51 protein-coding genes, 2 tRNA genes and 2 pseudogenes (2 of these 55 only partly in view) are annotated in these 56650 nt (G+C 58.1%); 27 read left to right on the forward strand and 28 right to left on the reverse strand.

Annotated elements, in window-relative coordinates:
• The 3 genes in view from QQX03_RS06595 to QQX03_RS06605 are tightly spaced (at most 39 nt apart) and all read right to left on the reverse strand, a layout consistent with a single transcriptional unit that may run on beyond the window.
• Nucleotides 1-280 carry the 5' portion of a putative quinol monooxygenase gene (locus QQX03_RS06595; protein WP_285974970.1) on the reverse strand. It extends 29 nt beyond the left edge of the window, so 280 of the gene's 309 nt are visible here — the first part of the coding sequence; its start codon is at nt 278-280; its stop codon lies off the left edge, out of view.
• Nucleotides 281-292: 12 nt separating this feature from the next.
• On the reverse strand, nt 293-1663 hold the full coding sequence (locus QQX03_RS06600; protein WP_285974971.1) for a glutamate--cysteine ligase: 1371 nt from the start codon (nt 1661-1663) through the stop codon (nt 293-295).
• A gap of 39 nt (nt 1664-1702) precedes the next feature.
• Nucleotides 1703-2452, reverse strand: coding sequence for a 16S rRNA (uracil(1498)-N(3))-methyltransferase (locus tag QQX03_RS06605; RefSeq protein WP_285974972.1), 750 nt, complete (start codon nt 2450-2452; stop codon nt 1703-1705).
• A gap of 38 nt (nt 2453-2490) precedes the next feature.
• On the opposite strand from QQX03_RS06605, the gene ubiA reads away from it, so the two are divergent.
• Together ubiA and QQX03_RS06615 are read left to right on the forward strand one after the other, a co-directional pair.
• Complete coding sequence (ubiA, locus tag QQX03_RS06610) at nt 2491-3399, forward strand: 4-hydroxybenzoate octaprenyltransferase (RefSeq protein WP_285974973.1); 909 nt, start codon at nt 2491-2493, stop codon at nt 3397-3399.
• 6 nt (nt 3400-3405) lie between these two features.
• Entirely contained in the window at nt 3406-4032 is a 627-nt protein-coding gene (locus QQX03_RS06615; protein WP_285974974.1) for an SOS response-associated peptidase, read from the forward strand.
• Between the two features lie 46 nt (nt 4033-4078).
• Here the strand turns inward: QQX03_RS06615 and QQX03_RS06620 are convergent, their stop codons facing one another.
• Entirely contained in the window at nt 4079-4462 is a 384-nt protein-coding gene (locus tag QQX03_RS06620) for a VOC family protein (RefSeq protein ID WP_285974975.1), read from the reverse strand.
• A 126-nt stretch (nt 4463-4588) separates the two neighbouring features.
• Between QQX03_RS06620 and soxR the strand changes: the two genes are divergently transcribed.
• Nucleotides 4589-5041, forward strand: coding sequence for a redox-sensitive transcriptional activator SoxR (gene soxR, locus QQX03_RS06625; RefSeq protein WP_285974976.1), 453 nt, complete (start codon nt 4589-4591; stop codon nt 5039-5041).
• On the opposite strand, the gene QQX03_RS06630 is transcribed toward soxR, so the two are convergent.
• The gene (locus tag QQX03_RS06630; protein ID WP_285974977.1) at nt 5038-5565 is read right to left on the reverse strand and encodes a SixA phosphatase family protein; all 528 of its coding nucleotides are present in this window, start codon (nt 5563-5565) and stop codon (nt 5038-5040) included. The genes soxR and QQX03_RS06630 overlap by 4 nt on opposite strands.
• A gap of 1 nt (nt 5566) precedes the next feature.
• Nucleotides 5567-8200: an ATP-dependent DNA helicase gene (locus QQX03_RS06635; protein ID WP_285974978.1), complete on the reverse strand. Its 2634-nt coding sequence runs from the start codon at nt 8198-8200 to the stop codon at nt 5567-5569.
• A gap of 257 nt (nt 8201-8457) precedes the next feature.
• Between QQX03_RS06635 and QQX03_RS06640 the strand changes: the two genes are divergently transcribed.
• A complete protein-coding gene (locus tag QQX03_RS06640) occupies nt 8458-10086 on the forward strand; it encodes a lysine--tRNA ligase (protein WP_285974979.1) in 1629 nt (542 codons plus the stop codon).
• A gap of 4 nt (nt 10087-10090) precedes the next feature.
• On the opposite strand, the gene QQX03_RS06645 is transcribed toward QQX03_RS06640, so the two are convergent.
• Nucleotides 10091-10759 (reverse strand): prolyl hydroxylase family protein, encoded by a 669-nt coding sequence (locus QQX03_RS06645; RefSeq protein WP_285974980.1) that lies wholly within the window; start codon nt 10757-10759, stop codon nt 10091-10093.
• A gap of 129 nt (nt 10760-10888) precedes the next feature.
• Between QQX03_RS06645 and QQX03_RS06650 the strand changes: the two genes are divergently transcribed.
• Nucleotides 10889-11446, forward strand: coding sequence for a cytochrome b (locus QQX03_RS06650; protein ID WP_285974981.1), 558 nt, complete (start codon nt 10889-10891; stop codon nt 11444-11446).
• 99 nt (nt 11447-11545) lie between these two features.
• Here QQX03_RS06650 and QQX03_RS06655 read toward each other — a convergent pair whose 3' ends face one another.
• A complete protein-coding gene (locus QQX03_RS06655) occupies nt 11546-12577 on the reverse strand; it encodes an RcnB family protein (protein WP_285974982.1) in 1032 nt (343 codons plus the stop codon).
• Nucleotides 12578-12781: 204 nt separating this feature from the next.
• Between QQX03_RS06655 and QQX03_RS06660 the strand changes: the two genes are divergently transcribed.
• From QQX03_RS06660 to QQX03_RS06675, 4 genes are all read left to right on the forward strand, one after another.
• Entirely contained in the window at nt 12782-13363 is a 582-nt protein-coding gene (locus tag QQX03_RS06660; RefSeq protein ID WP_285974983.1) for a PNPOx family protein, read from the forward strand.
• Nucleotides 13364-13677: 314 nt separating this feature from the next.
• Nucleotides 13678-14085, forward strand: coding sequence for a hypothetical protein (locus tag QQX03_RS06665; RefSeq protein WP_285974984.1), 408 nt, complete (start codon nt 13678-13680; stop codon nt 14083-14085).
• Nucleotides 14086-14161: 76 nt separating this feature from the next.
• Complete coding sequence (locus tag QQX03_RS06670) at nt 14162-14347, forward strand: hypothetical protein (protein ID WP_285974985.1); 186 nt, start codon at nt 14162-14164, stop codon at nt 14345-14347.
• Between the two features lie 12 nt (nt 14348-14359).
• Nucleotides 14360-16306 carry a TonB-dependent receptor plug domain-containing protein gene (locus tag QQX03_RS06675; protein ID WP_285974986.1) on the forward strand — a complete coding sequence of 649 codons (1947 nt, stop codon included), beginning with the start codon at nt 14360-14362 and terminating at the stop codon, nt 16304-16306.
• A gap of 97 nt (nt 16307-16403) precedes the next feature.
• On the opposite strand, the gene ettA is transcribed toward QQX03_RS06675, so the two are convergent.
• The 5 genes from ettA to QQX03_RS06700 form a co-directional block, all read right to left on the reverse strand.
• The gene (gene ettA / locus QQX03_RS06680) at nt 16404-18077 is read right to left on the reverse strand and encodes an energy-dependent translational throttle protein EttA (protein ID WP_285974987.1); all 1674 of its coding nucleotides are present in this window, start codon (nt 18075-18077) and stop codon (nt 16404-16406) included.
• Nucleotides 18078-18418: 341 nt separating this feature from the next.
• Complete coding sequence (locus tag QQX03_RS06685) at nt 18419-19750, reverse strand: MATE family efflux transporter (RefSeq protein ID WP_285974988.1); 1332 nt, start codon at nt 19748-19750, stop codon at nt 18419-18421.
• A 33-nt stretch (nt 19751-19783) separates the two neighbouring features.
• Nucleotides 19784-19860, reverse strand: a tRNA-Pro gene (locus tag QQX03_RS06690).
• Between the two features lie 45 nt (nt 19861-19905).
• Nucleotides 19906-19982: transfer RNA gene (locus QQX03_RS06695), tRNA-Ile, on the reverse strand.
• A gap of 103 nt (nt 19983-20085) precedes the next feature.
• The gene (locus QQX03_RS06700) at nt 20086-21849 is read right to left on the reverse strand and encodes a histidine kinase dimerization/phospho-acceptor domain-containing protein (RefSeq protein ID WP_285974989.1); all 1764 of its coding nucleotides are present in this window, start codon (nt 21847-21849) and stop codon (nt 20086-20088) included.
• Nucleotides 21850-22075: 226 nt separating this feature from the next.
• Between QQX03_RS06700 and QQX03_RS06705 the strand changes: the two genes are divergently transcribed.
• Nucleotides 22076-22537 (forward strand): Lrp/AsnC family transcriptional regulator, encoded by a 462-nt coding sequence (locus QQX03_RS06705; protein ID WP_285974990.1) that lies wholly within the window; start codon nt 22076-22078, stop codon nt 22535-22537.
• 367 nt (nt 22538-22904) lie between these two features.
• On the opposite strand, the gene accC is transcribed toward QQX03_RS06705, so the two are convergent.
• The 4 genes from accC to QQX03_RS06725 all read right to left on the reverse strand — a co-directional run bounded on the left by accC (nt 22905) and on the right by QQX03_RS06725 (nt 26926).
• Nucleotides 22905-24254 carry an acetyl-CoA carboxylase biotin carboxylase subunit gene (gene accC, locus QQX03_RS06710; RefSeq protein ID WP_285974991.1) on the reverse strand — a complete coding sequence of 450 codons (1350 nt, stop codon included), beginning with the start codon at nt 24252-24254 and terminating at the stop codon, nt 22905-22907.
• A gap of 9 nt (nt 24255-24263) precedes the next feature.
• Nucleotides 24264-24779, reverse strand: a complete 516-nt coding sequence (accB, locus tag QQX03_RS06715) for an acetyl-CoA carboxylase biotin carboxyl carrier protein (protein WP_285974992.1) — start codon at nt 24777-24779, stop codon at nt 24264-24266.
• 104 nt (nt 24780-24883) lie between these two features.
• Entirely contained in the window at nt 24884-25324 is a 441-nt protein-coding gene (locus tag QQX03_RS06720; RefSeq protein WP_285976976.1) for a type II 3-dehydroquinate dehydratase, read from the reverse strand.
• Nucleotides 25325-25387: 63 nt separating this feature from the next.
• The gene (locus QQX03_RS06725) at nt 25388-26926 is read right to left on the reverse strand and encodes a spinster family MFS transporter (protein WP_285974993.1); all 1539 of its coding nucleotides are present in this window, start codon (nt 26924-26926) and stop codon (nt 25388-25390) included.
• 234 nt (nt 26927-27160) lie between these two features.
• Between QQX03_RS06725 and QQX03_RS06730 the strand changes: the two genes are divergently transcribed.
• Nucleotides 27161-27556 (forward strand): RidA family protein, encoded by a 396-nt coding sequence (locus QQX03_RS06730; protein ID WP_285974994.1) that lies wholly within the window; start codon nt 27161-27163, stop codon nt 27554-27556.
• A 6-nt stretch (nt 27557-27562) separates the two neighbouring features.
• On the opposite strand, the gene QQX03_RS06735 is transcribed toward QQX03_RS06730, so the two are convergent.
• The 4 genes from QQX03_RS06735 to rpsF all read right to left on the reverse strand — a co-directional run bounded on the left by QQX03_RS06735 (nt 27563) and on the right by rpsF (nt 30420).
• On the reverse strand, nt 27563-29011 hold the full coding sequence (locus QQX03_RS06735; protein ID WP_285974995.1) for an AMP nucleosidase: 1449 nt from the start codon (nt 29009-29011) through the stop codon (nt 27563-27565).
• 124 nt (nt 29012-29135) lie between these two features.
• Nucleotides 29136-29816 (reverse strand): 50S ribosomal protein L9, encoded by a 681-nt coding sequence (rplI, locus tag QQX03_RS06740; RefSeq protein ID WP_285974996.1) that lies wholly within the window; start codon nt 29814-29816, stop codon nt 29136-29138.
• Nucleotides 29817-29830: 14 nt separating this feature from the next.
• Nucleotides 29831-30055, reverse strand: a complete 225-nt coding sequence (gene rpsR / locus QQX03_RS06745; protein ID WP_285974997.1) for a 30S ribosomal protein S18 — start codon at nt 30053-30055, stop codon at nt 29831-29833.
• Nucleotides 30055-30420: a 30S ribosomal protein S6 gene (rpsF, locus tag QQX03_RS06750; RefSeq protein WP_285974998.1), complete on the reverse strand. Its 366-nt coding sequence runs from the start codon at nt 30418-30420 to the stop codon at nt 30055-30057. Before rpsF ends, rpsR begins: the two co-directional genes overlap by 1 nt.
• Nucleotides 30421-30624: 204 nt before the next feature.
• Here rpsF and QQX03_RS06755 point away from each other — a divergent pair, with 204 nt between their 5' ends.
• On the forward strand, nt 30625-31593 hold the full coding sequence (locus QQX03_RS06755) for a DUF808 domain-containing protein (RefSeq protein ID WP_285974999.1): 969 nt from the start codon (nt 30625-30627) through the stop codon (nt 31591-31593).
• Nucleotides 31593-32246, forward strand: a complete 654-nt coding sequence (locus tag QQX03_RS06760) for a glutathione S-transferase family protein (RefSeq protein ID WP_285975000.1) — start codon at nt 31593-31595, stop codon at nt 32244-32246. The genes QQX03_RS06755 and QQX03_RS06760 overlap by 1 nt, the downstream gene beginning before the upstream one ends.
• Nucleotides 32247-32301: 55 nt before the next feature.
• Here QQX03_RS06760 and QQX03_RS06765 read toward each other — a convergent pair whose 3' ends face one another.
• A complete protein-coding gene (locus QQX03_RS06765) occupies nt 32302-33828 on the reverse strand; it encodes a class I adenylate-forming enzyme family protein (protein ID WP_285975001.1) in 1527 nt (508 codons plus the stop codon).
• Nucleotides 33829-33850: 22 nt separating this feature from the next.
• On the reverse strand, nt 33851-35290 hold the full coding sequence (locus QQX03_RS06770; RefSeq protein ID WP_285975002.1) for a glutamate ligase domain-containing protein: 1440 nt from the start codon (nt 35288-35290) through the stop codon (nt 33851-33853).
• Nucleotides 35291-35343: 53 nt separating this feature from the next.
• Here QQX03_RS06770 and QQX03_RS06775 point away from each other — a divergent pair, with 53 nt between their 5' ends.
• The 7 genes and pseudogenes from QQX03_RS06775 to QQX03_RS06800 all read left to right on the forward strand — a co-directional run bounded on the left by QQX03_RS06775 (nt 35344) and on the right by QQX03_RS06800 (nt 41300).
• A complete protein-coding gene (locus QQX03_RS06775; RefSeq protein ID WP_285975003.1) occupies nt 35344-36174 on the forward strand; it encodes an LD-carboxypeptidase in 831 nt (276 codons plus the stop codon).
• 24 nt (nt 36175-36198) lie between these two features.
• A complete protein-coding gene (gene fabD, locus QQX03_RS06780; RefSeq protein WP_285975004.1) occupies nt 36199-37137 on the forward strand; it encodes an ACP S-malonyltransferase in 939 nt (312 codons plus the stop codon).
• A complete protein-coding gene (gene fabG, locus QQX03_RS06785; RefSeq protein WP_285975005.1) occupies nt 37137-37898 on the forward strand; it encodes a 3-oxoacyl-[acyl-carrier-protein] reductase in 762 nt (253 codons plus the stop codon). Before fabD ends, fabG begins: the two co-directional genes overlap by 1 nt.
• Nucleotides 37899-38064: 166 nt before the next feature.
• Complete coding sequence (gene dnaN / locus QQX03_RS06790; protein WP_285975006.1) at nt 38065-39192, forward strand: DNA polymerase III subunit beta; 1128 nt, start codon at nt 38065-38067, stop codon at nt 39190-39192.
• A gap of 48 nt (nt 39193-39240) precedes the next feature.
• On the forward strand, nt 39241-39645 hold the full coding sequence (locus tag QQX03_RS06795; RefSeq protein WP_285975007.1) for a hypothetical protein: 405 nt from the start codon (nt 39241-39243) through the stop codon (nt 39643-39645).
• Nucleotides 39646-39699: 54 nt separating this feature from the next.
• Nucleotides 39700-39858: pseudogene (locus QQX03_RS11565) on the forward strand (glutathione S-transferase N-terminal domain-containing protein); the annotation flags it as partial.
• 359 nt (nt 39859-40217) lie between these two features.
• Nucleotides 40218-41300 (forward strand): DUF2855 family protein, encoded by a 1083-nt coding sequence (locus QQX03_RS06800; protein ID WP_285975008.1) that lies wholly within the window; start codon nt 40218-40220, stop codon nt 41298-41300.
• A gap of 570 nt (nt 41301-41870) precedes the next feature.
• Here QQX03_RS06800 and QQX03_RS06805 read toward each other — a convergent pair.
• Nucleotides 41871-43625, reverse strand: coding sequence for an N-acyl-D-amino-acid deacylase family protein (locus QQX03_RS06805; RefSeq protein WP_285975009.1), 1755 nt, complete (start codon nt 43623-43625; stop codon nt 41871-41873).
• A gap of 69 nt (nt 43626-43694) precedes the next feature.
• Between QQX03_RS06805 and QQX03_RS06810 the strand changes: the two genes are divergently transcribed.
• The gene (locus tag QQX03_RS06810; RefSeq protein WP_285975010.1) at nt 43695-44591 is read left to right on the forward strand and encodes an alpha/beta fold hydrolase; all 897 of its coding nucleotides are present in this window, start codon (nt 43695-43697) and stop codon (nt 44589-44591) included.
• On the opposite strand, the gene QQX03_RS06815 is transcribed toward QQX03_RS06810, so the two are convergent.
• From QQX03_RS06815 to QQX03_RS06825, 3 genes are read right to left on the reverse strand one after another with little or no spacing between them, the layout of a single operon-like run.
• Nucleotides 44588-45904 carry an FAD-dependent oxidoreductase gene (locus tag QQX03_RS06815; protein WP_285975011.1) on the reverse strand — a complete coding sequence of 439 codons (1317 nt, stop codon included), beginning with the start codon at nt 45902-45904 and terminating at the stop codon, nt 44588-44590. The genes QQX03_RS06810 and QQX03_RS06815 overlap by 4 nt on opposite strands.
• 33 nt (nt 45905-45937) lie before the next feature.
• Nucleotides 45938-46822 carry an alpha/beta fold hydrolase gene (locus tag QQX03_RS06820; RefSeq protein ID WP_285975012.1) on the reverse strand — a complete coding sequence of 295 codons (885 nt, stop codon included), beginning with the start codon at nt 46820-46822 and terminating at the stop codon, nt 45938-45940.
• Between the two features lie 40 nt (nt 46823-46862).
• Nucleotides 46863-48557 carry an alpha/beta fold hydrolase gene (locus tag QQX03_RS06825; RefSeq protein WP_285975013.1) on the reverse strand — a complete coding sequence of 565 codons (1695 nt, stop codon included), beginning with the start codon at nt 48555-48557 and terminating at the stop codon, nt 46863-46865.
• A gap of 683 nt (nt 48558-49240) precedes the next feature.
• Between QQX03_RS06825 and lepA the strand changes: the two genes are divergently transcribed.
• The gene (lepA, locus tag QQX03_RS06830; protein WP_285975014.1) at nt 49241-51058 is read left to right on the forward strand and encodes a translation elongation factor 4; all 1818 of its coding nucleotides are present in this window, start codon (nt 49241-49243) and stop codon (nt 51056-51058) included.
• Here lepA and QQX03_RS06835 read toward each other — a convergent pair.
• A pseudogene (locus QQX03_RS06835) lies at nt 51059-51238 on the reverse strand (type IIL restriction-modification enzyme MmeI); the annotation flags it as partial. It abuts the gene before it with no gap.
• A 273-nt stretch (nt 51239-51511) separates the two neighbouring features.
• Here QQX03_RS06835 and QQX03_RS06840 point away from each other — a divergent pair.
• The 5 genes from QQX03_RS06840 to ligA all read left to right on the forward strand — a co-directional run.
• Nucleotides 51512-52318 carry an outer membrane protein assembly factor BamD gene (locus QQX03_RS06840; RefSeq protein ID WP_432762814.1) on the forward strand — a complete coding sequence of 269 codons (807 nt, stop codon included), beginning with the start codon at nt 51512-51514 and terminating at the stop codon, nt 52316-52318.
• Nucleotides 52319-52603: 285 nt separating this feature from the next.
• The gene (locus tag QQX03_RS06845; protein WP_432762815.1) at nt 52604-53212 is read left to right on the forward strand and encodes a Na+/H+ antiporter NhaA; all 609 of its coding nucleotides are present in this window, start codon (nt 52604-52606) and stop codon (nt 53210-53212) included.
• Between the two features lie 90 nt (nt 53213-53302).
• Complete coding sequence (recN, locus tag QQX03_RS06850; protein ID WP_285975017.1) at nt 53303-54967, forward strand: DNA repair protein RecN; 1665 nt, start codon at nt 53303-53305, stop codon at nt 54965-54967.
• Entirely contained in the window at nt 54967-55296 is a 330-nt protein-coding gene (locus QQX03_RS06855; protein ID WP_285975018.1) for a hypothetical protein, read from the forward strand. The genes recN and QQX03_RS06855 overlap by 1 nt, the downstream gene beginning before the upstream one ends.
• Nucleotides 55296-56650, forward strand: the 5' portion of a protein-coding gene (ligA, locus tag QQX03_RS06860) for an NAD-dependent DNA ligase LigA (protein ID WP_285975019.1). It continues 703 nt past the right edge of the window; the window shows 1355 of its 2058 coding nt (coding positions 1-1355); the start codon lies at nt 55296-55298; its stop codon lies beyond the right edge, outside the window. The genes QQX03_RS06855 and ligA overlap by 1 nt, the downstream gene beginning before the upstream one ends.

The following is a 56650-nucleotide window of genomic DNA, read 5'->3' on the forward strand; positions in this document are numbered from 1 at the left end:
AGATGCGCAGATCGCGCCCGACTGGCGGGTTTGCGGCCATAACCTTCTGGAATTCGGCCATATGCGCGCTCTTGCCATGCGCAGCTAGCGCTTCCTGGCTTTCCCAGCGTTCGTAGATAATGATGCTGTCCGGATCGGAAAGATCCTGCGCGAAAGTGTAGGTCAGGCAGCCGTCTTCCGCGCGGCTGGCCGCTACCATTGTCTTGATCGCTTCTACAGTGTCGGGATTGTTCGCGATGGTCCCCGGGGCCAACGTGATAGTGCCATTGATCTGGATCATGCGTAATCTCCCTTAGAAGCTGTATTTATACACCCGGCTGACATCACCGTTCCACTCGCCATGATACATGTCGAGCAGTCGCTGCGCGGGCACTTTGCCGCTTTCGACAATCTCGTCGAGGGTTTCGAGGAAACCTGTTTCATTGTCGCCGGAGCTGTTGAGGCGCGCGCGGGCGCTGAGGCCCTGTCGCGAGATCTTCATCACGTCACGTGCGAGATCTTGCAAACGGCCGCCGCCGGGTATCTCTGCATCCAGCGCTAATCGGGGCGCGTCATTTCGCAACTTCTCGCGCTCTTCCATGGTCCAGTCTTTGACCAGGTCCCACGCTGCATCAAGCGCGGCATCGTCATACAGCAAGCCGACCCAGAACGCGGGCAGGGCACAAATGCGGCTCCACGGCCCACCGTCCGCGCCACGCATCTCAAGGAAGCTTTTTAGGCGCACTTCAGGAAATGCGGTTGAAAGGTGATCCCACCAGTCAGATTGCGTAGGCTTTTCGCCGGGCAGAACCGAGAGGTTGCCATCGAGAAAATCGCGGAAACTCAGGCCTGCCGCATCGATATACTTGCCGTCGCGGTAGACAAAATACATTGGCACATCGAGCATGTAATCGACCCAGCGTTCATAGCCGAAACCATCCTCGAAAACGAACGGGAGCATGCCGGTGCGGTGTGGGTCCGTGTCAGACCAGATATGACTGCGATAGCTCAGGAAGCCGTTGGGCTTTCCTTCGGTGAATGGCGAGTTGGCGAACAAAGCGGTCGCCAGAGGTTGCAACGCGAGGCCGGTGCGGAACTTCTTCGCCATGTCGGCTTCGGATGAATAGTCGAGGTTCACCTGGATCGTGCAAGTGCGCAGCATCATGTCGAGGCCCAGATTTCCCACCTTGGGCATGTGTCGCATCATGATCTCGTAGCGGCCCTTGGGCATGATCGGCAGCTCTTCGCGCGTCTTGTCCGGCCACATGCCAAGGCCGAGGAAGCCCGCGCCGCATTTTTCGCCGATTTCCTTGACCTGAGCCAGGTGACGGCCGGTTTCCGCGCAAGTCTGATGCAGGTTTTCAAGCGGCGCACCCGACAATTCAAGCTGCCCGGCGGGCTCGAGGCTGACAGTGCCGTCGCTGCCGCGCATAGCAATAATCTTGCCATTCTCTTCGACAGGCTCCCAACCAAATTCATGTAAATTCAGCAGGATATCACGGATACCGCAGGGTTCATCATAAGACACCGCAAAGAATTTCTTGCGACAATAGACCAGCTTCTCGTGCTCTGTTCCGATCCGCCATTGCTCGCGTGGCTTCTCGCCCTGTTGCATCGGTGCGACCAACTGGTCGCGCGATTCGATGATCGGGTCTTCCGCCCCTGATGCTTCACGCGTGCTCATGCCAGTTGCTCTAGAAAACTGATCGCCATTGGGGAAGCGCTAATTATTCCAGTCGCCCTTGTTTCCCATCCAAAGTGCAGTTGCGGCGATGGCCGCGGTTTCGCCTCTGAGTATTCGTGGGCCAAGAGAGATTTGTTTCGCCCGTGGGTGTGACCGCAGCATTTCGCGCTCCGCATCGTCGAAGCCGCCCTCAGGACCGATCAGCATTGCGGCGGGTCCGCTATTGGTGACAAAGGCCTCACCGGCAGGCTGCCCTCCCAGCTCATCTGCGAAGTAGAGTATGCGATCTTCGGGCCAATCGCGCAGCAGCGCCTCCAGTTTCACTGGCTCATGTATTTCTGGCAGTGCTGTTCGCGCGCATTGTTCGGCAGCTTCGGTTGTGATGGTGTTGGCGCGCTCCAGATTGAGCTTGTCCGCTACACACCGCCGCATGAGCACCGGATGGATTTCGGCGACACCCAACTCGGTAGCTTTCTCCAGCACCAGATCAAATCGGTCCTTCTTTAGAAGAGCCGGGCAGAGCCAGAAGTCTGGTACTTCTTCTCTAGCGCGAAGCTTCTCGACCACGGTCAAATCGACGCGCCGTTTGTCGACCTGCCCAACGCGCGTGGCCCATTCGCCAGTTATATTGTCGCACAGGATTACCGCATCGCCTTCTCGCATGCGCATGACCTTACCCAGATAATGGGCTTGTTGGCCTACAATCGCGAGAATACGCCCCGCAGCCAGTTCGTCGCTGACGAACAATCGCGGTGCGCTTCGTGGCGGCCAGGCGGGTTTAGCAGGCATGGCTTCCAACTAAGCGTGGCTGACGCTAGTGAGCAAGCATGAACGATCACATCGTCCCCGATAGCGAGCATCGCGGCCTCATCGCGCGGCTGCCGCCATTGCCGCGTGATCTGGCACAATTGGCGCGGTTTGACCGACCGATAGGATGGTGGCTGCTTTTCTGGCCCTGCGTATTCGGGGTATGGCTGGCCGGGGCAGGATGGCAGTTAAGTTTGCTTGGCTGGCTGCTGCTGGGCGCCATTGCGATGCGCGGGGCAGGCTGTGTCTATAATGACATCGTCGATGCAAAGCTGGACGCCAGCGTAGCGCGCACGGCGGCGCGCCCTGTTGCGAGCGGCCGTGTCAGTAAGCGATTGGCGTGGGGTTGGCTCATTACGCTGTGCCTTATCGGACTGGTGGTGCTGCTGCAATTGCGGCTTCTGGCGCAGCTGGTTGCGCTGGCCAGCCTTGTTTTGGTGGCAGCCTATCCCTTCATGAAGCGGATCACATGGTGGCCGCAGGCGTGGCTCGGGCTGGTATTCAACTGGGGCTTGCTGGTTGGGTGGACGCAACTGCGGTTTGATAACTGGGACGCGCTGGCGTGCCTTTATGCGGGCTGCATCTGCTGGGTGATCGGGTATGACACGATTTATGCGCTGCAAGACCGGGAAGATGACGCGCTGGTCGGCATCAAATCGTCTGCGTTGCGCATGGGAGAGGCTGTGAAGGGCGGCGTGACTGCGTTCTATCTTGGTGCGGTCGTGCTGTGGGGACTCGGCTTGTGGCTTTATCGGCCTGACTGGATTGCGCTGCTGACTTTGGTGCCGGTAGCGGGGCATTTGCTTTGGCAAGTGGCGACGCTCAATCCTGCAGATCCCGACAATCCGCTTGCACGGTTCCGTTCCAATTGTTGGGCCGGGGCATTGATGGCGCTGGCGTGCTTCATCGTCGGAAATGCAGGGGCCTGACGCACCGTGTGCAATCTCTACCGCATGACCAAGAAGCAAGATGAAGTCGCCCAATGGTTTGATGCGATCGACGCGCTTGGTGGCGCGAATTCCAGCGGCGAAGTATTCCCCGGCTATCCGGGTATGGTAGTTGCCGGAGGGCAGCTCAAGCGCATGAATTGGGGCTTCCCGCTGGTGATGAAAGGCAAACAGGGCCAGCTATTGAAGCCCAAGCCGGTCAACAACACCCGCACTGACAAGCTCGACAGTTTCTTCTGGCGGCACAGTTTTGAAGAGCGGCGCTGTCTGATCCCCGTCACTGCATGGGCGGAGGCAGAAGGGCCAAAGGGTGGCAAAACACGCACCTGGCTATCACTGCCTGACAACGAGCTGTTCGCGTGCGCTGGGATATGGCGAACCTCGGACGAGTGGGGCGATTGCTATTCAATGGTGATGACCGATGCTGCGGGTGCGGCCGGCGAAGTCCACACCCGCATGCCGGTTATCCTGAGACGCGAAAATTACGCCGCATGGACCGAGGGATCGCCTGATGAAGCGCGCGATTTTTGCGTGCCTTGGAGCAATGAAATCAGCCTGGATCGGACCGACCAGCCGTGGGCAGGCGGTGTGGCCTCGCAGCGCACTTTGCTTTGACGGGCAGGGGGAGGACCGAACATCGGTTCGCGTAGGATCGGCTCATTCATTGTGCGCCCCCTGCATAGCTGACGACTTCGAATTCGATCCCGTCCCAATCGAAGAAGTAGAAGCGCTTACCGGGGTCATAGTCGTCATGCCCAAACGGCTTGAGGCCGGCCTCTGCGACGATGGCTTCGGCGCCATCCAAATCATCGACCGTGAAGGCGACGTGATTGAGTGGCGCTCCCTTGCTGTATTCGCCTGTGACATGATCACCGGTGTAGAGTGCCAGGTAATCGTGATCGTCACCCACGTGGATGGTCCAGCCATACTTCTGGCTATCGCCGCGCCAACGTTCTTTCCAGCCGAGAAGATCTTGGAGCAATGCTGCGCTGCGCTCCGGGTCGGTTACAGAGATATTGACGTGTTCGAGTTTCCCTTTGGGCATCAGATTATCCTTTCATCAGTGGTGCCGGGCAGAGCAAGAATTGCGTTCCCGAATCACCTCACTTGCCCATTGTGCAATCTCAACCTAAGTTGAGGTCAAGGGTGAAATGAATAAAAGGCTTACACGATGCATTCGCGGCCCAAATCGAGTGATCTGCTCCCCATTGGCGATCTGGCCCGGCGGACTGGGTTGTCAGTGTCCGCGATCCGCTTTTACGAAGGGAAAGGGCTGGTAGAGCCGATCCGTACGGCAGGAAATCAGCGGCGCTTTCTGCGCAGTGATATCCGGCGATTGAGTTTCATCCTGATTGCGCAGCAGCTGGGGCTGGCACTGTCAGAAATCGAAAGCGAGCTCGCCAAGCTGCCGCACGGGCGCACGCCCACGGCGAGCGACTGGAATGCGATCAGCCAGTCAATTCGCGGGCAATTGGATGCAAAGATCACGCAGCTTGAACGTACGCGCGACAAGCTTGACGGCTGTATCGGCTGTGGATGCCTCAGCCTGTCGCACTGCCAGCTCTACAACAAGGATGATTACCTGGCTGCGCAAGGGCCGGGGCCGCGCCAGGTTTTGGCCTAGGTTTCCGGTCCCAATTCTGCGTCCAGATCGCGCGGGCGGGCAAAATGCACTAGCTTGCCGCAGCGCGGCTTCAGCTCCGACCAGTCATCAATATCGAGCTCGAGTACAGCGAAAGCAGCCGTTGGGAACTTGCGCGCAGCTTCGAAGAACAATTTGTTCTCATGCTCTTCCGAAACGAGCTCCAGCAGCACTTCCTGCATGCCCGGATTGTGGCCCGACACTAGCACAGATTTGCTGTCGCCGGCCAGATCGGCAACCGATTCCAGAATTGTATCCGAACTCGCGATGTAGATCCGCTTGTCATACTGCACGTCTGCGTCGGGCATCGCGGCTTCCATGGTCAGCCGGTTGCGCTCGGCCGGGCTAGCGATCACCGTACCCCATTTAGTGCCGTGCGTGCGGATATGATCGCCCATCAACTTCGCACCGCGCCGACCACGATCGTTCAGGCCGCGATCGAAATCACGTTTGGCCATATCGTCCCAATCGGACTTGGCATGTCTGAATAGACCAAGGATCTTCACGTCAGGCGGGTTCCTCTCCAATGGGCATGTCAACGGCGTTGCCAATACTCGAAACACCAGCGGCGACCCGTTGTAAAGCCTCCTCCAGCGTCAATCTGATGACAGGAGTGCCCTCGGGGAAGGCGCTGAGCAGGCGACTTGGGAAAGCTGGCGATAGCACGATGAAATGCCCCGCATCCTCTTTGCTTCGGATCAGACGGCCGAATGCCTGCGCCAGCCGCGCGCGGATGATCTTGTCATCATAAGCGCTGCCGCCGCCGGCCAGGCGCCGCGCCTTATGCAGAATATCGGGGCGTGGCCACGGCACTTGCTCCATCACGACGCAGCGCAGCGAATGGCCGGGAACGTCAACTCCGTCACGCAAGGCATCTGTACCCAGCAGCGACGCGCGCGGATCGTCACGAAAGATATCCACCAATGTACCTGTATCGATCGGATCGACATGCTGCGCGTAAAGCGGCAGTCCGCCGCGCGCCAACCGGTCTGCAATGCGCCCGTGTACCGCGCGCATCCGGCGTATCGCTGTGAATAGGCCAAGCAAGCCGCCGTCCGATGCTTCGATCAGCCGCGCATAGGCACCCGCGAGTGAAGGCAGATCGCCTTTCTTGATATCGGTTACGATCAGCACTTCAGCGCGCGTGGCGTAGTCAAACGGGCTTTCAGCTGCGGTTGTCTTCGGTTCAAGCTTCAGGTGCGCCGCGCCCGATCGCTCGACCGCGCTTTGCCAGTCCGCGCCGGTTTCGCTGCGATCAGTCAAGGTCGCGCTGGTCAGCATAACGCCATGTGATGGCTCAAGCACGACCTTGGCAAAGGGTTTCATCGGATCAAGCCAATGCCGGTGGATTCCGATGTCAAATTCGCGCGCGTCGCTCCGGTCCACCGCCAGCCAATCGACAAATTCAGGGTCAGCTGGACCGCCCAATCGCTCCAACAGCGCCTCCCACGCCGCCAACGTGTCGATCCGCCAGCTAAGCGAGTAGCGCGCGCCATCAATCCGCGCGCGGCCTTGTGCATCTAGCCAATCCGGCGCGTCCTCCAACACAGCTTCCAGCCGCGTGGCGAGCTTGATCAGTGGAGCACGGATTGCCGCCAATGCTGCTTCGGCCTCGCCTGCCGCCTGGATCAGTTCACCAGGTAAAGATGCGGCTTCGGTTTCGATCCCGTAGCCCGCTTCCTGTCCGCCAGATTCGTCGCGCGCGTAAGTCGTCGCACGAACTGCGGCGAGAAGTGCCTCGACGGGCCCAGATGGTTCGTTCTCGTTAAGCCGCTGCAGCCAGCCATCGGACGGTAATGCCTCGGCCGCATGGACCGCAGCCTCGACCGCCTGCCCCCCTGCGTCATCATAGCTTGCGACGTCTGCCAGCCGCGCGGCCAGCCCGCGACGGCGGCCATGATTCTTGCGTTCCGGCCCGATGATCCAGCGACGCAGCTCGATCGCTTCCTGGCCCGTTAGTGCTGCAGCAAAGGTTGAATCGGCGGCGTCGAACACATGGTGCCCCTCGTCGAACACGATGCGGGTCGGGCGCTGCGCATGATCGCGACCGCGCGCCGCATTGACCATCACCAATGCGTGATTGGCGATAACCAGATCAGCCTGAGCAGAGCTGCGCGCGGCATGTTCGATAAAGCATTTCCGGTAATGCGGGCATCCGGCATAAACGCATTCGCCGCGCTGATCGGTCAGCGCTGCAATCCCGCGCTTGCGGAATAGAGTGCCGAGCCAGCCGGGCAGATCGCCGCCAATCATATCGCCGTCCTGCGAATAGGCGACCCATCGCGCAACCAGCTGAGCAAGAATGGCCGGTTTCCCCGCAAAGCCGCCTTGCAAGGCGTCTTCGAGATTGAGTAGACACAGGTAATTCTCGCGGCCTTTGCGTACGACCACAGGGCGCGACCCGTCCTGGCGCTCGGCGGGCCAGGCGCGGCGGCTTTCCTGGCGCAATTGGCGCTGCAAATTCTTGGTATAGGTGGAAACCCAAACGGTCCCGCCGGACGCGTCCGACCAGAGCGAGGCAGGCGCGAGATAGCCGAGCGTTTTACCGATGCCTGTACCCGCTTGTGCCAGCATCAAATGCGGATTGTCGCGTTTGTCTCGCGGCGCAAACACTTGCGCGGCATCCCGCGAATACATCTGCTGGCCTTCGCGTTTCTCTGCGCCTTCTCCGGTCAGTTGATCGAGCCGGGCAAGCACGGCCTCTGATGACAGCTCAATTTGTTTAGGGGCGGGGCGCTCGGTCGCTTCCTCCCATTCGGGCAGGCGAGAGAAAAGCCACTTCTCTGCGCGTTCAGGCCGCGCAATATGCGGCGCCAGGACCTGGGCCCATGGCCAGCGCAGCTTCACAAGGTTTTGCAGGGCGCTCCACGCACCTTCGCGTTCGGGCCAGTTCTCGCTCTCGCAAACCGCGATCAATGCGCCCGCCGCCTTTTGCAGGAACGCGGGCACGACGGAATCGGCTGCTGGCTCTTCCAGCCCCAGCGTCTCTGCCAGTCCGCGCGGCGTCGGCACGCAAAACCGGGCTGGGTGTACAAAAGCATAGAGTTCAAGCAGATCAAGCCCCGAAAGATCGGGGTAGCCGAGCCGGTTAGCGACAAGCGGCGCATTCAGTATCAACAGCGGCGTATCGGCCGCAGCCATTATTGCGTCGCCTTTGGAGACTCCCTCAGCCGCACAATTCGTGCGGGCAAGCCAAGTGCCTGAATGGCTGGCATGCAACGCGGGAAGGGCCAAAGGAGAAGAGGGAAGCGCTGAACTCACTCCATTGCCGTTAGAACACAGAGCGAACGAAGCGCAAGCGGGGTTAAGGCCAGAGTAGTGGAGTTTGTGAAGCGTTCTCTTCGCACTCGCAACATCTTGCTTGCAACACGGCGGCCGATGGGCAAGAGGCTTGTCCCATGAGCATGAACGATCTTATGGAAGCTGCACGGGTGAACAAGGCATGGCCTTTTCAAGAGGCGCAGCGCTTGCTCAAACGCTATCCAGATGGCGCAAAGCCGGACGGCTCGCCGATCCTGTTCGAAACCGGTTATGGTCCATCAGGTCTGCCGCATATCGGTACCTTCCAGGAGGTATTGCGGACCACGCTGGTCCGGCGCGCATTCGAAGCGATGATCGGCGCGAAGCCCGAAGACGGCAAGACGCGCCTTGTGGCGTTCAGCGATGATATGGACGGCCTTCGCAAGGTGCCGGACAACATTCCGAATGCGCATGTGCTGGAAGAGAATCTGCACAAGCCGCTTTCCCGTATTCCCGATCCATTCGAGAAAGGGCACGAAAGCTTCGCAGATCATAACAACACGAAACTGCGCGAATTTCTTGACCGGTTCGGCTTCGACTATGAATTTGTTGCCGCGAACGACATGTACAATTCCGGTCGTTTCGATTCTGCGCTGCGCCAGGTGCTGCGCAAAAACCAAGACATTCTCGACATCATGCTGCCAACTTTGCGCGAAGAACGGCGCCTGACCTATTCGCCTGTCCTGCCGATCTCTCCTAACACAGGCAAGGTGCTGCAGGTACCGGTCGAGGTCGTAGACGTGGAAGCAGGGATAATCCGCTTCACTGACGAAGATGGCAGTGTTGTTGAGCAGTCTGCACTTGGTGGCATGTCCAAGCTGCAATGGAAAGTCGACTGGGCGATGCGTTGGTACGCGCTTGACGTCGACTATGAGATGTACGGCAAGGATCTTACCGATAGCGGTGTGCAATCGGGAAAGATTGTGAAGGTGCTGGGTGGCCGTAAGCCCGAAGGCCTGATTTACGAGATGTTCCTCGATGAAAAGGGTGAGAAGATATCGAAGTCCAAGGGCAACGGACTTACGATCGAGGAATGGCTGACCTATGGCAGCGAAGAGAGCCTTGGCTTTTACATCTTCAACAACCCCAAGAGCGCGAAGCAGCTGCATGTCGGCGTGATCCCGCGCGCGGTCGATGATTATTGGCAATTCCGCGAGCGTATCCCGACACAGGACCTTGACAAGCAGCTCGGCAATCCGGTGTGGCACTTGCTGCGCGCCAACGGCGGCTATGAAGCCGAGGAAGCGCTGGGGGCGGGCGATACGTTGCCGGTCAGCTATGGCTTGCTGCTCAATCTGGCGAGTGTCCTGGGCGCGGAGGCAACACGGGAAGCTTTGACTGACTATCTCCGCACCTATCTGGGTGATGTCGAGATTCGGCCTGAACTGGCGGCGCTGATCGAAAGTGCGATCAATTATACTCGTGACTACATCGTGCCGACGCTCAACAAGCGCGCACCGGTCGGCGGGGAAGTCGAGGCCCTTAAGGCGCTGGACGCGGCACTGGCGAATGCATCTGAAGATACGCCAGCCGAAGATCTGCAGACCACGGTTTACGAGATCGGCAAGGACGAAGCCCATGGCTTCGAGAATCTGCGTGACTGGTTCCAGACGCTGTATCAGACGCTGCTTGGTTCCGACCAAGGGCCGCGCATGGGCAGCTTTATCGCGCTCTATGGGGTAACGAACTCGCGCAAACTGATTGCCGAAGCGCTCGCAAAAGCCTGAACGATTAAGTCCATTTCCGGGTGCGATACCATTTGGTGATGACGTATTTGCTGCCTTTCAAAACTGGCGTTCCGGCGTGCATGGTATCCATGTTAGGCGTCCCGTCAGGCTTGGCATTGTTCCAGACCAGCAGCACGCCGGGCTTGGGCTCGATCTTTATGCCAACTTCGGTGAAGTGCGTTTCGCCGCCTTCCTCCAGTTTGTTGAGAAACGCCATAGCGGTCCAACAACGTTGCCCTCCGCGCTTACGCTCAAGCTCCCAATACTTTTCCGTGGTGTAGAACCAGTCATTATGCGGCTTGAATTGCTGACCAGGAAGGTAGCGTTGCCCCTGGATCGCTTCGCCGCACACAGGGTTCATGCCTAGCAAATCATCGATACGGCGAGAGATTCCCATGACGAAGGGATCGTAGGGGTCCAGATCGCCAGAATAAGAAGTGCGGAACCCGCTGGCGTAGTCTTCCTCATGCAGAGTGCTGGGTTTCGCCGTTAAGTCGATCATGAGGCATAACCGCTCGCATTCGGCACCCGTCAGGAAATCACCAAAGGCATAGATTTCTGCCTTGTCCGTCTCGACCTTGTACGCGCGCGGGTCATTGCCGATGCGCTCGCGAACTTGCGCGCCAACGCGCTTCAAAGCGTCTTTGTCAGGGATGATGTTCGTCTTCGCCATGCGCGGGTGTTAGCAAAGCGATTGGGTGAGGCAAGTTGAAGTGCGCGGCGCGCTCATCAATTGTGTGGTTTGGCCGCTGATCTTCGATCTGGTATTGCCGCTGAAACAGAGCTTTGGGAGAGCGATGATATGACTGAGGGAACACGCACTAAATACTCAGGAGCGGCCATGGTGCTGCATTGGCTGATCGCCGCAGGTGTGATTGCCAACTGGCTGATCAGGAGAACCGCGAAGGCCACGGAAAGTGAAGAAGCCGCGCGGGCGATCATGTCGAACCACTTCTCGATCGGGGTGACACTCTGGTTCCTCGCGATTGCATTGCTGGTCGTTCACTTCAATGGGGGCAAAGCACCATTGGCTACCCATCTCGCGACTTGGGAACGTTGGCTGGCACGGATCGTCCACACGCTGTTTTTCATCCTTCTGCTAGTGATGCCATTCGGCGCATGGTCGGCCATGTCGCAATATGGCGCACCGATAAGCGTGTTCGGACTGTTCGCTGTCCCGCCATTGCCGATGGAAGTGAATCCGGAAGCGGCAAAGGCTGCCTTTGAGCAACACGGCCAGGCTGGTATGATATTGCTATCCCTATTGGTGATACATGTTCTGGGTACGCTCAAGCACACTGTGCTTGACAAGGATGGCAATCTGTTTCGTATGTTGCCGTTTGGGGATGCCAAAGGCTGAATTCCAAAACACTCTTGCAAAAGAGGAACCCCCGCCAGTCGGATCAACTGACGGGGGTTTTTTGTGCCTGGCGTGCGCGACGACGGGCAAAGGGAGGGTTTACCAGAAGAAGTCGTAGATCACGTCAACCACTTCGCCGGTGTAGATATCGACCAGCAGCACATCGTCGTAATAGCGCACCCAGCGATATGGGCCGTAAACGTCCGGCAGGCGATACTGCCACGGATCATTGATCCAATAGCGTGAACCGAAGAACAGGTGATCAAGGTAAAACCCGATGCTTATCCGGCTGTAGTAGTGGCTCCGGTACGGCGCATAGTAGCGACCCAGACGGAAGATGTTCTGGTGTGAATAGCGATGGTGGCGCCAGTTATAGCGGTTGTGGTTCCTCCACCGCTTGCGATCCCAGCGATTGTAACGTCCGCTATAATGTCCGCGATCATAGTAGCGGCGCTCACGATAGGTGTGGCGGCGACCATCACGATAGCCGTCCCGCCGACCGTCCCGATAGGCGTTGCGGCGTATCTGGCGATCCTCATACCGATCACGGTTACGTTCCGCACGGCGGCCGTCTCTGCGGCCGTCACGGTATGACCGGTTGCGATCACGATCTACGTAAGAGCTATTGCGGGTCTGACTCACTTCACGCTGCTCGCGCCGCTGTGTCTGGCTGTACTCGCCGCCACGGCGCATTTGCCGGTTCTCCGCGCGACGCACCTGACGGCGTTCTGTCTGACGTTCGCTCTGACGAGTCTCCTGTCTGCGCTCGGCCTGGCGTTCCGTGCGGCGCTCCTCACGCGGGCGTTCAACCCGGCGTTCTTGACGACCCACGCTCTCCTGTCGCTGCGAGCGGATCGATTGTTGCGTCTGACGCATATCGCGGCGGTCAACATGGACTGGGGCAGGGCGTGCCGTGCGGCGCTCGCTGCGCTGCTCCCGGCGCTCCGACCGCTGGCGTTCACTACGCTGGGCGCGGCGCTCTTGACGCGCTTCACGGCGGTCTCGCGCTTGCTGCATTTCTGTGGCTGAAGCGCCTGAGGTCGCTTCGGCCGTTTCGGGCACTACAACAAAGGAGAGGCTGGCCGCAATCGCGGCATGGGCGCTTCCCTTAAACAGTTCAGTGATGGTCATATCGGGCTCCTAAAATTGCCGCTCCACCACCTGCGGCCTCTTTTCGAACAGGGCTTGATCCTGCTCTGATACGATTCGATAAAGATCCTTCACTGACCGCAATCTTAACCGCTTGGTAAGGCCTACGTTCATGTTGGTGTGCATTTTACTGAACAGGATGAGCAAGCATTGACTTGGATGCGACAGGAAGAGAGAGCGCTGCCGATGTTTAAGAGCTTTACCGAGATTCAGACTGACATTGCCGAGCGTCTTGGTGCTGCGGTCAAGAACCGCAACCTGCCGATGCATTCTCCGGTTGTGGCCACGGCGGACGCGGATGCGCGAGTGATGGTGCTGCGCGCGTTTGATGCTGGGGCGTGGACGCTGAGGTTTCACACCGATTTGCGCTCTCCGAAATGCGGTGTCATCGGGACTGGCGCACCAATAGGCGTGCTGTTCTACGACAAGCCTGAGAAGGTACAGATCCGCGTGCACGGGGTGGGGCGGATCGAGCATGATACGCCGCTTGCTGATGCTGCTTGGGAAGAAAGCACTAATTTCGCCAAGCGTTGCTATCTGGGTGATGGTCCTGGTGTGGCTTCGGTTGATGCGACATCCGGCTTGCCTGAATGGGCAAAGGGTATCCAGCCGACCGACGAACAAGTCGCGCCAGCTCGCGATAACTTTGCCATTATTTTGATCGAACTGCATGAACTGGATTGGTTCCACCTCGCCAATTCCGGCCACATTCGCGCGCAGTTTTCGCGCGAGAGTGAGGGTTGGGAAGGGCGTTGGGTAAGCCCATGAATTCAAAAGTTTTCTAAACTTCAAATCCAACAGGATGGAACACATGGAACACTGTCTTGGGCGTGAAAAACCTTTATGGAGTGTACGAAAGCTTCTCGGCGCGGTCACAGCATGAAATTGCATAAACTCAGGAGTGCTCTCGATACCCATGCATCCGGTCTATCGGAGGCTGGCTGAGTAGGAAAACACCTGTCTACCTACCGCTATTGGGATGGAAAGCAGAGGTCCACCAATGCCGCGTGACAAATCCTGAGTTTGTGGCTAGGCGCGCTGAGATGGAAGCTGCGTCAAATCTTGCCTTATTAAGACGCTTTGTGACCTTCGGGCTTATTTCTTTGGTGCTGCTCGCCAGCGCCATAATTCCTCGCGGATACATGATTGCGCCGTCCGAGGCGGGTGGCTTGCACGTCACAGCCTGCCCAGAGACCAATCCGCTCGCGCGCATGATGGTGCAGCGCCAGAGTGAGGAGCAGCGCCTCGCTCACGCGGCCATGGGGCACGATATGGACCACTCTGACGAGGAGGCTCCATCCGCCAGCCAGGCCAGCGGTGATTGTGCATTCGCAGGGTTTTCAGTCCAAGGTATCTCGCAGGCAGGGTACGCCTGGGATGCTCCATTTGGAGCCTACGTGGCCTTGGCACCTCCTTTCATCGAGGACCGAACCGAAGCGCGCGCTTTGCGACTGCGCCCGCCCTTGCGAGGGCCTCCGAACCGCGTCTGACTCACTCCCGTTCAGATACGTGCGCTCGCCTCTGGGCTAGAGCGCGATGGCTCATGCAAATTTCGGATACAATACAATGGCATTCCACCCATTTGGCAGAGCGCTTGCGCTTGCCTCTCTTTCGCTCATTCCATTCCAAGCCGTACTGGCTAACGAAAGCTCAACCGCCGACGGTTCTGATCCGGGACCCGATGATCCGGTTCTGACCGACACCATTGTCGTCAGCGCGGTTCGCACCGATTCCGCAACGCGACTAAGCTAGGACAATTTGGCTATGCCCGAGCAGATCGCGCTTCCTGCTGATGCGACCACCATCGCGGCGCGCGTGCCGGGCGGTGCGTTCTTCGGAAACGGGGCGCTGTCGGGGCAATTGTCCTATCGTGGTCTTGCCGGACAGCGCGTTCTGGGCCGCGTCAATGGCCAGCGCTTTGCAACCGGCGGCCCAAACGCGATGGACCCGCCGTTTCACTACGCGCCTTCGGTTTTGGTCGAGAGTATTGACGTGGCGCGTGGCGTCGCTCCTGTCTCGCAAGGGCCTTCGCTCGCTGGCGCCGTCAACGCACAATTGTTTGAAACGGACTTTGGCGATAGCGCGAATTGGTCCCCTGATCTCCGCTTCACCAGTCAATATCGCAGCGTCGACAACAGCTACGCTGTCGGCTCAATGGCCGGTGTATCGAACGAGCACTGGCGCTTCGGGGTCATTGCCAGCCGCGAAGAAGGCGACGATTACGATTTTCCCGGAGGCACGGCGGTCGGAACCTCATTTGAGCGTAACCTTTATGGCATGCATGCCGGTTTCCAGACCGGGGCGGGTGAGCTGTATATCGAGTACCGGCGGAGCGCAACCGATCCAACCGGCAACCCGCCCTTCTTCCTAGATATCGTGTTTTTCGACACCGATTTCGTGCAGGGCGGATTTCGCGGCCAGATCGCGGATGATGTGCAGCTCACACTCAGATTGGGCCATGTCTCGATCGCTCACCTGATGGACAATCAGACCACCCGCAAACCGGTGGCTCCGCCGGACCGGGCGCGCGCAACCTTTGCCGATGCGGATACGAGTACCGCTGAACTGGCCGTGCGGTTTGGCCAGGCGAATTCGTATATTCAGATCGGTGCGGACATTGAACTGACCGACAAGTTTGTAACAATAACCAATCTTTTCAACGACGCGTTCTTTTTGGAATCGCAACCCAACGTTCAAGCTGAACGCGCAGGCGCGTTTGTGCAGTGGCGAGGCGGGCTTGGACGTGCTCAGTTTGAGCTGGGCGCTCGGATCGACAGTACAAAACAGACTGCCGGCGCGCCCCAGATTGGGGCAACGGTTCCCATGGGGCCTAGGATGCTAGCTACCGCCTTTGCTGCCGCGGATCGCGAAACCCGCCAGACAACTGTGGACACCGTGCTTCGTGCTTGGATGCCGCTGGGAGCAATAACTCCGCGAGCGACACTTGCGCGAAAGGAACGGGTTGCCAGTTTGCTGGAACGGTTTGGCTGGCTGCCGACCGAAGCCAGCTTTGGTCTTGCTGATGGCAACATCTATGTGGGAAATCTGGACCTGGACCCAGAGACTGGCTGGATTGCGGAACTTGGCTTCGACCTTGAGACCGACGCCTTCTCCCTGCGTCCCACAGCCTTTTACCGCCGCGTTGATGATTTCATTCAGGGTGTTCCCTTCGACGATACAATCGGCGTGATCGACAGTCCGGTCGAAATGATCGCTTCGATGAACGGGGATCCAACGCCGCTTCGTTTTGGCAATGTGGATGCCGAGTTGTTCGGGGTTGATCTCGACTTCGCTGTGAGGCCCGTGGACCGGATTGAGCTGAGCGGAACGGCGAGCTTTGTCAGAGGTAAACGGCGCGATGTGAACGACAATCTTTATCGTATTCCACCAGCAAACCTACGCTTGTCGGCAGCCTATCAAGGCGACGCCTTCTCGTTTGGTGCAGAGCTCTTTGCGGCCGCAGATCAGAACGATGTGTCGGCTTTTAACGGTGAGCAGGCGGCCGAATCCTTTGCCGTTGTTGGTCTGTTCGCGCGCTATGGGCTGACTGAGGCGTTGGCCATTGAAACGGGTGTCGAGAACCTCCTTGACGAGTTCTACCAGCCCCACCTCGCCGGGCGCAGCCGGTTCGGCGCGTCTGACGTCCCACTCTTCGACCGGCTGCCCGGTCCAGGCCGTGGTGTATGGGCGCGGATCACAGGGCGTTTCTAATGAAGCGCCTTGGGTTCCCTCGGGCAGTTAAGTTGAGAACCGAGGGTCAGAAATTGGGTCGAATGCGGATAGTCCGCATTCGACCCGCAATTCGGTATCACCTGGTCAGCTTTTTGTATGCCAAACGTGTCGGGCGATCCGCCGCATCGCCAAGGCGGCGGCGTTTGTCTTCCTCGTAGGCTTCGAAATTTCCTTCGAACCATTCGACGTGGCTGTTGCCTTCGAAGGCGAGGATGTGCGTCGCCAGACGGTCAAGAAAGAAGCGGTCGTGCGAGATTACCACGGCGCAACCGGCGAAGTTCTCGATCGCTTCTTCCAGCGCACCCAGAGTCTCGACGTCGAGATCGTTGGTCGGCTCGTCCAGCAGCAGCACATTGCCGCCCTGCTTGAGCATTTTGGCCATGTGCACGCGGTTGCGTTCACCGCCCGACAGCTTGCCGACGTTCTTTTGTTGGTCTGCACCTTTGAAGTTGAATGCGCCGACATAGGCACGCGTGCTCATGTCGTGGCCGTTGACCTTCATGTAATCGAGCCCGTCTGAGATTTCCTCCCAAACGTTGTTCTTCGGGTTTAGGTCATCGCGGCTCTGGTCAACATAGCCCAGATGCACGGTGTCACCAATTTCGATTGTGCCGCTATCGGGCGTTTCTTGGCCGGTGATCATTCGGAAAAGTGTGGATTTACCCGCACCATTCGGGCCGATCACGCCAACAATCCCGCCCGGCGGCAGCATGAAGGACAGGTTTTCGAACAACAGCTTGTCGCCATAAGCCTTGGAAATGTTCTTGGCTTCGATCACCTTGCCGCCCAGCCGTTCCGGCACCTGGATTACGATCTGGGCCTTGCCTGGCTTGCGGTCGGCTTGCGCTTCCTGCAGCTGGTCGAACTTGCGGATACGCGCTTTCGATTTGGTCTGACGTGCAGCCGGGGTCTGGCGAATCCATTCCAGCTCGCGCTGCAGCGCCTTCTGCTTGCCCGATTCCTCGCGGCTTTCCTGCTCCAGACGCTTGGCCTTCTTCTCCAGATAGGTCGAATAATTGCCTTCGTAGGGGTAGTACGTGCCGCGATCGAGTTCGAGGATCCACTCCACAACATTGTCCAGGAAGTAGCGATCGTGGGTGATCATCAGGACAGCGCCGGCGTATTCCTTGAGGTGGTTCTCAAGCCATTCGACCGATTCTGCGTCAAGGTGGTTGGTCGGTTCGTCCAGCAGCAGAATTGACGGCTTCTGGATCAGCAAGCGGGTGAGGGCGACGCGGCGCTTTTCACCGCCTGAGAGGGTTTCCACGCCCATATCCGATGGCGGACAGCGCAATGCTTCCATCGCGATTTCGAGCTGGTTGTCGAGCGTCCAGCCGTCAACTGCGTCGATCTTTGCCTGAAGCTCGGCCATTTCGTCGCCCAGTTTCTCGTAGTCGGCGTCAGGCTCAGCCATTTCAGCGGCAACAGCGTTGTACCGATCAACCAGATCGGCGGTCTCGCGCGCGCCATCCTTGACGTTTTCGAGCACTGTTTTGCTTGTGTCGAGCTCTGGCTCTTGGGGCAGATAGCCCACCGTGATGTTCTCGCCCGGCCATGCTTCACCGGTGATGTCGTTATCGATCCCGGCCATGATCTTCATCAGGGTGGATTTACCCGCGCCGTTGGGGCCCACGATGCCGATCTTCGCGCCTTGGTAGAACTGTAGGTTGATATTGCTCAGCACCGGTTTTTGAGCACCGGGGAAAGTCTTGGTCATGTTCTTCATGACATAGGCATATTGCGCGGCCATCGGGCGGATCCTTCGAATTCGAAATTTGTATGTGAGATTTGCGGGCCAAATAGAGGGTGGGGCGGACAAGGGCAAGCCGAGGATTGATCTGAGCAAGGCAATTGACGATTTCGCAACTGCACAGAAACAGAATCGGCCTGAATTGTTCGTCGAAATTGACCTTTCGGTTGTTCGACGCAAGAGAAGCACCAGTTTCTTAATGCTACAGGTGCAATCACTCGGTTTGCGTGCCACCTCTTTTAATCAGTTGACTGCACGATCCAGCTAAAAAGGGTATTATGTTCATGCGTTTCTGCCGCTATCTATCAACTGTCGCAAGTGGCGGCTAACCGTGCCGCTGCCTAATTGCTGAAGCTACGGCGTATCAGGCTCGGCATCATAGCGGCCTGAAGGCCGGCCCTGACAGCCAGAAACAGCACGAAGCTGGCCCACAATCCTAGCGGCCATGTCAGCCAAAGGGAAAGCGCGAACAGCATGCTTGCGCCGACCATGGAAAGTAGCATGGCCCGTGTCCAGCTTGCGCCAACAAACACACCGTCGAACACAAAACTTGCAACTCCGGCGAAGGGGATGACGATTAGCCACATCGCTTGATCCTGCGCGATGCGTGCGACTTCGGGTGTAGCTGCAAAGCTGGTCACGATGGGGTTCGCGAACAGGATGAATGCAAAGGAGAGGAGCGCAGCGGCAGCGACGCCGCGCCAAAGGATTGCCTTTGTATATGCAGAAAAACCCGCTCGGTCCCTGTCGCCCTTGCGCTCTCCATTGAGCACTTGCGCTGCATTCTCAAATCCATCCAGCAGCAGCGCAGTGAAGACAAACAACTGATAGATGACCCCATTGGCCGCGAGCACTTCTGGCCCGCGCTCTGCGGATAGGCGCGTAATTGCAGCCAGCGCTACTGTGAGCACTAGCGTGCGAAGGAACAGATCGCGATTGGTGGAAAGAAATGGTCTAAGTCTGGACCAGCTGATTGTGGCCTTTTCAAACAAAATCCCTATCACACGGCGACCGGACGAAGGATACAATACGAGCGCGATCAGGATTGCGAGCTTGGCATATTCAGCGATGAAGCTGGACCAGCCGATCCCAGCGATACCCCATTCAAGCTCTAGCGCCAGAAACAATCCTAAGGCGACGTTCAGAGCGTTGTAGATGACTTCGATGATCAAGACAGCGGTCATCTGGCGGCGGCCGACCAGAAACCCGATCAGGGCCAAATTCAGCATAACGCCCGGCGCGGTCCAATAGCGGATGCCAGCATAAATACTCGCCGCCTCCAAGACGTCACCTTGTGCGCCCAATGCCGAAAGAAACAGCGGCATCAAAAGGGGCTTTAGCAGCACCAGCAGCGCCGCGATCATTGTGCCGATCACTAGACCGCGGGCCAGCAAACGAACTTGCTCTGTGGTTCCGTCTCGAGTTCCCGCTTGCGCGACCAGACCGGTTGTACCGGTTTTCAGGAAAGACATGACAGTGAACAGCACGGCAAACAGCCGTGCTCCGACATCTACGGCCCCTTGGGTTGCTGCATCCTCGAGCCGACCAACGATCCACATGTCGCCGATACCGATTAAAGCGGTCGCGACATTGGTCAGCATCGCAGGGATTGCAATCGCCCAAATGGCGCGCGTATCGACGCTGGGTAATGTGGTGGATGACGAATGTGACACGTGTGGGTTTCTCCCCTGGTGCCTGGCGAAAACTGGTCGGGGAGAGAGGATTCGAACCTCCGACCCCTTGTACCCAAAACAAGTGCGCTACCTGGCTGCGCCACTCCCCGACCGATTTCGCGCATCACATGCGAAACACAAAGTCCAGCTGCCGCTGGTGGGCCCGGCAGGACTCGAACCCGCGACCTAGCCGTTATGAGCGGCCAGCTCTAACCAACTGAGCTACAGGCCCATCAGGCAGCATGCGTGCGATGCGGCGAGCCCCCTACAATGGTCATCGCAATGAAACAAGCGCAGATATGCATTTATTGGCGATTGTTGTGCACCAAGCAGGTTCAGAGCAATTCAGTGGCTTCGCGCACATCGCCGTCCGGCAGTTCCGTTTCGCCTGATGCCACTGCTGTCAACGGCAGCGAGAGCACCAGCCGTTCTTCATCCTGAACCAAGCTGCCGCCAGCGCCAGCGGCCTCTGCGCCGGCTAGTCTCAGGCTGAAACCGGCTCCAAACAATCCTGCGCTGATGTCATGGGTGGTTGGTTTAACCTCGGCTGCGAAGACGTCGTCTTCTGCGATCAGCTGCGCCGGAATCTGGCACCAGAAGGTCGCTTGGTCTGCATCGGTTTCAATTTGCGCAAGGAGCAGCTCTCCGGTGTTGGTTGATCCTGCCAATGTGGCAAGCATTCGCCAGATCAGCGCCTCGGCTTCGTCCGGATCAATTTCCACCCAAGCAGTGCGGGCCTTGGTCGCCGTGATTTCGATACCGGCCATGCGCGGCGCCAGAACATGGCTAAGTTGATCGGTCATCCGCTTGGTGAGCGAGATCAGATCGGTATTTCCGCCGCCAAGTGACTGGACGCCGCCTTCAAGCTTGGCCAGTCGTTCCAACTCGTCAAGGCCTGCCAGAATGCTCGCCGCGTCGCCTGCGATTGTCGCGGCCAACGCACGGTAAGCGTTTGGCACCGGGCCATACAGTTGCTGATGGATCAGTTCCGCAAAACCCTGAACCGCGTTGACCGGTGTGCGAAGCTCGTGAAGCAATTGCCGCAACCGATCCGCTTCGGTCTGCGCACCGCTAGCCCTTGAAGGATCAAACGGTCTGCGAAACCGCCCGACGTAGCCATGGAAGCGCCCACCGCTGCGCGAGAAGCGCGGATGGGCATCGACGATCCATTCGCCTCGAATGGCCTCTGCACCTTCTAGCACGCGCGCTGCGCGCTCGATTGGCTGCTGCTGGCCGAATGCGGTCGCTATCGGGTCTGCCGGACTGCCTTTGTCCAGATATCTGGGATCTGTCAGCCGCTGACCTATGGTCATCGGGGCAACCGATGCATCAGCCCAGATGATGCGGCCTTGTGCATCGCTTTCGAAGGCGAAGCCTGTCACATCGTGGTGTGGCTCTGACGTTTTTTCGCCAAGCGGCAGGCGGGGCGACAGGTCATCTTTGGATGGAGCAGCGTGATCCCGGCGGAATTGCGCGATGCGTTCGATCGTCGCAGCGATCACGCTTTTTTCATCGCTGCCCGTCGCAACCGATGGGCGGTGCCGCATTGGCGCGGCTGGCGGTTCGGCACCAGGCTTGGGCCCGGCGTCGGGCAGGGGCGGGGCCTCTACCTCAAGCTCTATGATCTGATCGTCTTCGACCGTATCCGCTTCGACAACGGGCTGTGGCAATCCGCGATCATGAATACCCAGCTGATCGAGCAATCGCTGGGCATCATCTGGCAAATCGCGCCGATTACGCAGCAGGCCACGGGCACGGATCGGCATGCGCGGGATCAGCGCGGTCCATTCCACTTCCGTCAGCTCGGCTCGCTGAAGCGCGGCTGATGCTACCTGTGGTTCGTCTTCCGCCAGATGCGCCGCCAATTGCGCATTGCGAAAGCGCCAGCTGGGCTCGTGAATGATACGCGCCCGTTCGTCAGCGGGGATTTGCTCCCCTAATGCACCCAGTCTTAACCATGCTGCGGCAAGCAGGCTGTCATCACGGCCATGCTTTCTGTTGCCTAACAGATCGAGCAACTGGCGGAACTGTGTGCGCGCGCCACGCTCACTGGTGGCGCGGTGGCGCAACACAGTAGCAAGGCGGTCATCAAAGAACATCACAGCTCCAAATCGCGCGAATCGCGCATGGCATCAGGCGCAGATATTCCGCGCCAAGTCTTCCCTAACAGCAATAATTATCTCTTGCGGAGCGCCATTCTCGATGCGTTGCAAAGCGGGACAATTGCTGGCAAGAACAATAATATTAGTTTTGAGCCTGCTTAAAGGGCACATGTGTTTCATTTGGGTCCGATTCGGAGCCGATCTGGGGATATGAGGGTAATTTATGGCCAGTCTGGACGAAATTGACCGCCGCTTGCTGGCTGAATTGCAGAATGAAGGCCGTGTAACAAACGTCGAATTGGCACAACGTGTCGGTCTGACTGCCCCTCCATGTCTGCGCCGCGTGCGCGGGCTAGAAGAAGAAGGCGTCATTCGCGGCTATCACGCCGATCTGGACGCCTCCAAGCTAGGCTTTGCGATTACAGTCTTCGCGATGGTCAGTCTCAAGAGCCAGGCGGAAAGCGCATTGCGGGAGTTTGAAGACGCGATGCGCGAGCTGCCCGAAGTTCGTGAAGTCCATATGCTCAACGGCGAGATCGACTTTATCCTGAAGGTTGTCAGCCGCGATTTGCAGAGCTTTCAGGAATTCCTGACCAGCAAGCTCACACCGGCACCGAATGTGGAAAGTGTGAAGACCTCGCTAACTATCCGAACCGCGAAGCATGAACCGGGCGTACCGCTGTAGCGGTAAGCCTTCTCAAGGCATTGAAACAAGATAGTTTCCAGGCCCAGTTCTCACAGCCCTCGGAGCTACTCAGGCCCCGCTCAAAAGTAACGAATTCTACATGCCTTCGTTGTAACCCGACTGTCATAAACAAAGCCAGTTGAGGAACTAAGGGTAAAAGCCCGGGCTATAACAGGGGTCGCAAGGGTATGGCATTCAGCCTCAACGAGCGAGTGGGCCAGTCAAAGAAGAGCAAAAACGTATCCGGAAGCCCTGCGTCGCACGCGAGGCCTTCCGAAGTGTTGGTTCAAGTTGAAGCAACCGGAATAGGATCGTTTTGGGCCACCAACGCTGAAGGTAATCTGATCTACCTGTCGAAAAATGCCGCTCAATCTTCGCGCTTTGCCAGCCAGTCTTCGAGCCATTTGATCGAATAGTCACCGCTGAGCACATCATCCTGATGCAGCAATTCCTGATGTAGCGGGATATTGGTCTTTACGCCTTCGACAACCATTTCCTCCAGCGCGCGGCGAAGGCGCATGATGCAGCCTTCGCGATTGCGGCCATAGACGATCAGCTTGGCAATCATGCTGTCATAGTAAGGCGGGATTGAATAACCGGCATAGAGCCCAGAATCGACCCGCACATGCATGCCGCCAGCCGGGTGATAGTATGTCACCCTGCCTGGTGATGGAGCGAAGGTGAACGGGTCTTCGGCATTGATGCGGCATTCGATCGCGTGGCCGTTGAACTCGAGGTCTTCCTGCGCGACCGATAGCGGCTTGCCCTCTGCAATGCGGATTTGTTCGCGCACAAGATCAACGCCGGTAATCGCCTCGGTCACCGGATGTTCGACCTGAAGCCGCGTGTTCATTTCGATGAAGTAGAACTCGCCGTCTTCCCATAGGAATTCGATTGTGCCTGCGCCGCGATAACCCATGTCGCGCATGGCCTTGGAACAGACCTCGCCCATGCGCATCCGCTCTTCACGGCTGATTACGGGGGAGGGGGCCTCCTCCAGCACTTTCTGGTGGCGGCGCTGGAGCGAGCAGTCGCGCTCACCCAGGTGGATCGCATTGCCTTTGCCATCGCCGAACACCTGAAATTCGATGTGGCGCGGATTGCCGAGATACTTTTCAATATAGACCGTCGCATCGCCGAAAGCGGCTTTCGCTTCGCTGCCCGCCTGCTTCATCAGCGTTTCGATGGTGTCTTCGCTTTCGCAGACCTTCATGCCCCGGCCACCGCCGCCAGACGCTGCCTTGATGATCACCGGATAGCCAATTTCCTTGGCGATCTTCTTGGCTTCATCATAGTCGGAAACCGCGCCATCGCTGCCCGGCACCAATGGCAAGCCCAGAGCACCGGCGGTTTGCTTGGCCGCGACCTTGTCACCCATTGTGCGGATATGTTCAGGCTTGGGGCCGATCCACTTGATGTCATGCGCTTCGACGATCTCGGCGAATTTCTCATTCTCCGAGAGAAAACCATAGCCTGGATGGATAGCGTCACATTGCGACACTTCGGCCGCCGAAATGATGTTTGCAACATTAAGGTAGCTGTCCGTCGCGGCCGGTGGACCGATACACACGGCGTGATCCGCCAGCCTTACATGCATCGCGTCCGCATCGGCAGTGGAGTGCACCGCGACTGTTTCTATCCCCATCTCGTGCGCCGCGCGGTGGATGCGCAGCGCAATTTCGCCGCGATTGGCGATCAGTATGCGTTTGATTGACATCGCGCTGCCTCAGCCGATTACAACGAGCGGCTGGTCAAATTCGACCGGCTGCCCGTTATCGATCAGGATAGCTTTGATAGTGCCGGCCTTGTCGGCTGTGATCGGGTTCATCACTTTCATCGCCTCAACGATCAGAAGGGTGTCGCCTTCTTTCACGCTGTCACCGACGGCGACAAAGTTTGACGCTTCCGGCTCGGGCGCGAGATAGGCCGTGCCGACCATGGGCGACTTGACCGCATCGCCATGATCGTCCGCGGGTGCTGCTTCAGCTGCCGCCGCAGGAGCCGCCGCAGGAGCCGCCGCCGAAGGTGCCGCTGCGGGTGTCGGATCTGGCGCTGCGACCATCTGAGCAGGCGCAGCCGATGCCACAACACCGCCGCGTGCAACGCGGATCTTGCGGTCGTTATCTTCGACTTCGATTTCGGTAAGCCCGGTTTCATTGAGCAGTTCGGCAAGCTCGCGAACAAGCTTGCTATCGATATTCATGCCGGAATTGCGACCACCGGCAGATTTACGTTCGGCCATTATTGCCCCTCAATATTTGGTTGCAGGCGTGACTATTCTTGCAAATTGTGGCTGGCAAGAGGCAGTGTACGACTTTTCGCAAACTGGCCTCTACGATTGGCAGGTCAAACTTCTCCGTTTGCGACCGCTTCCAAGGCGATAAGATAGCTCTTTGCCCCGTGACCTTGCACGCATTTCGCGGCGGCTTTGCCGACATATGAAATATGCCGGAATTCTTCGCGAATGGTGGGATCGGACAAATGCACCTCAATAACTGGCGTGCGGATGGCCTTGATCGCATCGAGCAGCGCGATCGAGGTATGGGTATAGGCCGCTGCATTCAGCAGCACGGCGCGCGCATCCTCGGCCTGCGCCTCATGCAGCCAATCGACCAGCATGCCTTCGTGATTGGTCTGCCGCATGTCGATTTCAAAACCGAGTTCGCGCCCGCGATCCTCCAGCATGCCCGCAATGTCATCAAGCGTATCCGAGCCGTAAATATCCGGCTCGCGCAGACCGAGCAGGTTCAGGTTCGGCCCGTTTAGGACGTAGATGGTGCTGGTCATGTCAGTCATAGGCTTGGCCTAGCGTTTGCAGGCTGCGCTGAAAAGCGGAAGATGCGCTTGGTCTCACTCGGCTGAATTCGCAACCATATCCTGCTGCAGTGTCCGTCCAGCCAGTAAATAATGCAAAGCCGCCCAGGCATAGCCGCAGATAAAGATCACGATTGACCATTGTAGCCCGCGCGCATCCGCGCTGGCGCAGGCGGCGATCTCGCTCGCTTGAGCTGCAGTTGCTGTAACGCTCACGTCGGAAGCAATGGCAAGCAATGGTTTGCACGCCTCCAGAGTCAGGCCCAGACCCTGCACATCCAGAAACGCTGTCTTTAGTAGCGTCGACAATGCTCCGATTAGTGGTGGTCCCAAGCCATACCCCAGCAGATTGACTACGAAAAGCGTGATCGCAACCGATGTCGCGCGCATCCGGCTGTCGGCGACCCCGCCTGAGACAGCATACATCGGGCCGAGGTAGAAATAATGGATCATTGCCGCGATCATCAGCGGCGGCATCGCGAGCCACAGGTTGTCTGTCAGGAAACCAAACGCATAAAGCGGTACCGAAGTGGCCATTCCCAAAGCCGGAATCCACGACAATGCCTTGGGATAGCGCTTGGCCAGTTTGTCCGAGAGCCAACCAGAGCTGAAAACACCGATTGCAGCCATCAAGCCCAAGATGATGCCGAACAGCAATGACGCGGTCTGGATTGAAAGCTCGTGGGTCCGGATAAGGAACGAGGTCGTAAACTGCCCTACGCCATAGCCCACGAAAGACGCGAGCGTCGCGCCGATCACCACATGGCGATAGGCAGGCTTTTTCATCAGCACGCCAAGCGCTTCCTTGAAGCTCGCCTTTTCCAGTCCCTGCAGGGCAGCCGGATCAGTGTAGCCGCGCGGAGGTTCCTTTATACTGCGCCAGACGATCAATGACAGCAGCAGGCCCGGGATGCCAACAACAACAAAGGCGATCCGCCAACCTTCGACCTGTGACCAGTCAAGGCCGCCGAACAGACCGCCTAGGCCGATCGAGGCGATCCATGCGCCAAAGTCCGCGCCTTGCATCCCCGCGATTTGTCCGCCGAATACCGATGCGAGCATGCCGCCTAGCGGGACGCCCAAAGCGTAAATCGAGACCGCGGTCGCTCGTTTTGAGGGTTTGAAATAGTCGGCGATCAGCGATTGTGCCGGTGGTGTGCAGCCAGCCTCGCCAATGCTCACTCCTACGCGAAACAGAAACAGCATCAGAAATGACATGGCAAACCCGCACAACGCCGTAAACAGGCTCCAGACGGCCACTGCCAGCGCAATAATAACCACCCGGTTCTTGCGCTCTGCCACGCGGGCAATCGGCAATCCCAGGAATGTATAAAGCACCGCGAATGCCGGGCCGCCCAGCAGCCCCATCTGCCAATCTTCCAGACCGAAACTCAGCTTGATCGGCTCGGTCAGTATGTTGACGATCGTTCGATCGATGAAATTGAAGATGTAGACGATCAGCAGTGCGCTCAAGACGTAAGCCCGATAGCCTGGCGTGCCAAAGCCTTCAGAGGCAGGAAGGCCCTGTGCCGGCATTTCAGCGGGCGCGGCCGCGCTCAATTCTGCGATGATCATTCTCCCTCACCTGCACGGATAGCGAAGTCCGGTCTTCCCGAATGCATCCTGCGGGGCTGTCTTCTCCTGCAACCATCTTCACCCTTTTCCGCCTGCCGTAAAGCGCGATAATCGCTTGCCCGGCAAATGTCCGGGCCCGGGCACCGGTTCTGGTGCTTGATGATTACCCCCTTTCAATTTGCCCGATTGGCGCGAAGACATGCGGCTTTTTGGCGAAGGGCAAGGGGTAAACAGATGCAGTCCAAAGTTCACAATCCAACACCATGGCTTCAAGGCTTTGGCCTCAACCATGCGGTCGAAGTGCAAGGTGCCACGGGAACGCTTTACCTGAGCGGCCAGACCGCGACAGATGCAGATGGTCATGCGATGCATGCCGGAGACATCGTCGCGCAATACAAGCTCGCCTGGCAAAATCTGGTCGATGCGCTCGATTCGGCCGGGATGACACCTCAGAATCTGGTGCGCCTCAACTTCTACACCACTGATTTGGACGCGTTCGTGGCCTCGGCCGAACAGACCATGGCGCTTCACGGCGCAGCCGGGGCACAGATTTCAGCAACCCTGCTTGGTGTAGAGCGCCTTTTCGATCCTGACATCATGATCGAGATCGAAGGAACCGCTGTCGCTTGATCCAAATTACCTAAACGGCGGCTCGTTGAACGCGCGCAACTTGCGGCTATGCAAACGGTCGCCTTCATCGCGCAGGTGATTGCAGGCCTCCAAGCCGATCTGGAGGTGTGCAGCGATCGCTTCCTCGTAGAACTTGTTCGCCTGGCCCGGCAGCTTTATTTCACCATGCAGCGGCTTGTCCGAAACGCATAGCAGCGTGCCGTAAGGCACTCGGAAACGATAGCCCTGGGCGGCAATAGTGGCGCTTTCCATCTCTACCGCAATAGCGCGGCTTTGCGAGAAACGCTTGGCAGAGCTGGAATAGTGCAGCTCCCAATTGCGGTCGTCTGTGGTCACGACTGTGCCGGTGCGCATGCGTTGTTTGATGTTGGCACCTTGTACGCCGGAAACTTGTTCCGCCGCGGCTGCCAGCGCTTGCTGTACTTCGGCAATCGGCGGGATCGGAATTTCGGGAGGTAGGACATTATCCAGCACGTGATCATCACGCAGATAGGCGTGCGCCAGCACGAAATCGCCGATCTTCTGGCTTGAGCGAACCCCGCCGCAGTGGCCAATCATCATCCAGGCATGAGGGCGCAGCACAGCCAGGTGATCGCAGATTGTCTTGGCGTTGGACGGTCCCACGCCGATATTGACCAGCGTAATGCCTTTGCCGTCTTCACGAATGAGGTGATAGGCGGGCATCTGGTGTCTGCGCCAGGCAGTGTCGTTCAGTTGCTCCTGCGCATTGTCGATGCACTCGCTGATATTGAGGCCGCCCGCGCCTGTCAGACTGGTATAACCGCTGCCATCATCCTTGGTGCAGATTTGCTGCGCGCCCCAGTTTACGAACTCATCGACGTAGCGGTGATAGTTAGTGAACAGGATGAAGTCCTGGAAATCCTCCACGCGCGTGCCAGTGTAATGTGCCAACCGCGCAAGCGAGTAATCGGTCCGCAGCCCGTCAAACAGGGACAGCGGCATCGCCTCGTCTTCGTGAAACTCGATCCCGTCCGCCAGCTCGTCTCCGATTAGCGACAGATCGGTTGAAGGAAAATGCTGCGCGATATCCTGCGGCGCGAAGCCCACCATCGCCGCGCCAGCTTCGCCGTCCAGCACATAGGGGAAGGGTATCTCCTGCCGTGATTTCCCGACTTCCACCTCGATCTCATATTCATCGGCGATTAGCTCGAGCTGCTCTGCCAGAAACGGAGCGAACAGGTCAGGACGCGTGACTGTGGTGGTATATGTTCCCTTCGTCTCGAGCCGTCCGAATGCGCGGCTGCGATCATTGATCTCGCTAACTCCCGAATAATGCAATGTGAGCTGCGGATAGGCATAGCTGCCATCCTCTCGCTTGCGCTGTGGTGGCACTGTGCCGTCACGTCCGAAAGCGATCACGTCTTCACGAAGCGTCGAAACGGCTTCGTCATAGGTGTGTTGCAATTGTTCGAGAATTTGCGGGATTGGGGTCATACGTTAATCCATATTGTTGTTATTTTACGTTGGAAAGACGGGCCAGCATAGCCGGACAGGTCCTTCTTACAAAAAAGGCGCGACCTCTCGGCCGCGCCCCCTTGAGCCAAGAAGTTAGAGCCAATCAGGCTTCATCTTCCTTTGTTTCTTCAGCAGGCGCTGCCTCTTCGGTTTCTGCATCGGCGGCCGCTTCGATATTCTCGACAGCGGCATCTTCCAGCATGTCAGCAGGGATTTCGCCCGGCTCAAGACCTGCGTTGTCGATACGGGTATCTGCTGCAGCTTCTTCGATCTCTTTTTGCTCTTCTTCGAAGATCTGCGCGAGAACATCGACGCCTTGGCTTTGCAGTTCGGCTTCGTCTTCACTGCGCGCCACATTGGCTTTCACAATGACGTGAACCTCTGGGTGCAGGGCAACGGTTACATCGTGCATACCGATCGTCTTGATCGGTGCGCCCATGATAACCTGCTTCTTGTCTATCTCATGGCCTTGAGCGGTCAGGCCAGCGACCATGTCACGCACGTTGACTGAACCGTAGAGCTGGCCAGCGTTGGACGATGCACGCAGCAGAACAACTTCTGCGCCTGCAACTTTTTCGCCCAGCTTTTCAGCTTCGCCGCGCTTTTCAGCGTTTTCTTTTTCCAGACGTTCGCGGTTCGCTTCGAAGACCTTCTTATTGGCTTCGTTCGCGCGCAGCGCTTTGTTCTGCGGCAACAGGAAGTTGCGCGCATAACCATCTTTCACGGTAACAACGTCACCGATCGTGCCCAGCTTCTCGATACGTTCGAGGAGAATGATATCCATGTCGTCTTCTCCTCTTACTTAACAATGTACGGCAGCAGGCCGATGTGGCGCGCGCGCTTGATCGCCTTGGCGAGTTCGCGTTGCTTTTTCGCGCTGACGGCGGTGATGCGGCTTGGGACAATCTTGCCACGCTCGGACATGAAGCCCTGCAGCAAGCGAGTGTCTTTGTAATCGATTTTCGGCGCACCTTCACCCGCGAACGGGCAGGATTTGCGGCGACGGAAGAAAGGACGTGCCATTAGTCGCGCTCCTCACGGTCAGAGCGACGCTTACGGTCGCGGTCATTCTTGCGCATCATGACAGACGGGCCTTCTTCGTGCTCGTCAACGCGGATCGTCATATAACGGATCACGTCTTCGTTGATACGGGTTTGGCGCTCCAGCTCTTCAACAACGCTGCCCGGGGCATCGATGTTCAACAGCACAAAGTGTGCCTTGCGGTTGCGGTCAATCTTGTAGGCGAGGGATTTAAGGCCCCAGGTCTCGGTTTTGGTAACCTTGCCTTCGTTCTGCTCGACGATTTCGGTCGCCGAAGCCGCCAGCGCATCGACTTGAGCCTGGCTCAGGTCCTGACGCGCGAGAAAGACATGCTCATAGAGAGCCATCTTGCTTCCTTTCAATTTATGCCGATCGTTGGCTAATCCCGCGCGGATCGCAGGGCCCCTCCGGCTTTCTTCACAAACACCCCCATATCGGCACTCCGACGCAAGGGATGCGCGCACATAACGGTTTTGACCGCGAATGCAAGCCTTGCGATGCGCGCAAAGCAAGGGCAGGGCAGGCGCAGCAATTCAAGAGGGAGATACGCTTTGCCGGGTGGTTTAATGGCTTTGCTGGACGATGTCGCGGTAATTGCGCGGGCGGCAGCGGCTTCTATCGATGATGTAAGCATTGCCGCGAGCAAGGCGGGGACCAAGGCCGCAGGTGTTGTGATCGATGATGCGGCGGTAACGCCCGGTTATGTGACCGGGCTAAGCCCGAAGCGCGAACTGCCTATCATTTGGAGCATCACCAAGGGTAGCTTGAAGAACAAGCTCCTGATCTTGTTGCCGGGCGCGCTGGCGTTGAGCTGGTTTTTGCCGCAAGCGATCATCTTTCTGCTGATGCTTGGCGGTGGCTATCTGTGCTTCGAAGGCGCGGAAAAGGTTATGGAGAAGCTGGGCGGAGCAAAACACGGGAAGACCGTGGATGATGAGATCAAAGACCCTGCGAAGTTCGAGCAGGAGCGGATCAACGGCGCAATCCGAACCGACCTTATCCTGTCAGCTGAAATCATGGCGATTTCACTGAACGAGATAGCGACCATCAGTGAAAGTTTCTGGGTGCGCGCGGCGGCGCTTGCGCTGGTGGGTATTGCGATCACGATTGCGGTCTACGGCGCAGTCGCGTTGATCGTGAAGATGGACGATGTCGGGCTGCAACTGGTTCAGCGCAAGAGCGGTTTTGCGCTGACTTTCGGTTATTTCTTGTTGCAGGCGATGCCCAAGTTGTTGGTCGCGCTGTCCTTCGTCGGGACCATCGCCATGCTGTGGGTTGGCGGGGGAATAATCCTGCATGGCACGCATGAAATCGGGTTCCATTTGTTTTCGGATCTGGCGCATGGCGCCGAACATGCGGTTGCCGGTATGACAGGGGCCATGGGCGGAGTGTTTGGCTGGCTGACATATGCCGGGGTCTCGGCGATTTTCGGGTTGATCCTGGGCGCGGTCATCGCCTTTGCGCTGCACAATGTCGCGCATATGGGTCATGGATTTGGCAAGAATGCGGAGGCCCATTGATGAGCGCCAAGCCAACACTTTACACATGCGCGCGTTCACGCGGGCTGCGCGCGACATGGGCTGCGGAAGAAGCAGGCGTCGATATCGACCTGAAAATTTTGCCGTTCCCGCCGCGCTACCTCGCGCCTGAATATCTGGAGATAAATCCGTTGGGCACTGTACCCATGCTGGTTGATGGTGATGCGCAGATGACCGAAAGCTGCGCCATCGCGCATTATCTGGCGAGCAAGGACGGGCCGAGTGACCTGGTCATCGCGCCGGGCGAGGTCGATTACGCGCAATATTGCGATTTCACTTATCACGCGGATGCCACGATCACTTTTCCGCAAACGGTCTATATGCGGTTCGCGATCTTCGAAAAGGGCAAGGGCTGGGCCGAAGCGGGCGAGGCCTATGCCAAATGGTTCTGGAAACGATTGGTGAAGCTGGAGCAGCGGCTGGATGGGCGTGAGTATTTGTGCGCCGACCGGTTCACCGTGGCGGATATCTGCTGTGGCTATGCGCTGATCCTGGCGAAGAGCGTCGGGCTGGATGAGGGCGTGCCGGATAGTCTTAAGGCCTATCGTGACCGGCTAACCTCGCGCGACGCCTACCAACGCGCCTTTGCCCGCGAAGAGGAAGGGCGGAAGGCACTGGAAAGCAGTGGGAACTGAATGTCTGCTTTTCGCTGGCGAGGGCTAATTCTGGTCCTAGTTTACAACAACGATCCTAGGCCGCCTGATCGGGCGTGACCGGGCGCTGGCTTAGCTCCAGCCGCTGCAATTTGCCCAACATGTCGCGAGGTAACTGGTCAACAAACTCGATGTAGCGCGGGCGCTTGTATCCTGCGATCTGTGACTTGAATCGCGTGGTAATTTCCTCCCGGGTTAGCTCCATTCCGGGTTTCAGCACAACGAAGGCTTTTACCGCTTCGCCCCATTGTTGGTCCGGCACGCCGCAGCATCCCGCATCGGCGACTTCATTCATCCCTTGGAACACCGCATCGACTTCGGCTGGATAGACATTTTCGCCGCCGGTCTTGATCAGCTCCTTTGACCGGCCAAGCAGATAGACAAGCCCGTGCTCGTCCATCGTGCCCAGATCGCCGCTGCGCAGCCAGCCATGGCCGAGCGCGGCTTCGGTCGCATCAGGATTTCGCCAATATCCCAGCATCACAGTTGGCCCGCGCATGCAGATTTCGCCTTCTTCGCCGGGGGGCAGCTGGTTGCCATCCGGATCAAGCATTGTGAATTCGACATGCGGCATGGCCCAGCCGATCGAGCGCGGGTGATTACACATGTCGGGATAGTCGATGGCGGTGGCAAAACCGCAAATCTCGGTCTGGCCATATCCGCCAACCACCTCGCAATCCCATTCCTGGCCGAGGAATTCGTAGAGCGGGACAAAGCCCGGGCCAGCGCCGCCGGTGTAATTCGTCAGCGGGATCGCGCCATCGCGCAGCGGCTCCATCGCGCGCCATGGCAACAGAATTTGCGGGAAGGCGCTGGTGGTGGTGCAATCCTCACGGTGGAGCAGGTCGAGCATAGCCGCCGCGTCATCATCGCGCCCGGCAAACACCATCGCTCCGCCGCAAGCAATCATCGCCGCTATCTGTTGCATGCCCACGACATGGAACAGTGGGTTAACCGAGAGCAAGCGCTCGCGATGCATCCAGCCGCGGCGGGTGCACATGCCGAGCGCGGACGTTGCGACCGCGCTGGAGGCTTGCAGGCACCCCTTGGGCCGCCCCGTCGTGCCACTGGTATACATCATGTATAGAGGGCGATCGGGCGTTAGTTGAGGCAGCGTCTGGCGTGGCTGATCACTGGCGACGATGCTTTCGAACGCGCTTTGTGGATAGTGTTGCTCATCGACCAGCACCACTTCGCCGGCTTCGCTCTCACCAAGGAGGTGCTTGAAGCGCGCATTGGCGAACGTCAGGCTCGGCTCGGCATTGCCCATGATCCAGCCGATCTCGCCCGGGGCGAGCCGCCAGTTGAGCAGCACCGCAATCGCGCCGATCCGCCCGCAAGCGAGCAGAGAGGTGACAAATGGCGTACCATCGGTGAGGAGAAGCGCGACACGATCGCCCGCTCCAATACCTTTTGCGAGCAGCCAATGCGCAAGGTTCTCTACCCGCTGGTCGAGTTCGGCCCAGGTCAATCGTTGCAAGCCATCCACTGTCACTTCGCGGTTCGCGAGCCGCAGCGCATTGGCGCGGAACAGCGTGTCGAGGGAGAAATCGCGTGGTGTCATTCAGGCGGGTTAGCCGCCTGCGTCAATCTGCTCCATCATCGATTTTGCTCAGGATGGAGCGGGCAAAGCTTGTCAGCGTGTCGTCCCGCGCGCCCATCACCACGATCCGGTCGCCCGGTTGAGCGATTTGGGCAATCCTTGTGCCGCATTCCTCACGCGATGCGATGTGCTCTGCTGTTCCGCCCGCGTCTGTGATCATCGCGATGATCCGCTCGGTGCCTTCGCTGCGGTCGACCGTGCCGCCGAAATAGACCGGATCGCACATGATCGCGATGTCGTCGGCGTCCAGTTCACGGGCGAAAGTCTCGGCCAGTTCCGCGCCCATCTGGCGAAGCGGACCGTATCCATGCGGCTGGAAAAATGCGATCACGCGGCCGGGAGATGACTTGAGCGTGCGCAATGTCGCGGCGCATTTCTCCGGATTGTGGCCGAAATCGTCGATCACGGTCACGCCACTGCGCGAAGTGCCGATGATATCGAAACGGCGGGCCAATCCCGCAAAGCTCGCCAGCGCTTCTACCGCCACGCCAACCGGCACGCCTGCACAGGCTGCGCCTGCAATCGCGGCGAGTGCATTCGAGAGATTGTGCCGCCCAGGCATATGCAGGACCAGAGGGTGTTCACTGCCATCGTGGCGGTCCACCACCACGGCGGCTTGCCGGATCGGGCCATCGGCAATGCTCCCCGGCACGATGCCGATTTGCGCTTTTTCCTGTTCGATTCCGAAGGTGATCACTTCCTTTGCATGCGGTAGCAGTGCGAGCGCCTCTGCATCGTCGGCATTGATTGCGGCGATCCGGCTGCGGTGAAGATATTCCGCGAAAAGCACGCGCAGTTCGTCCATGCTCTTGTGGTCGAGGCTGACGTTTAGCAACACGCCGACAGCAGGGCGATAGAGCGCGATCGAACCGTCGCTTTCATCTACTTCGCTGACGTAAATGCTGCGTCCGCCCACAACCGCGCTGGCAATCGGGTGATCTTCAGTGACGAAGTTCTTCACCACCGCGCCGTTCATGATCGTTGGCCCGCGGCCCGCGGCATGCATGATCCAGCCTAGCATGCCGGTAACGGTCGATTTGCCGCTGGTGCCGGCAATCGCGATCCCCGCACCGCTGGTGTTGAACAGGATAGAGTTCAATTCTGCGCGGGTCAGCTTCAAGCAGCCAAGCTCTTTCGCCCGCACCATTTCGGGCACGGTGTCTTCCACTGCGGCGGAAGCGACGAGGATTTGATCCTTGGAGGTGATCCCGCTGCCATCTTGCGAGAACAGCTTGAAACCCTGAGCTTCGAGCGCAGCAAATTTCTCAGGCGTGCGGCCCTGATCACGCGAACGGTCAGAGCCTGCCACTTTCGCGCCTTGCCCGGCCAGGATTTGCGCCAGCGGCAGCATGCCTGAACCGCCAATCCCGCAAAAGAAAAAGGGACGCTGCAATAATTCGTCATAGGTGGGGAATTCACTCATACGCGGTGCGGTATTGAGTTGTGCGCAGCAAGACAAGCGGGCACAGTAGCAAGATGACCAGAATTGCTGTCTGTGCACCTGCCACTGCGATCACCCGCGAGCATGCCGAAGCGGCCGAAGCGCTGGTGGCTGACGAATTTCCGCAGCATTCGATCCATTTTCACGAGCAGTGCTTTCTGGGCGCCGGGCATTTCGCGGGAACGGATATCGAGCGGCTCGAAGCCTTGGTCGAATTGGCCAATGACCCGCAATATGACGCTATCTGGTTCGCCAAGGGCGGTTATGGTTCCAACCGGATTGCAGAAGCCGCTGTTGCCCGAATGAACGCGGCTGCACGCGCGAAGACTTATGTCGGCTTTTCCGACATGGGTTATTTGCTCGCAGCCTTCTATCGGCACGGCATCGGCCAACCGGTCCACGGCTCGATGCCGGTCAGCGCGCGAAGCCAGACTGGCCGCGAAGCAGTGCGGCGCGTGTTGCGCTGGTTCTCGGGTGATGGCAGCGGGCTGGAGCCGAGCCTTGATGGGCAAACTCCCGCAGTTGCATTTAACCTCATCACGCTTGCGATGATCGTCGGGACACCACTGATGCCCAAGCTGGACGGGCATGTCGTGATGGTCGAGGAAGTGAGCGAACATCTCTATTCGGTTGACCGGCTGTTTTTCCACATCGCCAATGCGCTGCCCCGGATTGCGGGCTTGAGGTTGGGCAGCGTTACCGCTGTTCCTGAGAATGATCGCGAATTCGGGCAAGAAGCTGAAGATATTACCAAATTCTGGTGCGCGCGAGCCGGAATACCCTATCTTGGACGGGCACAGATTGGCCATACGGCAGAGAACCGGATTGTGCCCTTTGGCCTTGCGAGTCCGCCGACCGGCGACTAACCGGCTCCGCAAGAGGAGACGTTGATGAGAGCTTTCATTTTTCCAGGGCAGGGCAGCCAGAAGGTTGGCATGGGTGCCGAACTTACTGAAGCCAGCGTTGCCGCGCGTGAGGTTTTCGAAGAGGTAGATGAAGCGCTGTCGCAAAAGCTTTCCGCGATCATGCGCGACGGCCCCGAAGATCAGCTGACACTTACTGAAAACGCTCAGCCCGCGATCATGGCCAATGCGATTGCGACCTTGCGTGTGCTTGAGCGCGAATTCGGCGTGTCGCTGGCAGAGAAGGGCTCTTGCGTGGCAGGCCATTCGCTGGGCGAATATTCGGCGCTGTGTGCGGTTGGCGCATTCTCGCTGGCTGACACTGCGCGGCTGCTGAAACTGCGCGGGCAGGCGATGCAAGCAGCTGTTCCGGTTGGTGTGGGCGCGATGGCGGCCTTGCTTGGTGCTGACATCGATAAAGCTACTGCCTTGGCTGAAGCTGCCGCTGACGGGGAAGTCTGCGAGGTTGCCAATGACAACGACCCAACTCAGGTCGTGATCAGTGGCCATAGAGGCGCGATTGACCGCGCGATTGCGCTTACCAAAGAGCACGGCATCAAGCGCGGGATTGCGTTGCCGGTGTCCGCACCCTTCCATTGTTCGCTGATGCAGCCTGCAGCTGACCGTATGGCCGAAGCCTTGGCAGCGACACCACCGGGCGCATTCAGCTTACCGGTTTTTGCCAATGTGACGGCGGCGAAGGTCACCGATCCGGCAGAGGAACAGCGCTTGCTGGTGGAACAGGTTACCGGCCGGGTTCGCTGGCGTGAAAGCGTGCTGGCAATGCGCGATGACGAGGTGGAGCACTTCGTTGAATTGGGTGGTAAGGTGCTTGGGCCGATGGTTGGCCGGATAGACAAGGTAGCTTCAACTTCCAGCCTTATCACAATGGAAGATATAGAGAATTTTGCGAAGGAGATCGCCTGATGTTCTCATTGAATGGCATGAATGCGCTGGTTACCGGCGCAAGTGGCGGGATTGGCTCGGCGATTTGCAAGGCGCTGGCTGGCCAAGGTGCACGGCTGGCCATCTCAGGATCAAATGCAGCCAAGCTTCGCGCGTTTCGCGATCAACTCAACGACGAATATGAGCACGACAATGGTGAGCATGTGGAGATTACCTGCAACCTGTCTGACACCACACAGGTCGAAGAACTGATTCCGGCCACGCTCGATACGCTGGGTGGGATCGATATTCTCGTCAACAATGCGGGTATCACGCGCGATAATCTCGCATTGCGGATGAAGGATGAGGAATGGGACGATGTGATCCGCATCAACCTCGAATCGACCTTCCGCCTGATGCGTGCCTCTGCCCGACCGATGATGAAGAACCGCTTTGGCCGGATCATCTCGATCACCAGTGTGGTCGGCGTTACGGGTAACCCGGGTCAGATGAACTATGCCGCTGCCAAGGCGGGCATCGTCGGTATGACCAAGAGCTTTGCGCAAGAAGTTGCGAGCCGCGGCATTACCGCCAATTGCATCGCGCCGGGCTTCATCCGTACCGCCATGACCGATCAATTGCCCGACGCGCAGAAAGAAGCGCTTAACGCCCGCATCCCTATGGGACGCATGGGCGAGGGCGACGATATCGGCGCTGCAGTGGCGTTTCTGGCCAGCCGCGAGGCCGGCTACATCACCGGCGAGACCATGCACGTAAACGGCGGCATGGCGATGTTGGGTTGATTTGTCCGGGATTGGGGCAGAATTTCCCCTTTTTCCCCAAGGAATCGCCGCTCAAAGCCGCATGAACTTGCCGCCTTTGCTGCTTGCGCTAAGGTCAGTCACGGTTTTCCGGCGCTGGGGAGCGATTCCGGCCCTCAGTGCGCACTAGAAGGATTGAGTAGGACCGATGAAGGCCACAATCGAACGCGCGACGCTGCTGCGTTGTCTCTCTCACGTTCAGTCGGTGGTAGAGCGCCGCAACACTATCCCCATTCTGTCAAATGTTCTGATCGACGCGAGCGACGGCGGCACGCTGAAAGTGATGGCGACTGACCTTGATCTGCAAGTGGTCGAGAACATGGCCGCGGCCTCAGTGGAAACGCCCGGTGCGATCACTGTATCTGCACACTTGCTGTTCGACATCGCACGCAAACTGCCCGAGGGCAGCCAGGTAAGTCTGGAGACAGCCGACAATCGCATGGAAGTTAGAGCAGGGCGCAGCCGCTTCAAGCTGCCCACTTTGCCGCGCGATGATTTCCCGGTCATTGTTGAGGGCGACCTTCCGACAAGTTTTGAACTACCAGCCAAACTATTGGCCGAGTTGATTGACCGCACGCGGTTTGCCATCTCGACCGAGGAAACACGGTACTATCTCAACGGTATCTTCCTGCATGTTACGGACGATGATCAACCTGTGCTGAAAGCTGCAGCGACCGACGGCCATCGTCTTGCGCGCTTCACGCTTGCTCGTCCCGATGGCGCGGAAGGCATGCCTGACGTTATCGTGCCTCGTAAAGCCGTGGCCGAATTGCGCAAACTGCTGGAAGAATCCATGGACGGTAACGTCCAGATCGATCTGTCTGCCAGCAAGATCCGCTTCACGCTGGGCGGTGAAGGCGGTGTTGTTCTGACCAGCAAACTGATCGACGGGACTTTCCCTGATTACAGCCGTGTTATTCCGACAGGCAATGATAAGCTGCTGAAAGTCGATCCAAAAAGCTTTTTCCAAGGCGTCGATCGTGTGGCAACAATTGCCACGGAGAAAACCCGCGCGGTCAAGATGAGCCTGGATGCAGACAAGGTCACTCTTTCCGTCACTTCGCCTGACAATGGCACTGCAGCGGAAGAGCTGGCGGCGGATTACAGCGCGGACCCGATCGAGATTGGCTTCAACGCCAATTACCTGAAGGATATTCTGAGCCAGATCGACAGCGACACGGTGGAGTTACACCTTGCCGATGCCGGCGCGCCAACGCTGATCCGCAAGGATGACAAGAGCCCGGCGCTCTATGTTCTGATGCCAATGCGGGTATAGCATTGGAATAAAGTGATTTATTAAGGCCAAGGGCTTTAGGGCGATTGCATGAAACATATCATTCTTGCGATCGCCTTGGGCCTATTGCCCGCTTCACTTCATGCTGAGAAAGCTTCCACCGCTCAAGATCCCATTCAGGATGCCAGCCCCGAACAGGACCTCGACTGCGCAATATTTTTCGCGTTGGTCGGTGGTAAGTCAGAGGGAAGCCGGCAAGCTGGAGTCATTGCGGCTATGTCTTATTTTATCGGACGCTTTGAAGTAGTGTCGGAGATCGATTTCAGTACCGCCGCTGCTGAACATCTGGAGCTTGCGAGCCTGGCAGAGATCATTGCTGAGAGCGATGACTGCATTTCCCGGATGGAAGCGTTCTCGGTAAGACTGAATGAGTTCGGCGATGCCTTTAAGGGCTTGCAGAGCGAACTCGATAACGCAGATTCTTCGGGCGAATAAATAGTGACCGCCGAAGTCCGTATCTTTGGCACCGTCATTTAGACCTATACCCGCATCGTTCAGATCACCTGCGAAGAGGCGGGCCTTAGCCACGAGACGGTCCCCACTCCCGCGCATTCGCCGCAAAACCGCCATCCATTCGGCAAGGTTCCGGTGGTGGAATTTGACGGGCTCGAACTGATCGAAAGCGTCAGCATCACCCAGTATCTCGACAACGCTCATAGCTCCGGCGCATTGCAGCCACGCGACCCTGCGGCACGCGCGGTGATGGATCGCTGGATCGCGAAAAGATTGAACAAGCGCTGCCCTATATGTCCCGCGCATTGGCATTTCTGGATGCCGAAATCGCAAAGGATGGCGCCTGGGCAACAGGCAGTTTCGACCTGGCAGATTTCTTCCTCTACTGCGTTTAGCGCGGCGTCCAGCTGACCCCGCAGGGCAAGGTCGGGATCGCGCAATGCCCGCATTTGTCAGCGTGGATGGCCGTGACTCAGCAACGCGAATCAATCCGTCCAACACGCTGGGAAACCGAGCCGGAATAGGTTAGGCAGGGTTCAAGAGGAGACCCGAATATGCCGACTCAAGTCCATGTAGGCCGCGATGATCTGAACTCCGCCACACTGGTCGAAGGGCCCTCGACCAAGCTTGCAGATGGCGCGGTGCGGCTGGAGGTCGAAAGCTTCTCGGTCACATCCAACAATATCACTTACGCAGTGGTGGGCGAGCAAATCGGCTATTGGAAGTTTTTCCCTGCGCCGGATGGCTTCGGCATCGTACCCATGTGGGGTCACGCCAAAGTGATCGAGAGCAACTCGGATGAAATTGCCGTGGGTGAGCGTGTCTATGGCTATCTGCCAATGGCGTCGCATCTCGACGTGGTGCCCGGCAAAGTCTCGGCCAGTGGCTTCGTGGATATGACTGACTATCGTCAGCCGCTGCCGCCGATTTACAACCAGTATTCGCGCCTCAATGCCGATCCCGAACATGATCTGGCCCGCGAAGGCGAACGTATGATCTTCGGGCCGCTGTTCAAAACCGGTTTCCTGATCGACTATTTCATGCGCAGCGAAGGTTGGTTCGAGGCAGACCGGGTTATCATGACCAGCGCCTCTTCCAAGACCGCGATGGGCCTCGCCAGCGTCGCCAAGCAGAATTCGCCGCATATAAAGCGCATTGGACTGACATCGGAAGGCAATGTCGATTTTGTCGAGGCGACGGGTCTCTATGATCAGGTGTTCGCTTATAAAGAGGTCGGGCGGATGTCGCTTGGCCCAGCGGTGTCGGTCGATTTCGCCGGGAATGGCAAAGTGCTGGCGAACATTCACGAACACTTCGGAAAGAATCTGAAATACTCATGTCTTGTGGGTGTTACGCATATCGAGCAGCGCCGCGGGCCAGCGGGTGAAGCGGGTGGACTTCCTGGACCGACGCCTACGCTGTTCTTTGCACCTGACCATGCGGTTGCCCTGTTCAAGGAGCACAGTCCGCAGGATGCCGGCGCTATGATGGCCAAGGCGTGGAAAGGCTTCCTTGCCGATGTTGGTGACAGTGTAACGATCGAGAAGCACTCAGGGCTGGAAGCCGCGCGTCAGACCTATCTGGAGATGGTCGGCGGCAAGGTCGATCCCTCACAAGGGATCGTGATCGAACCTTAGGTGCGCGTGCCGCGTCTCCCGTTGGCCAGTTTCGTTGGCTCGTGAATGTCTGCTTTTGGGGTGGAAAGCGGACATTGCCATGTTCCAATCCTAGTCTTAGGCTTTGTCGACTAAGGAGGAGCGAATGCGGACGCTATTGATTGTCGCTGCAGCGGCATGCATTTAATTGACTGGCTGCACTGATGTTGCATCAGAAACAGAAAGCTCAGGGGCAGTTGAAGACAACACAGAACGTAACAAACGCCTAGCGCGGGAGTTCTACGAGAACCTATGGTTTGAGCAAAACACCGAAGTCTTCGCAGACTATGTAGCCGATGAATATGTTATCCATGACATCGGGGATACCAAAGGTGCGATGCCGACCGAGCCCGCTGTTACTCAGAAAGAGATAGCAGATCGCTTTCATAGTTTCGGCAAGATCACCGAAATCTGGAACCATCAGCACGATGTTAGTCTTCCAAGACCACCTGGAGGATCAAGGCCAAACTAGCCAAAGTTAGTTGGCTGCTGGCCAGAAATGTCCGCAATTGGGTCGTTAGCGGTCTGTCCGCTTTCGTCCCCCTTTTCAATCTATTCAGCCGCTTCAGCCATTTCCGCTCGTTGTGGTCCGCGGATAAGGCCGCCGGGTGTCTCGCCGGTCCATTTGCCGTCGCGGAAGGTTACGTGGCCGTTCTTGATCGTGCAGACATAGCCATCCGCCTTTTGCAGCAAGCGCTTGCCGCCGGCGGGTAGGTCAAATGCCAGCCACGGTTTGCCCAGCTTCAGCCGATTCATATCAATTACGTTGAGATCCGCCAGATAGCCCGGCGCGATGATCCCGCGATCTTCCAGCCCATAGAGCCGGGCGGTGTCCCAGCACTGGCGCTTGATCGCATTCTCCAGGCTGATCTTATCCCCGCGCTTGCGATCGCGGACCCAGTGCTCAAGCATGAATGTGGGTGAAGCGGCATCGCAAATCGTGCCGCAATGCGCGCCGCCATCGGACAGCGAATTCACTGTGTCATCGGCGTGTTGCAGCGGGTGGAGGAAATCGAGATTGCCATCCGCATAGTTCAGGATCGGCAGGTAGATGAAACCCTTGCCATCGTCCGCGCACAGCATGTCATAGGCATATTCCTGAGGGTCGATCCCGGCCGCTTGAGCGCGGGCATTCACGCTGGCTGACGCATCCGGTTCGTAATCAAAATCGGGGTCCATTTCGTACTGGAGCGCCCAACCTTGGGTGATCACCATAACCACGCCGATAATGTCCATTGGCGCTTCGGAATAATCATTGGACTCGCTCAGCAATCGCGCTTTGAACGCCGGGTCGAGCAGCCTAGCTTTTTGTTCCTCCCACGGAAGTTCGCTGATCGCTTGCCAGCTGGGGCGATACACGAAGGGGTTCACAGTACCTTGCCATGCCATGATGATGCCGTTGCCGCGCAGCGCAATCTGCGCGACGATGTTGGCGCCATTGTCATTTTCTGCACGCATGGTTTCGATCTGCTCTTTGAGCGGCATTTCCTTGGCGATGGATTCCAGCGCAGCGAAGGTGACGGGCAGGCCGGTCTCGCGGCTGAGATTGCCCATCCATTCGAACTCGTTCCAATCGCGGTTGAGATCGCTCGCCATTTCGAACACGCCATGGCCTGCGCGGCCCATAGCACGGCCGATCTCGATCAGTTCTTCCTTCGTCGCAGTCGTACCGGGTACGAGTTCTCCATCGACCGATTTGTGCAGCACTGTACGGCTGGTGGAGAAGCCAAGCGCGCCCGCGCGAACCCCTTCCTCTACGATCCGGCTCATCTCTGCGATGTCTTCATTTGTCGGAACGGCGCCGGGTTGTTCGCGGTCACCCAACACGTAAGCACGCACGGCACCATGCGGCACATGCGTGCCCACATCGACCGCGCGCGGCATTTTCTCCAGAGCGTCGAGATACTCAGGGAAGGTTTCCCAGTCCCATGTAATGCCTTCGGCAAGCGCGGTTCCGGGAATGTCCTCCACCCCTTCCATCAGGCTGATCAGCCATTCGTGCCGGTCTGGCTTGGCAGGCGCGAAGCCTACGCCGCAATTGCCCATCACGACGGTTGTCACTCCATGCCAGCTGGAAGGGGCCATTTCCGGGTCCCAGGTGGCTTGGCCGTCATAGTGGGTATGGATATCGACGAAGCCCGGGGTCACAACCATGCCGGTCGCGTCGATTTCTTCTGCTGCATTGCCAGTCACATCGCCGACTTGCGCGATCAAGCCATCTTTGACGGCGACATCGCCTGTAAAGCGCTCCTCGCCCGTACCATCGACAATGGTGCCGCCGCGAATAATCAGATCGAACATGGCCATCGAAACTCTCTCCAATTTCTGTTTGAAACTTACATAGCACAGCGAAACGCCTGATGCTAAGCTCGCACAATGGACAGGCAAACAAGCTGGGAGCCCGCGCCGGATAGCGGGATTGCGATCAAGTGGCTCGAGGCGAACGGGCTGACCTTTGAGGTCGCTGAGGCAGGGCAGGGCGACAAGCTCGCGCTGTGCCTGCATGGCTTCCCTGAGCTGCACTTTAGCTGGCGACACCAGATGCCTTTGCTGGCGGAGATGGGGTACTGCGTGTGGGCACCCAATATGCGCGGTTATGGCGAGACGACACGCCCGCCGAACAAGAAGGACTATCGGCTCGACAACCTGACTGCTGACGTTGCAGCGCTGATCGATGCCAGCGGCGCGAAGGAAGTGACGCTGATAGCGCATGACTGGGGCGCGATCGTTGCTTGGCAGTTTGCGATACAGAAGCTTCGCCCGCTGACCCGGCTTGTGGTCATGAACGTGCCGCATCCGCTGTGTGCGCGGCGCGAACTCAAGACCTGGAAGCAGCTGAAGAAGAGCTGGTACATATTCTTTTTCCAGTTGCCCAAGCTGCCCGAGATACGGCTGGGCCAGAACGAAGCCGCGGCGATCGGCCGACTTTTTCGTGAGACTTCGGTCAACAGGGAGCGCTTTACCCGAGAGGAAAGCGAGCCCTATCGCAAGGCGGCGGCCAAGCCCGGTGCGTTGACTGCCATGTTCAATTATTACCGCGCGCTGCTGCAGACGCCCGACGCGCGCCAGATCGGCGATGGCAAGGTGCATGTGCCGACGCTGGTCATCTGGGGCGAACAGGACGTGGCGATCGACATTGCCTGCCTCGATGGCACGGGGGACTATGTCGATGATCTGACCGTGCGCCGCTATCCGCATGCATCACACTGGGTGCAGCAGGACATTCCGGATGAGGTGAATGCGGCGCTGAAAGACTGGTTGCCGCCGGCCTAGTTCTTTGCGCGGATCATCGCTTCGACATCGACGAATTTCTCGCGCGGGGCGCCTTCGCGCGCGGCGCGTTCTTCGGCCTCTTCGATCTTTTTCCAGTCGCGGAATGTAACCACATCCAATCCGCGCTCTGCAGCGATGGCATCAAACCCCTCGCGCCCCTTCTTGTCCGCCCGCCCAAGCGTGCCCGCATCGATATCCTCTGCGATCTTCTCGACGACGCTGTAGCCGTCGGGGCGATTGGTGCCGATGGTGCCGGATGGACCGCGCCTGGCCCAGCCAACGCAATAGATTCCGCGCAGGATGCGCCCTTCGTCATTGGCAAACTTGCCCGCGCGTTCGTCAAACGGCACGTCGGGAATGGGGGAGGAGCGATAGCCGATGCAGCTGACCACGATATCGGCCGGCACGGTGTACATTTCGCCCGTTCCTGTCGCGCGGCCTTGATGCACTTCGGTTCGTTCAACCTTTACCCGCTGAACCTTGCCATCACCTTCAAAGCCTTGCGGGCTGGCGAACATATCGAAATGGATTTCGATCGGTTTTTCGGCATGCACACTTTCAGGAATGGCTGCGAAGCTGCGCAAATGATTGACCGATTTTCGCAGGCCCGGTTCCAGGAGCATGTCTTCCTCTTCTTCGGGCAAGTCATCGCGATCAACCCGCGGCGAGGCACGTTCGAGCGCCGCCAGCTCACCCAACTCCTTAGGCGTCATCATGATCTGATGCGGGCCGCGGCGGCCCAGGATTGTAATGGCCTTGACGTTTGAGGCTATAAGGCTTTGCAATGCGTACGTAACGATGTCTGCGCCTTCAAATTCCGCTTCGGTCTTGGACAATATCCGTGCGACGTCGAGCGCCACATTGCCCATTCCGATCACGACCGCATGCTGGCCGGAGAGATCCGGGTTGAGGTCGTTAAATTGCGGATGGCCGTTATACCAGCCGACAAAAGCAGCGCTGTCGAAAATGTTGCTCAGATCCTTGCCGGGTAGATCCAGTTCGCGATCATTGGGCGCACCTGTTGCGAGAATGACGGCATCATACAACTGCATCAATTCGGGCACGGTAACATGCTCGCCGACTTTGACGTTACCGATGAAACGCACATTCTCGTTGAGTGCAGTCTTCTCGTAACGGCGCGAGACGCCTTTGATCGATTGGTGATCCGGTGCAACGCCAAAGCGGATCAGGCCATAAGGTACGGGCAGCATGTCGAAAATGTCGACTTGCACGTCATCACCCCAAAGCTTCTGCGCCGCTTCTGCGGTGTAATAACCTGCCGGACCTGAACCGATTATCGCAATGTGCCGCATGATGAACTCTCTCCCCCCATGCGGCTCAATGACTTAGGCCGCTTTTGCTTTCTCTTGCTGCTCCGGCTCGTCAAGGAAGCGGTGAATAGCTTCGACGCATTCATCACTGTGGCTGAGCAGGAACAGATGCCCGCCACCACGCAGAACCAGCAATTCACTGTTCGGAATGAGTTTGTCGAGGAACCAGCCATTAGTGAGCGGCACGATGTGGTCTTCGTCGCCCATCATAATCAACGTCTTCTTGCGCATGAACGGTAAAGCGGGCACGCTGGTCCAACCAAGCATTGCCATCAATTGGTAGAAATATCCGCGCGGGGAAGGGGGCTTTAGCCGATGGATGTGCTCCATCTTGTTCATCGCCTTGCCCAATGCCCCGCCGTACAGCGTCTGGAAGTGCTCTTCCATAAAAGCAGAATCGATATAGCGGCGCGGATCCGCCATCTTGCTGAGCGAAGCGGGATTTCCTGGCATCATGATCATGCCCGCTGTTGTGGCGGCCAGGATAAGGCGGCGCGTGCGGCCGGGGTGCTGGATGGCGAAATGCTGTGCCATGGCGCCGCCCCAGCTGACACCCATCACATCGACCTTGTTGAGGCCCAGCTTGTCGAGAAGCTGCGTGGTCGTCCAAGCCATAGTGACGGTGTTGTAAGGGACAACCGGCTCGGGTGAGCCACCAATGCCCGGCATATCGAACATGATGAAAGCGCGATCAGGCAGCGCCTCAGCCAATGGTGCGACCGCTTCGATATTGGCGCCAATGCCGTTGAAAAACAGGATCGGCAAGTGCTCGCTTGGCTGATCCAGTCGCCAAGTCGCAACACGCAGCGTTCGCCCGCCAACGCTTTCCATCGTGATGGTTGCATCGCGCATCGCTTCGTCGAGCGCCTCATCCAGCAATTTTTCGCGTTTGTCCGCCAAATTTCCGTCCTGTCCTGCGACCCCTACAGGGGACTTTTGGTTATCTTTCTTCCACTACGTAGAGACCGGGGGCCGGATCCAGAGGTTTATACTCTTCGTTCCCCAGTTCTGTTGGAGCGGATTTCATTTTGCCGGAGCGCTTTTTCATCCATTCCATCCAGTACGGCCACCAGCTGCCGGCCACTTCCTCCGTGCCTTGCAGCCATTCGTCAGCGGTTTCAGGCAGCTTGCCTTTCTTCTTCTGAACGAAGTATTTGGCCTTGGGATTGCCCGGAGGGTTCAGGATCGCCTGCATGTGACCTGACTGCGAAAGCACATAGGTGACGTCCTTGGAGCCAAACAGATTGGTCGAGCGATAGGTCGCCTTCCATGGGGTGATGTGATCCGTCACGCCGCCCAGAATGAACATGTCAGAGGTGGCCTTGCTGAGATCAATCTTGTGGCCGGCCATCTCGACCTCGCCCTTCTTCGTGAAGGCGAGCGTTTCGAACAGGGTCAGGAAATCGCCCATCAGGCTGGCGGACAGATTTGTCGCGTCAGAATTCCAGTACAGAACGTCAAACGCGGGTGGATCTTGCCCCAGCAGATAGTTGTTGATAACATAGTTCCAGATCAGATCATTGGGCCGCAGCCATGCGAAACCGCGCGCCAGATCATCGGCTTTTATGATGCCTTTTTTCGCTGCGCGCTGTTTAGCTAGCTTCATGCCATTCTCAGATACCAGAGAACCGGCTTCGATATCGCGCTCTTTCGGGTGGAGCACGCAAACCATCAGCGTCAGCGAGCCGAGGATGTCATTCTTTTGGGCGGCCAGTTTGGACGCGAGCACGCTGGCGGTTTGGCCGCCAGAACAGCCCGCGGATACATTGACCTTCTTCGAGCCTGTAATGTCGCTGACCGCTTGTATCGCTTCTTCGCAAGAGCGGATGTAATCATCCATGCCCCAGAAGCCCTGTTCCTTGGACGGGTTGCGCCAGGAGATAACGAAGGTCTGAATACCGTGATCGACCTGATATTTGATTACTGACTTCTCCGGAGAAAGGTCATTGATATACATCTTGTTGATCTGCGGCGGGATTGTCAGCTGAGGGATCTCGTGCACTTCATCCGTGGTCGGCGCGTAATGCACCAGCTCGAACATCTCGGTGCGGTGTACGACAGAGCCCTTTGATGTCGCTATATTCTCGCCCAGCTTGAATGGCCGCTTGTCGACCTGGCTGACCATTCCCTTGTTTTCGGTGATGTCCTTGTATGCGTTTTGCAAACCCTTGATCAGCGAAAGGCCACCACTGTTGATCACCTGCTTTTGTGCAACCGGGTTGCCAACCAGTGTGTTGGTGGGGGCCAGGCTATCGATGATGATGTTGGAGATGAAGTTCGCGCGGTCTCGCTCGAGATCATCCAGCTCCAGTTCCTGAAGCCAGTTCGACATACCCTTTTGCACGGCAAGATAATATTGCGCGCCGGCCCGGAAAAACGGGTTGTACTGCCAGGCCGGGTCCATGAAGCGCTTGTCTTTGGGATCGGGTGCGAGATCGGATTTGCCGGTCATGATCTTGACCATGTCTTCGCCCATGGTTTGGGCGTGTTTCATCAGGCGCTTGGGGTCAGACGCACTTTCGCGCAGCAATACCGCGACGGCACCCACAAAATCTTCTCTTGCAACGCCGATGAGCGGCCCCAAAGCATTGGTTGACTGTGCGGCTTCCTTTTCGAGTTTGCTACTCTGCGACATGCTGTATCCCGGCAAATGCAAAAAGACGTCAAATTTGAGCGTCCTAGATGACGCAACGGAAGCAAATTGGCAAGTTCTCAAAATAGCAGGGAAACCGGATCAACTTGTCGCGACCGCCATAGTTATCGGTTTGGCAAGAAATTTCCTTTACCTGCGATAACCAGAAACACGGTCATCCACCAAATGATCAGGCAAGAGCAAAGTTAAGTTGGCGAGGCCGCTTTCAGCTTTGAGAGAAATGATCGCCAATCGTCGGCAAGCCGCAATTCAATTCGTTTGGCGAATTCACGGGCTATCGCGGTAGCGCCAAAGATATCAGGCATAGTCGCACGGAGGCGGCTGCGAATGACCGTCGCACACAGGTTGATACGTTGACGGGCCTTGCAAACAAGACCCAGATCAAGCGCTCTCTCTCCCACAACTTGCGTGTATTTCGAAACACAAAGTAATCCTGTGCTGTGCTGATGATCAATCTCGATCGTTTCAAGCAGGTCAACGAAACACTGGGCCAGGCGGCGGATTGGGCAATGGGGCGAGCGTGCCGAAGTTCTCTTATGCCCCTGTCGGTTCCTACGAAGCAGCCTAATTTACCGCATTGCATGCATTCGGCGGGCTGACATGCCGGACAAGGGCGGCTAAAGGCGTCGCAAAGCGCTATTTCGCGCGAACAATTAGCGACAAAAATGACTGACCTCTCCAAAATACGCAATTTCTCGATCATTGCTCACATCGATCATGGCAAATCCACGCTGGCGGACCGCATGATTCAGCATTGCGGCGGTTTGACCGAGCGTGAAATGTCCGAGCAAGTGCTTGATAATATGGACATCGAGAAAGAGCGCGGCATCACGATCAAGGCGCAGACCGTGCGGCTCAATTACACCGCCAAGGATGGCGAGACGTATGAGCTCAACTTGATGGACACGCCGGGCCACGTCGACTTTGCCTATGAGGTTTCGCGTAGCTTGGCCGCTTGCGAGGGCGCGCTGCTGATCGTGGACGCGGCGCAAGGCGTGGAAGCGCAAACGCTCGCCAACGTCTATCAATCGATCGAGCATGACCATGAAATCGTGCCTGTGATCAACAAGATTGACCTGCCCGCGGCCGAGCCGGAGAAAGTCCGCGCCGAGATCGAGGATATCATCGGCCTCGACGCGTCAGAAGCCGTGCTCACCAGCGCCAAATCGGGCATCGGCATCGAGGACGTGCTGGAAGCGGTCGTCGCCAAGATCCCCGCACCATCGGGCGATCGCAATGCGCCGCTCAAGGCCAGCCTCGTCGACAGCTGGTATGACCCTTACCTCGGCGTGGTGATCCTGGTTCGCGTGATCGACGGTGTCATCACCAAGGGGCTGAACGTCAAATTCATGCAGGGCGGCACACAGCACCTGATCGACCGGGTCGGCTGCTTCACCCCCAAGCGCACAGACCTGCCCGAAATCGGCCCCGGCGAAATCGGCTTCATCACCGCGCAAATCAAAGAGGTGGAGCAAGCCCGCGTGGGTGACACCATCACCACGGTGAAGGGCGGGGCGAACGAAGCGCTGCCCGGATACAAGGAAGTGCAGCCGGTGGTGTTCTGCGGCCTGTTCCCGGTGGATGCGGCCGAGTTCGAGAAACTGCGCGAGAGCATCGGCAAGCTGCGCCTCAACGACGCCAGCTTCAGCTATGAGATGGAAAGCAGCGCGGCGCTCGGCTTCGGCTTCCGCGCGGGTTTCCTTGGCCTGTTGCACCTTGAGATCATTCAGGAGCGCCTGAGCCGCGAATACGACCTCGATCTCATCACCACCGCGCCTTCGGTGGTGTACCGCGTGCACCTGTCAAAATCGAAGAATGAAGACGCCAAGGTGATCGACATTCACAACCCCGCCGACTGGCCCGACGTCAACCGGATCGACATGATCGAGGAGCCGTGGATCAAGGCGGTGATCTACACGCCCGATGAATATCTCGGCGCGATCCTGAAACTGTGTCAGGACCGGCGCGGCATCCAGACTGACCTAACCTACGTGGGCGGCCGTGCGCAGGTGACTTACGAGCTGCCGCTGAATGAAGTGGTGTTCGATTTCTATGACCGGCTGAAAAGCATCTCTAGAGGGTATGCCAGCTTTGACTATGAACAGATTGGCCTGCGCGAAGGCGATCTGGTGAAGATGAACATTCTGGTGAATGCAGAGCCGGTCGATGCTCTATCGCTGATCGTGCACCGCAACGTAGCGGAAGAGCGCGGGCGCGGCATGTGTGAACGGTTGAAAGACCTGATCCCGCGCCACCTGTTCAAGATCCCGATCCAGGCAGCCATAGGGGGCAAGATCATCGCGCGCGAGACGATCGCCGCGCTGCGCAAGGATGTGACCGCGAAATGCTATGGCGGCGACATTACGCGTAAGAAGAAACTGCTCGAGAAGCAGAAGAAGGGCAAGGCCCGCATGCGCGAGTACGGAAATGTTAGTATTCCGCAGGAGGCCTTTATTGCAGCGTTGCGGATGGGTGAAGAGTAGCTACTCGCCCTTCCGCTTCCGCTTCCGCTTCCGGTTCCGGGCGGTGCGCTTGTTCTGCTTTTCGGCATCGGAAAGCGGGTTCAACAGCTTTTCGTAGAGGCCGAAGAGGTGCTCGACCCGGTCACGGTCGCTGTCGAAGGGCGCGCGGCGGTAGAGCCGGTCCACCGCCTGATCGAGCGCCTTGTGCGCCTTGCTCGATCAAACAGTGCATCTGTGATCGATTGGATTTTGGCGCTTGGACAGTGCTCCATGTGTTCCATCCTGTTGGATTTGGGGAGGGGAGGCTTTGTGTTCCGCGCGCCATCCGGCGCGCAATATCCTCGCGCAAGCGCTGCGGGCGCCCAGTCGGGCTTTGACTGCCGTGACCAAGAGGAGAATTCGTCACACCTATCTACACAAACCCTCTCAACTTCACTTGGCGTTCAGGGGCGCGCTGGTTATAGGCCATCTCTTATGACAAGAGAGAAACGCGTGACATTCAAACCCGTTCTTGCTGCCGCGATGGCTGGCGCAACCTTGCTGACCGCTGCTTGCGCGGGCTCTGGCGGATCGACCAATGAAGACGTGGCCTATGTCGCGCGCGATGTGGAAACGCTTTATTCAGAGGCGAAGTCGCGGCTGGATAACGGCAACACGCGGCTTGCAGCGGCGCTGTTTGACGAAACCGAGCGTCAGCACCCCTATTCGCCCTGGGCGCGCCGCGCGCAGTTGATGAGTGCGTTCAGCTATTACGTGGCGCAGGATTACAACGCGGCAATCTCCAGCGCGCAGCGGTTCCTCTCGATCCACCCGGGCAACAAGGATGCGCCTTACGCCTATTACCTGATCGCGCTGTCCTATTACGAGCAGATCAGTGACGTGTCGCGTGACCAGTCAATCACAGAGCAGGCGCGGGTTGCGCTGCGCGAAGTGGACCGCCGTTTCCCGACCAGCGAATATGCCGCCGATGCGCGCTTGAAGCTGGACCTCGTCAACGATCACCTTGCGGGCAAGGATATGGAGATCGGCCGCCATTACCAGCGCAACGGGCAATGGCTGGCGGCGACATTGCGTTTCCAGAACGTGGTCAACGAATATGAGACGACCAGCCACACGCCCGAAGCGCTCTATCGTCTGACTGAAAGCAGCCTGGCGTTGGGTGTGCCGAGCGAAGCGGTGAAATATGCCGCGGTGCTGGGCACGAACTATCCGGGTAGCAAGTGGTATGAAAAGGCATTTGATCTGGTGCAGGAATATGCGCCGGGCGCCACCGCGAGCTAGGCCGAAAAGGCCGCTTCAAGAAATCTGACCGATTTCATCCGATTTTCGGAAACCCTGCGCTGCGTTCTGCATTATACGGGTGCGGGCCGGGCCGCTCTGGCAAGATCACCCAATTGATCTTGTGATGTCGGACCGCATCGGATTGCCGGTGCAGCGCTATTGGGTCCTTGTGACCCTCCCTTTCCGCCCAATGCCTCATCGGCAGTCCGATCCCACTTGAACGAATTTTCGACAGAGCGAGATTTAGACATGGTATCCCGAATTGCGCCGATGCTGCGCGACTTCATGCAAAAAGAGAGCGCTGGCGGCATCACGCTGATTTTCGCCGCGTTTGCTGCTCTCGTCATCGCGAACAGTCCGCTGCTGGGTGCTTACAAGTCGTGGCTGGACATTCCGATCGTGGCCGGCTTTGGCGGTTTCGTGATCGACAAACCATTGCTTCTATGGGTCAATGACGGCCTGATGGCGGTGTTCTTCTTCCTGATTGGCCTGGAAGTGAAGCGCGAAGTGCTGATCGGGCTTGATCCGATGGATGCGCTCGCGCCGTTGCCACTCGGCATCGCATTGGGCCTGTTGATCGGCAAACAAGCGGGCATTCTGGGGTTCGCCTGGTTGGCGGTGAAAACCGGCATCGCCAGCCTGCCAGAGAGTGTGAACTGGCGGCAGATCCACGGATTGTCGCTGTTCGCCGCGATCGGCTTTACCATGAGCCTGTTCATCGGCAATTTGGCCTTTGCTTCGCCAGAGCAAGTTGATGCAGTGAAACTGGGTGTGCTCTCAGGCTCCACCATTGCAGCGATTGCCGGTTTCTTCCTGTTACGTTCGGCGCTGCCGACAGCGGAAGAAGCGCAAGCCATGGCAGACCCGGAAGCCAAGGCGGAACCCGCCGAATAAGGCCGGTCTCTAGTCAACAAGGAAAAATCCACAAGAGGGGCGCGCGCCAAGCGGTGACGCGCCCCTTTTGCTGCGCTAGAGATAGGCGCAATGCTCACGCGATTATCCATCAGAAACATTGTTCTTATCGAAGCGCTCGATCTGGATTTCGGGAGCGGGCTGGGCGTGCTGACCGGAGAGACAGGCGCGGGCAAGTCAATCCTGCTTGATGCGTTGGGCCTGGTTCTGGGCGACCGCGCAGATAGTGGCCTCGTGCGCGTAGGGGCAGACAAGGCCAGCGCGACTGCCAGCTTTGAATTCGCCAAATTGCCGGCTTCTATTGCCGAAACGCTCGACGATGCGGATATCGAATTGGAACCGGGCGAGCCGTTGATCATTCGTCGTCAGTTGAAAGCAGATGGCGGGAGCAAGGCGTTCGTCAATGACCAGTCGGTTGGTGTGGCGCTGCTGCGTGAGATTGCGGGGGCATTGGTGGAATTGCACGGCCAGCATGACGATCGCGGATTGGTCAATCCGCGCGGTCATCGGGCTTTGCTCGATCGCTATGCCGGGACCGACGTCGATGGCCTTGCTACCAAATGGCGAGAGTGGCGCGCAGCTGAAGAGCGGTTGGAGGCTGCACGCGGCCAGGTTGAGCAGGCGAAGCTCGATCAGGATCTGTTGATCGCGCATCTGGCCGAGCTCACGTCGCTAGAGCCGCAGGCTGGCGAAGAGGCGCGGCTCGCGGAAACACGCGCAACCATGCAAAAGGGTGAGAAGCTTTCCGGCGATCTGGAGGAGCTGCGGCACATCTTGGAAGGATCGGATTCGCCGCTTGCAAGTTTGCGGGTTGCGGCGCGCAAGCTTGACCGGATTGGCGGAGAGCATCCCTTGCTGGCCGAAGCCTTGGCGGCACTCGATCGCGCTGTAATCGAGGCAGGCGAGGCGGAAGACAAATTGGCTGCGGCAGCTGAAGCACTGGTTCACGATCCGCAAGCTTTGGATGAGGCCGAAACCCGGCTGTTCGAATTGCGCGCGCTGGCCCGCAAGCATCGCTGCGAGGTTGACGAATTACCTGAAAAGATGCGCGAAATGCGCAGCTTCCTGAATGCGATCGAAGGCGGCGAGGCTGAGCTGGACGCGCTGGAAGATGCCGCGCGCAAAGCGAGCGAAGCCTATGCCACGAAGGCAGAGGCCGTTCACAAGGCGCGATTGGCAGCCGCGAAGAAGCTGGACAAGGCAGTCGCGGCTGAACTTGCGCCATTGAAACTGGATGCCGCGCGTTTCCTGACCGCGATGGGCAAATTGCCGGAAGAGAAATGGGGAGCAGGTGGGATCGACAGCGCCGAATTCCTGATCGCGACCAATCCGGGGGCGGACTTTGCACCGTTGAACAAGATCGCCTCTGGCGGCGAGCTGTCGCGCTTTATCCTAGCGCTAAAAGTCGCGTTGGCAGAGCAGGGCGGGGCCGCAACGGTGATTTTTGACGAGATTGACCGCGGCGTGGGTGGTGCAGTCGCGAGCGCGATTGGCGAGCGGCTGGCACGGCTGGCGGATGGCGGACAACTGCTCGCTGTGACACACTCACCACAAGTCGCGGCGCGTGGAGGCACGCACTATCTGATCGCCAAATCTTCATCCGGCACGGTTACCAAGACCAGCGTCGCGCTGCTCAATGAGGCTGGGCGGCAGGAAGAGATCGCGCGGATGCTTAGCGGCACTGAAGTTACGCCTGAAGCGCGTGCACAAGCGGATCGTTTGCTGGAGGGTGCGTGATGGAGCCGTGGACGCTTGAGAACAGTGTGATTAGGCTGCTTGCGGGAATACATAAACTGGCAGCAAGCCTCGCGCTGTTTCTGCTCACAATTGTCGCGCTTATTGCGATTGTGAGTTTGGGTGATTTTCTGTTCAATCCAGAGCCAGTAACGTTCGTCGGCGTATGGACTTTCATCTGGATATTTTGCGGGGTAACAGCTGCTGCGGCTAACTTTGTTTGGTCGTTGACTGCGTTTCGAGATCCAAATTGGAGAGCGATTGGCAAGGTTACAGCGTTATCATTAGCAATTTTGGTTGTTAGCCCGGTAATTTGGACCGCTTGGCTGTAATGGGTATTTCCGAAGCAGATGCCGCCAATGAGCTGATGCGGTTGGCGCGGCAGATCGCTAAGCATGATCGGCTGTATCATGCCGAGGACGATCCGGAGATCAGCGATCAGGAATATGACGCGCTGGTGCGGCGCAATGCCGAGTTGGAAACGCAATTCCCGCATCTCGTTCGCGATGACAGCCCGTCGAAGAAAGTGGGGCATGCGGTCTCGTCGTCTCCTCTAGGCAAAGTGACGCATGAAGCCCGCATGATGAGCCTCGACAACGGATTTTCCGACGAGGAGATCCATGAATGGGTTGCACGGGTGCGGCGTTTCCTGTCGCTGCCTGACGACGAGCCGGTTGCGATAACGGCTGAAGACAAGATTGACGGGCTGTCCTGCTCACTCCGTTACGAGAGCGGAAAGCTGGTGCGTGCGGCGACGCGCGGAGACGGGCAGGTTGGCGAAGATGTCACCGCGAACGTCGCATATATCGCTGACATTCCGCAGGAACTGAGCGGCGATAATGTGCCAGACCTTTTCGAAGTTCGCGGCGAAGTTTACATGTCGAAGCAGGACTTTGCTGCGCTCAATGCTGCGCAGCATGAAGCGGGCGGCAAGCTGTTCGCGAACCCGCGCAATGCCGCGGCGGGATCCTTGCGGCAGAAGGATGCGAGCGTGACCGCGCGGCGGCCCTTGCGCTTCTGGGCCTATGGCTGGGGCGCGGCGAGCGAGGTTCCGGGGGATACCCAGCATGCTGTGATGTTGCAGATCGAGGCATGGGGTTTCCCCCTTTCGCCTTTTCTGACTGTCACTAATAGCGTTGAGGACATGCTGGCCCACTATGCAGAGATTGGCCGCCAGCGTCCTGATCTGCCCTATGAGATTGACGGGGTCGTCTACAAGGTGGATCGGCTCGACTGGCAGCAACGATTGGGTTTTGTGGCAAAGGCTCCGCGCTGGGCGCTGGCGCACAAGTTTCCAGCCGAACAAGCGGAGACGACACTTGAGGCCATCGACATTCAGGTTGGCCGCACTGGCAAGCTGACGCCGGTTGGGCGGCTCGCTCCGGTCATGGTCGGCGGGGTCACGGTCACCAATGTCACGCTGCACAATCGTGACGAGATCGCGCGCCTCGGCGTGCGGCCAGGGGATCGCGTGGTCGTGCAGCGGGCGGGCGACGTGATCCCGCAGGTTGTCCGCAATCTGACGCCAGAGGTTGAACGCGAAGCTTATCTCTTCCCCGATGCGTGCCCCGAATGTGGCAGCGAAGCGGTGGCCGAAGAGAGCGAAGTCGATGTGCGCTGCACCGGGGGGCTGATTTGCCCGGCACAACGCACCGAACGCCTAAAGCACTTCGTCAGTCGCAAGGC

It is taken from the genome of Altererythrobacter rubellus (assembly GCF_030284385.1).
Classification (GTDB): Bacteria; Pseudomonadota; Alphaproteobacteria; order Sphingomonadales; family Sphingomonadaceae; genus Erythrobacter; species Erythrobacter rubellus.

Excerpts from the sequence above, each read along its gene's own strand:
- QQX03_RS06600 (WP_285974971.1), bottom strand. The coding sequence starts at position 1,663 with ATGAGCACGCGTGAAGCATCAGGGGCGGAAGACCCGATCATCGAATCG.
- QQX03_RS06605 (WP_285974972.1), bottom strand. The coding sequence starts at position 2,452 with ATGCCTGCTAAACCCGCCTGGCCGCCACGAAGCGCACCGCGATTGTTC.
- ubiA (WP_285974973.1), top strand. The coding sequence starts at position 2,491 with ATGAACGATCACATCGTCCCCGATAGCGAGCATCGCGGCCTCATCGCG.
- QQX03_RS06620 (WP_285974975.1), bottom strand. The coding sequence starts at position 4,462 with ATGCCCAAAGGGAAACTCGAACACGTCAATATCTCTGTAACCGACCCG.
- soxR (WP_285974976.1), top strand. The coding sequence starts at position 4,589 with ATGCATTCGCGGCCCAAATCGAGTGATCTGCTCCCCATTGGCGATCTG.
- QQX03_RS06635 (WP_285974978.1), bottom strand. The coding sequence starts at position 8,200 with ATGGCTGCGGCCGATACGCCGCTGTTGATACTGAATGCGCCGCTTGTC.
- QQX03_RS06640 (WP_285974979.1), top strand. The coding sequence starts at position 8,458 with ATGAGCATGAACGATCTTATGGAAGCTGCACGGGTGAACAAGGCATGG.
- QQX03_RS06645 (WP_285974980.1), bottom strand. The coding sequence starts at position 10,759 with ATGGCGAAGACGAACATCATCCCTGACAAAGACGCTTTGAAGCGCGTT.
- QQX03_RS06650 (WP_285974981.1), top strand. The coding sequence starts at position 10,889 with ATGACTGAGGGAACACGCACTAAATACTCAGGAGCGGCCATGGTGCTG.
- QQX03_RS06655 (WP_285974982.1), bottom strand. The coding sequence starts at position 12,577 with ATGACCATCACTGAACTGTTTAAGGGAAGCGCCCATGCCGCGATTGCG.
- QQX03_RS06660 (WP_285974983.1), top strand. The coding sequence starts at position 12,782 with ATGTTTAAGAGCTTTACCGAGATTCAGACTGACATTGCCGAGCGTCTT.
- QQX03_RS06670 (WP_285974985.1), top strand. The coding sequence starts at position 14,162 with ATGGCATTCCACCCATTTGGCAGAGCGCTTGCGCTTGCCTCTCTTTCG.
- QQX03_RS06675 (WP_285974986.1), top strand. The coding sequence starts at position 14,360 with ATGCCCGAGCAGATCGCGCTTCCTGCTGATGCGACCACCATCGCGGCG.
- ettA (WP_285974987.1), bottom strand. The coding sequence starts at position 18,077 with ATGGCCGCGCAATATGCCTATGTCATGAAGAACATGACCAAGACTTTC.
- QQX03_RS06700 (WP_285974989.1), bottom strand. The coding sequence starts at position 21,849 with ATGTTCTTTGATGACCGCCTTGCTACTGTGTTGCGCCACCGCGCCACC.
- QQX03_RS06705 (WP_285974990.1), top strand. The coding sequence starts at position 22,076 with ATGGCCAGTCTGGACGAAATTGACCGCCGCTTGCTGGCTGAATTGCAG.
- accC (WP_285974991.1), bottom strand. The coding sequence starts at position 24,254 with ATGTCAATCAAACGCATACTGATCGCCAATCGCGGCGAAATTGCGCTG.
- accB (WP_285974992.1), bottom strand. The coding sequence starts at position 24,779 with ATGGCCGAACGTAAATCTGCCGGTGGTCGCAATTCCGGCATGAATATC.
- QQX03_RS06720 (WP_285976976.1), bottom strand. The coding sequence starts at position 25,324 with ATGACCAGCACCATCTACGTCCTAAACGGGCCGAACCTGAACCTGCTC.
- QQX03_RS06725 (WP_285974993.1), bottom strand. The coding sequence starts at position 26,926 with ATGATCATCGCAGAATTGAGCGCGGCCGCGCCCGCTGAAATGCCGGCA.
- QQX03_RS06730 (WP_285974994.1), top strand. The coding sequence starts at position 27,161 with ATGCAGTCCAAAGTTCACAATCCAACACCATGGCTTCAAGGCTTTGGC.
- QQX03_RS06735 (WP_285974995.1), bottom strand. The coding sequence starts at position 29,011 with ATGACCCCAATCCCGCAAATTCTCGAACAATTGCAACACACCTATGAC.
- rplI (WP_285974996.1), bottom strand. The coding sequence starts at position 29,816 with ATGGATATCATTCTCCTCGAACGTATCGAGAAGCTGGGCACGATCGGT.
- rpsR (WP_285974997.1), bottom strand. The coding sequence starts at position 30,055 with ATGGCACGTCCTTTCTTCCGTCGCCGCAAATCCTGCCCGTTCGCGGGT.
- rpsF (WP_285974998.1), bottom strand. The coding sequence starts at position 30,420 with ATGGCTCTCTATGAGCATGTCTTTCTCGCGCGTCAGGACCTGAGCCAG.
- QQX03_RS06760 (WP_285975000.1), top strand. The coding sequence starts at position 31,593 with ATGAGCGCCAAGCCAACACTTTACACATGCGCGCGTTCACGCGGGCTG.
- QQX03_RS06765 (WP_285975001.1), bottom strand. The coding sequence starts at position 33,828 with ATGACACCACGCGATTTCTCCCTCGACACGCTGTTCCGCGCCAATGCG.
- QQX03_RS06770 (WP_285975002.1), bottom strand. The coding sequence starts at position 35,290 with ATGAGTGAATTCCCCACCTATGACGAATTATTGCAGCGTCCCTTTTTC.
- QQX03_RS06775 (WP_285975003.1), top strand. The coding sequence starts at position 35,344 with ATGACCAGAATTGCTGTCTGTGCACCTGCCACTGCGATCACCCGCGAG.
- fabD (WP_285975004.1), top strand. The coding sequence starts at position 36,199 with ATGAGAGCTTTCATTTTTCCAGGGCAGGGCAGCCAGAAGGTTGGCATG.
- fabG (WP_285975005.1), top strand. The coding sequence starts at position 37,137 with ATGTTCTCATTGAATGGCATGAATGCGCTGGTTACCGGCGCAAGTGGC.
- dnaN (WP_285975006.1), top strand. The coding sequence starts at position 38,065 with ATGAAGGCCACAATCGAACGCGCGACGCTGCTGCGTTGTCTCTCTCAC.
- QQX03_RS06795 (WP_285975007.1), top strand. The coding sequence starts at position 39,241 with ATGAAACATATCATTCTTGCGATCGCCTTGGGCCTATTGCCCGCTTCA.
- QQX03_RS06800 (WP_285975008.1), top strand. The coding sequence starts at position 40,218 with ATGCCGACTCAAGTCCATGTAGGCCGCGATGATCTGAACTCCGCCACA.
- QQX03_RS06805 (WP_285975009.1), bottom strand. The coding sequence starts at position 43,625 with ATGGCCATGTTCGATCTGATTATTCGCGGCGGCACCATTGTCGATGGT.
- QQX03_RS06810 (WP_285975010.1), top strand. The coding sequence starts at position 43,695 with ATGGACAGGCAAACAAGCTGGGAGCCCGCGCCGGATAGCGGGATTGCG.
- QQX03_RS06815 (WP_285975011.1), bottom strand. The coding sequence starts at position 45,904 with ATGCGGCACATTGCGATAATCGGTTCAGGTCCGGCAGGTTATTACACC.
- QQX03_RS06825 (WP_285975013.1), bottom strand. The coding sequence starts at position 48,557 with ATGTCGCAGAGTAGCAAACTCGAAAAGGAAGCCGCACAGTCAACCAAT.
- lepA (WP_285975014.1), top strand. The coding sequence starts at position 49,241 with ATGACTGACCTCTCCAAAATACGCAATTTCTCGATCATTGCTCACATC.
- QQX03_RS06840 (WP_432762814.1), top strand. The coding sequence starts at position 51,512 with ATGACAAGAGAGAAACGCGTGACATTCAAACCCGTTCTTGCTGCCGCG.
- QQX03_RS06845 (WP_432762815.1), top strand. The coding sequence starts at position 52,604 with ATGCAAAAAGAGAGCGCTGGCGGCATCACGCTGATTTTCGCCGCGTTT.
- recN (WP_285975017.1), top strand. The coding sequence starts at position 53,303 with ATGCTCACGCGATTATCCATCAGAAACATTGTTCTTATCGAAGCGCTC.
- QQX03_RS06855 (WP_285975018.1), top strand. The coding sequence starts at position 54,967 with ATGGAGCCGTGGACGCTTGAGAACAGTGTGATTAGGCTGCTTGCGGGA.